The following is a 57671-nucleotide window of genomic DNA, read 5'->3' as shown; positions in this document are numbered from 1 at the left end:
TGGCCAGCGCGTCGTCAACACGCTTGAGGATGACGTGCGCGCGGGCAATCACTTCCTTGGCGTTGTAGGGGGCGCCGAACACGGTGACGAGGCGCGCGGCGGCCGGGCCGTAGGCGATCTCGCCGGCGGCGACCGACAGCCATTTCTGTACCGCGGCGGCACCGGCGGGCGATTCGGGTAGCCAGTCCGTCTTGCCGAACCTCTTGGCCAGGTACACCAGGATGGCGTTGGAGTCGGTGATCACGGTGTCGTTGTCCACCAGCACGGGCACCTGGCCGAACGGGTTGAGCTTGAGGAATTCGGGGGCCTTGTGCGCGCCGTTGGCCAGATCGACCTCGATTGCTTCGGCATGGGCGCCGATCAGCGACAGGAACAGGCGGACGCGGTGCGAGTGTCCGGAGAGGGGGTGGCAGTAGACTTGCATGGCGGTGGTCCTCGGCGTGTTGGGTGAATGGCGCCGCCCGGTGGCAGCTGGCACAGGGACCGAAGGGTTCTTGAAGGGGTCTTGGGAGAAGGCCTGCCTGCGCCGTGTCCGGTCCGTGTGCGTGGATGGATCATAGGTGCGTCCCGAAGCACGAAAAACGGCCCCGGCGAGAAGGCACTATTCTCGTTGCGAGAAGAATCCGGGCGCCTGGCGCCCCCGTCAGCTTGCCGGTGCGTTCAGCGTACTGTCCGCGCGCAGCGTTTCGATGGCGAGGTCCAGGAAGGCGCGGACCTTGCGCGTGGCATGGCGGCCTTCCCGGTGGATCACGTTGATGGGCAGGGGCGGCGGCTCCAAGTCGGCCAGCACGATGCGCAGCGAGCCGTCGCGCAGCTGCCTGGCCACCTGGTACGACAGCAACCGCACGACGCCAAAGCCGGACACGGCGGCGGCAATTGCGGAGTCACTGGTGGTGGTGGTCAGGCGCGGCTGCAGCCGGGTGACCACGGGCGTGCCGTCGCGGTTGAAGCGCCACTCCGCCGTGTTGCTGGCGCCATTGGGCAGGATGGTCGCATGGCCGGCGAGGTCGCCCGGGGTTTGCGGCTCGCCGTGCCTGGCCAGGTAAGACGGCGCCGCGCACACCACGCGCCGCACCTGGCCCACGCGCACGGCTTGCAGCGACGAATCCGGCAGCGACCCGATGCGGATGCCCACGTCGATGCCTTCGTCGACCAGGTTCACGATCCGGTCCAGGAACAGGCAGGTCGCGTCGACTTCCGGGTAGCGGTTCAGGTATTCGGTGACGATCGGCATCACGTAGGCGGCGCCAAACAGCACCGAAGCCGTGATGGCAAGCTGGCCGCGCGGCGCCGCGTGCGCGCCCGTCGCCGCCAGTTCGGCTTCGTCGATCTCGCTCAGCAGGCGGCGGCAGTTCTCGAAGTAAGCCGCGCCGGTGTCGGTCATGCGGACCAGCCGCGTGGTACGGGTCAGCAGGCGCACGCCCAGGTGCGTTTCCAGCTCGTTGACGATGCGGCTGACCACCGATAGCGAGATATCCAGCTTGCGCGCGGCGGCGGTGAAGCCGCCTGCCTCCACCACGGTGACGAAGGTCTTCATGGCCTGCAGTCGATCCACGCCCGCTCTCCCGGCCCGTGCGGGCACTTGATGATGTGGCCGAGTATATAAGGACCGGTACGACGCCGTGCGGGGGGGCGGCACATCGACGCGCCGGCCCATAAAAAAAGCCATTCCGAAGAATGGCCTTTTACACCCCGCGACATCCACACCACGTTGCTCCTGCCCCATTGGCTCTATGGCCTGTGTGGGCAATGCTGGAGTCACGCTGCGAAGACCGGCAAGCAAGTCGTTCCAGGCGGCAAAGCCGCTTGTGGCCCAGCTTTCGGATTTAATAACTTATGCGCTGCAACTTGTCACGCGACGGATGATACGTACTAGCGTTGGGGCATCGTATGGGGAAAAGCCCCTATTTTCCCTCGCTGTTCTCGCGCTCATTTGCGCCGCGGTGTGCTTCGTGGGGCATGTATCACGCCGGGCGCGCGCCCAGCCCATGGCTTTACCCGAAGATGCGCGCTTCGCCCGCCGTGTCGTGGCGCGTTGGCGCGCGTTCGCGGAGCTGGCGCTCCAGTTCGGAGATGCGATGGTCGACACGGGTCCGCTTGCGGTTGCGCCGGATGGCAAGTGCCGTGCACAGCACTGCCATAAGGATGCAGCCGAGCTGGGCGAGCTGTATCGGGTCGTATTGCATAGGAATTCCTGGGCATCGTCGCGCGCGGTGGCGCAATCTGGCGCGCGGCCAGTGACAGTCGGCCGCCAGTGAAATAACGGCAGCGGCGGGAGAATTTTAAGGCATAGCCTGCACTGGGTGCGCCAGGCAGTCGCCATCCGCCATTCGTTCGCCGGGCGCAACGCCTGGTGCGCTAGCCCACCTTCGAATCACCTCGCCGCGGGTAGGCTCCATACGTCGCGGACAGGTCTGACCCACTTGCCCGTGCTTTGCGCCTCGCCTATCCCCCGGTGGGCGAGGCGTCTTTCTGCGCCGGCAGGGTCGTGTCGACGGGTTTCGGTCCAGCCCCAAGGCGGAACGATGTGTTCCCGGGCCCCCCTGCGCGGCATGCATGCCGGCGCTGTTCTTTTTTCGGGGCAGCACGCTTGCTGCGGAATGAAGCGGACCGTAGCTAGCTCAAGCAGGCTCAGGCAGGTTCAAGCAGATGGTAGTCTTTCGATTTTGGAGTCGCGCGCGCAATGCTTGCCAGATCGGATTTTCTCTCCGTGGTTGCCAACACCCCGCTGGTCTCGATCGACCTGCTTGTCACCGATGTGCAAGGCCGGGTGTTGCTTGGCCGGCGCCGTAACCGGCCGGCCCAAGGGTCGTGGTTCGTGCCGGGCGGGCGCATCCGCAAGGACGAGAGCCTGGATGCCGCGTTCCGGCGCATCGTGGCGGACGAACTTGGCCTCACCGGGGTCGAGCGCGGCGATGCCGCGCCGCGCGGTGTGTTCGAACATCACTATCCGGACAACTTCGCCGCAGAGCCCGGCATCTCCACGCACTACGTGGTGCTTGCCTATGCGTGGACCATGCCCGGCGCCGCGCCGCTCGGGCAACCTGACCAGCACAGCGAGTATTGCTGGATGACGCCGGCCGAGCTGCTGGCGCATGGCGAGGTGCACGAGAACACAAGGGCATATTTCCGCTGACCGGGGCCGGCTGCAAGACGGCCCCGGTGCTTCGCGCCGGGATGGCGTCGGCCAGGGTCAGGCGGCCAGCGGAATCAAGCGCGCATCGCTCTCGGTTTCCGCTTCGTGCTGTGCTTCGGTTTGCACATCGGTTTGGAGCCCGGGCGTCGAGATTGCCGCTTGCGCCAGCCGGTCGTTGCCCTGGGCCAGGGCTTGCGCGACGATGGCGCATTCGGTGCGCAGGTACTCCGCGAACGGTGCGCTGACTTCAGCATGGCGCAGCGCGAACTCCACGGTGGCCTTCAGGTAGCCCAGCTTGCTGCCGCAATCGAAGCGGCGTCCCTCATAGCGGTAGGCAAGCGCCTGTTCGCGCGCCAGCAGCGCCTGGATGGCGTCCGTGAGCTGCAACTCGCCGCCGGCGCCCGGCTTGAGCGCGCTGAGGAATTCGAAGATGCTGGGCATCAGCACGTAACGCCCCACCACCCCAAGATTGGACGGTGCCACTTCCGGCGCGGGCTTCTCCACGATGCCGGACATCTTGAAGAGGCGGTCGTCCCAAGGCTTGCCGTCGATCACGCCATAGGAGCGTGAATCCTGCGGCTGGATCTCCTCCACGCCGATGACGGAGCTGTGATAGTGGTCGAACACCTCGATCATCTGCTTGAGCACAGGCGTGCGCGCGTCGAGCAGGTCGTCGGCCAGTATCACGGCGAAGGGCTCGTCCCCGATCAGCTTGCTGGCGCAGCGCACCGCGTGGCCCAGTCCCAGGGGCTCTGCCTGCCGCACATAGAAGCAATCGACGTGGGCCGGCTTGATGCTGCGCACCAGGTCCAGCAATTGCTGCTTGCCGCGCGCCATCAGTTCGGCCTCGACCTCGTAGGACTTGTCGAAGTGATCCTCGATGGCGCGCTTGCTGCGCCCCGTCACAAAGATCAGCTCGGTAATGCCCGCGGCCATCGCTTCTTCCACGGCGTACTGGATCAGTGGCTTGTCGACCACCGGCAACATCTCTTTCGGGCTGGCCTTGGTGGCCGGCAGAAATCGCGTGCCGAGGCCGGCCACCGGGAATACGGCTTTCCTGATCTTGAGCATGAAACTACCCCCGTCGTCTGGTTTGAAAGGCTTGGCGTCTTGCCGGTCGGTTGCCTTGGCGCGCGCGGCTCCTGCCGCATGGCATGGTCCCGGAGCCAGCCGTGGCGAAGCCAGCGTATCGCTGCGCAGCGCGCGCTATCTGCCAACAGTTCGCTGTATTCCGACAGCGCATGCATCGCGCCGCCCTGGCCTCGCGCGAGGGGCATACATTGTGGCCAATGGGAGGCGCCAACAGGAAGGCGCCAACAGGGAAGCCGGCAGCGCCATAGAAGGTGATCGATGAGGGTGATCGATGAAGGTGATCGAAGGCGAGCTCAGCGGCGCGCTCGCCCGCACGCCAACGCAAGCAGATGGAAACACGATGAACTGGTACCGGATCACAGACCTCGGCGATGCCGCGGTGACGCTGCCGCTGGCGCTGACCACCGGCCTGTGGCTGCTGCAAAGCACCGGGTGGCGGGTGGCGCTGCGCTGGGCCCTGTGCCTGGCAGCGGCCGCGGCGCTGGTGCTGGCCAGCAAGCTGCTGCACACCGGCTGCGGCACGGTGCTGGAGCGCTTCGACATGCGCGTGATCAGCGGCCACGCGATGCTCTCGTCGGCGGTGTGGTCCGTGTTCCTTGGCTCGCTGTTGCGCAGCTTCCGGGCCTCGTGGCGCCAGGCCGGCTTCGTGCTCGGCCTGATGCTGGCGGCCTTGATCTGCTTTAGCCGCGTGCGCCTGGGCGCCCATACACCGGCCGAGGTCATCGCCGGGTGGCTTCTGGGCGGCGCCGTCGCGTTCTGGGTGCTGCGCGCCTGCCAGGGCGCGCCGAAGCGGCTGGGCAAATGCCTGATCGCTGGCGTTGCCCTGCTCGGGCTCTGTACGGTGGCTTACGGACGCCATGCGCCATTCCAGCAGATCATCTGGCACTACTCGCCGTATTACGCCCCGGTGATTTGCTACTAGTGCCGCCGGTGCGCCGCCTGTTCCCGGCGCGCACTGGCCACGGGCTTCGTCCGATAAACACTAAATCCTGGCGGCCAGAGCCAGGGGCGTGTGGGTAAACTTCTATCCGGCGTGCTCACCACCGTGGTGCGCCAGGCTTCGTTCGGCCCGGACCCTGCCAGCTACGCCGGAGGGCTCACTCAACCCCGCCGCGGCAGGTCTTGCAGGCCGCGCGTCTCACATGCCTTGCGTTGCGGCCTTGCTCTGGCTGGCCGCGCCAGGGGCATCGCGAATAAAACGCCTCGGCCAGAGGCTGCACGAGCAAGGCGCGTCCAGCGCCCGCCAGTTTTCCATTCATTCGGGGGCCTGCGGGGTCCCTGCGTTACTGCGTTACTGCGTTACTGTTGCGCCCGCGTTGACCCGACGCAGGCCAAACGATGGGGAAGCCATGTCGACGCTTACCAGCCCGAACCCGGCCCCGGCTGCGGGGAGCCCTTGGATACGTGTTGCCTTGCAGCGCGCCGGCATCCTGTTGCTGCTGTTGTTTGCCATCGCGGGTTGCGGCGGCGACCGCAGCGGCGACGCTACCAGCGCAACCCCCGCGGCAACCCTGCAGCCAGCGGACGTCACCTGGACGCTGTGCGCCTCGGAATACCAGACCTGCGCCTTCACCGGCACCCACCAGGTCAAGTACGGCACCGATACGCAGTACGTCATCAAGACCTTCACCGGCGGCACCAGTTGCGACAACGGCGTGTTCGGCGACCCCGCATCCGGGTTTGCCAAGAGTTGCTGGTACGACTCCGGCACGAGCGGCTCGACGACGCCCCCCGCCACCAGCACCTGGGTTGCCTGCAGCTCGGAAAACGGCTTCTGCAGCTTTACCGGCACACGCCAGGTCCGCTACGGGACCGCTACGCAATACGTCACCCTGACCTTCACCAATGGCGTGGCCTGCAACAACGGCGTGTTCGGCGATCCCGCACCCGGCTTCGGCAAGACGTGTTCGTACGAGGACACCGGTACCACCACGCCCACCACGCCCACCACGCCCACGACACCCACCACCCCGACCACGCCAGTGACGCCGACGGGCAGCGGCACGCTCAGTTGCACCGCGCCTGCCGGCAGTGTCGCCGCGGCGGGCGGCGGCGATGCTATCGAGATGGATACCCCGGGTGGCGACGGCACGCGGATGTTCGCCTCGGGCAGTACCTTCCAGGTGAGCGTGACCACCCGCGCCGGCAGCGCGGATACGGTGAACTGGCAGATCTCCGACACCTGGAACAAGGTGCGCGCCAGCGGCCAGTTTCCGGTCGCCGCCGGTGCGATCGTGTCGACGCTGAACTGCACGTCCACGCTGTCAGGCTACTTCGCCGGGTCGGCAAGCCTGGCCTCCGGCGCAGGCTCGCTGCTCGCACGCGGCACCCGGCCCAGCGGTATTGCGACCTTCGGTGTACTGCCCGACGTTTCTTCGGTGCTCCCAGCGGTCAGCTACGCCAGCCAGGACCTGCACCGCTTCGGCGGGCAAGGCGCGGCCTACCTGCTGCCCGGGCAAGGCTGCTGCGATGGCGACGGCTATCGTCCGCTCTATCCCGCGCTGGGCCTGTCGTGGGCCAACGACAACCGCAACTGGTACGTGGAAGAACCCAACGGCCCCAATACGTTCAATCCCGCGGTGGACCACCTCGCCTCGTACTTCAAGCCCGGCGACCTGATGCGGCTGATCCAGCTCGACGGCATTCCCGCCTGGGCGAGTCCCACCGGCGTGGCCACCCACAGCTACGCGCCGCAATCCTTGCCCGCTTACCAGGACTACATGACCCGGGTGGGGCAAGAGTCGAACACGGTGCGGACCCGGTATTTCCCCGCGCAATCGGCCAACTACTATCAGGTCACCTGGGAACCCGACTATAACGGCGGCCTGCCGTGGCTGGATACCGATGCCAACTTCACCGCGATGTACAAGGCCACCTTCCAGGGCGTCCACAGCACCGACCCGAGCGCGGTGATCATGGGCACCACCAACGCCATGGTGCGCGAGAACACCGTCTGGCTGAACCGGCTGGCGCCGCTGGGTTTTGCCCAGTATCTCGACGGGGTGACGGCGCACGGCTACTACGACGTAGGCACTTCGCCCTCGCATCCGCCAGAGCGCCTGGTCGGCAACAGCGATCCCTCCAACGCCGCCAACGCGCTGCCGGCCGCCATGCGCGAATTGCGCCATGCCGTCGCGACCCTGCTCAAGCGCGGCGCGCGGCTGTTCGTCACCGAGACTGGCATCAGCTACGACCTTGGCACCGCTTATGGCCCGAACTACCCGACGCAGAACGTCCTGTACGCACATGGCGCAGTGGTCGCCCGCACGCACCTGATCCTGCTAGGAGAGGGCGCGGACGTGACTTATATGTTCTACGCCACGGACATCCCCACCGACGCTGCCGGCTACGGCTTGTTCTTCGACCTGGTCAATCCGCAAGGCACCTACGGCCCCGCCAAGATCAGCCCGAAGCCCGCCGCGCTGGCAGTAGCGGCGATGACCCGGCTCATCGACGGCACCAATACGCTGGGGCCGCTCAATGGGCTGCCGTTCGGCGTCTATGGCTATGCATTCCAGCGGCTCAACAATGGCAGCGTGGTGACGGCATTGTGGGCGCACAACAATGCCAACTGGAGCGCGGCTACGGGGTTCAGCGCGACGTATAACGTTGCCTATAGCCTGCAGGTGGATGCGCCCGGGTCCAGCGGGCAGGTGACGGTGGTCGACATGATGGGGAATGCGGCGTCCGTGGCCTACGCGAATGGACAGGTTGCACTGGCTCTGACGGAGACGCCGGTTTATGTGATATCCACCAATGCTTCCGTGGCGCAGGGGAATGTGACGGCGCCGGAGGGGTATGTGGGGAGGTAGGAGGCATGGGAGGCCGCTCTTGCCAGGGCATCCGGCCGTCGGCGCAGGTGATCGTGGCTGGGGGGCTTGGGGGAGCTAGCTGCTGTCGCGGACCCGCGCCAGCGGCCCGCATTCACCGCAATCACTTATCCTCAGGCGCGGCAAACAGCGAAGTCACATTCTTGGTCAGCACCAGCAACGTCGCGGTTTCGGCCAACGCCTGCTCCTTGCGCCTCAACTCCCTCTCCAACTCCCGAATCCGCTTCTGATCCTGCTCATGCCGCCTGCGCACCGCGCCAATCCCGCGGTTGTCCGCCAGCGCCGCCGCGGCGCTTTGCCGCCAGCATTCCAGCTCGGTCGGGTCGATCGCATTCTCGCGGCACCAGGCGGTCTTCTGCAACTCGCCCATGGCGCCGGTGGCAAGCACGGCATCCAGGCGCGCTTCGCCGGCGCCGGGCGGGTTAGCCAGGGGTGGGGCGAGGGCCACCGCGCGCCAGCGCTCCAGCGCCGCCGGCGATATCCCCATCTCGGCGGACACCTGCGCAACACTGGCGTTCTCGGGAGGCAGCATCCGCGCAACGGCGCGTTCCTTGAAGGACTGTGTATATCTAGCCACTGTGATTCACCTTGATTCCTCAGTTGCCGCTCGGTTGCTGTCCTTCCTCCCCCGGGGCAAGGCCATGGCCTGGGGTGTTGGCAGTCGGTAACTCGAGTCCCGCGCGGCACGTGGCTTACGCCCGCGGGGACGGCGTCGGGTCAGCTCACGCGGCGTGCTGCTCGGCCGGCTGTGCGGCAGGCGTGCCGCGGCGGCGCGCCGGGAACAGCGCATCGCGAATGCGCAGGAAGGGGAACTCGATCGCGCGCGTGGCGGCATAGCCGGCGATGATCGCAACGGCAAACTGCAGCGCAAGGGCGAGTCCCCAGGCCACCATGACGGGGATGCCGAACGTGCTTGCCTTGCGAATAAACACGTCGCCCGGGGCCAGCGCCACGGAGTGCCACAGATAGATGCCGTAGGAATACACGCCGATCCACGCCACCGCGCGGTATAGCCTGGCGCCGCGTATCGCCCCGGAGTATTCGAGCACCAGCACGATCAGCGCGGCAAAGCCGATGGCCTGGATGGTGTAGCCGATGCTCTCCTCGAGCACCAGGTTGCGCTGCAGGAATACCAGCCAGACGACCGTGCCTGCCACCACGGCCAGCAGCAGCAGCTTTTGCCCGGCGATGCGGCGGTACAGTTCCGGTTTCATCCAATAGACCGTGGCCAGCATGACGCCGACGAGCAGGCTGTCGATGCGATATTGCGTGTAGGCGGAGGCTGCTTCCAGCTCGCCACTGGCGAGCGCGGCGCAGCGCGCGGCCAGCACCACCACGCACAAGGTGCCCAGGGTCCACAGGATGGTGTTGGCGCGCACGCGCAGGCGGGCGAACAGCAGCACCAGCGCCGGCAGGAACAGGTAAAAGTGTTCTTCCACGGCAAGGCTCCAGGTCTGCGCAATGGAGGAGCCGAGGTAGTTCTGCATGTGCGTGAGATTCTGGTACAGGAAGGTGCTGGTCGGGTGGCGGCCGGCCAGCACATGGAACAGGATCAGGGCGTAGTAGGCGGGCCAGATCTTGAAGATGCGGCGGATGATAAAGCGCCGCGCATCCACGCTGCCGCTCTGCGCGTACTGGCGCAGCAACAGCCCCCCGACCAGGAAGCCACTCAGGGTAAAGAACAGGTTGACCCCTTCGCGTCCAAAGTTCTTGAGCGGATACTCGATCAGGGCGACCCACTGGCTGCCGGTGCTGACCGTGTGGAAGTGCATTCCCATCACGGCAATGATCGCCAGCCCGCGAACGAAATCGAGTTCGATGGACCGGCTGGTCGGATTGACGTCGCGGCTTGCCTGGTAGTCCATGCTGTTCTCCTTATAGGGTGCCGGACGGGGTTGTGATGGCGGCGTGGCCAGCCGGGTCGAATCGCTTGCGGATGAACCGGCACGGATTGCCGCCGTAGATGCCTTCGGCCTCGAGCGAGTGATGCACCACCGAGAGCGGCGTGACCACCGCCGAGCGGCCGATGGTGATGCCTTTCTGGATGACGCACTTGGACGTGATCCACACACCGTCCTCGATCACGATCGGCGCGACATGCAAGTCCATGTTGCTGTCCAGGTCGTGCGAGCCCGCCGTCAGGAAGCTGCCTTGCGAGATGCAGACGTTGGAGCCGATGCGGACGCTGGCCTGGTTGTAGATCCATACATCCACGCCGAACCAGCAGCCATCGCCCACTTCCAGGTTCCAGGGCGACTTGACGCGCAGCGGGTGAACCAGCCGGCAGTGCTGGCCGATACGCGCACCGAACAGGCGCAGCAGGGCGACGCGCAGCCCGGAGAACGGATTCAGCTTATTGTTGATGATGCCGGCTTCGACCAGGAACCACGCCGCCTCGACCAGCAGGCTGCGCCGGCGCACGTAGTTGCCCTTGCCGGCGCGGGTGAGGTCGATGACGCGATGTCCCGGTGTGCTGGCGAGGCTTGCATCGCGGTTGCCTTCGCGGCTGCTTTCACGATTGGCCTCGCGGCTACTGTCACGGCCAGCCCCGCGTGGATCGCCGACCACATCGAGACAATCGGCATAAGCTTCGGTATCCATGTTCCGCCTCTCACTGGGTGGCCCCGCGGCGCTCTCGGCAATACTGGGCATCGCCGCGCGGAAGAATCCATCGTATTGCGCGCTGCATCCTGCATCCTGCATTCGCGGGAACGCGAATTCATTCATTACGTTCCTGTCGGGAAAATTATCGAACGTGAAAACGCGGCTGGCCGGCAATTTGGCGCGATTGGCCTTTCGCAAGGGGCGTTTTGGCGGCTCCGCACTACGCCGGGCGCGCAACGCGGCATGGCCGCGAGGTCAGGCGCCGATCTTGCCCTTGCCAAGCATGTCGGCGTTGCCGCGCGTGCCCGCCGGAAAGAGCGCGTCGCGCAACCGCAGGAAAGGCAGTTCAACGGCACGGGTGGTCAGGTAGCCCACCGCGATCGCAATGGCGAACTGCATGACGAGCGCCAGCACCCAGACCATCGCCGGGGGCAGCCCATGTGCCAAAGCCTCATGAATGATCAGGGCGCCGGGCGTGCGCGCCACCGTATGCCACAGATAGATGCCATAGGAATACACGCCTATCCAGGCGATGGCCCGGTACGCGACGCTGTCGCGCAGGCGGCCTGAATGCTCCAGCACCAGCACGATCAGGGCGATGAAGCCGATGGACTGGATGGTGAAGCCGATGCTCTCCTCGACCACGATATCGGCCTGGCAGAACAACAGCCATACCAGCAGTCCCGCCACGGCGGCGGCCAGCCAGCCGCGCCGTGCCGCCAGCTTGTGGTAGAGGCCGGGCTTCAGCCAGTACAGGACTGCCAGCATCACGCCAAACAGCATGCTGTCGACGCGATACTGCGTGTACACATAGGCGCCCCGGAGGTCGCCGCCGGCGACGGCCGCGCTGCGGGCCAGCAAGACCAGCACGCACGCCGTCGCCAGCAGCCATAGCAATCGTCCCGGCGTCAGCCGCCAGCGCGCGCACAGCAGCAGTGCAATCGGCAGCAGCAGGTAGAAGTGTTCTTCCACCGCCAGGCTCCAGGTCTGCGCGATGGAGCTGCCAAGATAGTTCTGCAGATGCGTCGCGTTCTGCAGCAAGAAGGTGCTGCGCGCATGATGGCCGGCCAGGGCGTGGACCAGGATCAGCAGGTAGTAGGCCGGCCAGATCTTGAAGATCCTGCGAATGAAGAAGCGCCACGTGTCCACGGTGCCGGTCTGCGCGTACTGCCGCAGCAGCAACCCGCCTACCAGGAATCCGCTGAGCGTGAAGAACAGCGTGACGGCTTCCCGCCCAAAATTCTTCAGGGGATATTCAAGCAGCCAGATCAGGCGGCTGCCGGTGTCGACGGTATGGAAGTGAATGCCCATGACGGCGATGATGGCAAGGCCCCTGACGAAATCCAGTTCGACGAAGCGGCTGTGGGAACGCGCGTCTGCGGTGCGATGCATGCAAAGGGCCTCCTGCCGGTGCGTTTGCGCACGGCGTGCTGTCGACCCTGGGTGATATGGATTCGTGGCCATGGCGTTGCCATGGCTGCGCGGGCAGCGGCACCCCGTACGGGTGCGGCTTGTATCGGAAGCGAGCGTCAGGCAGCCGCGCGGCGCAGGGTCTGCTTGAATTCGCTCAAGGTATGCCGGGCCAGCAGGTGGGCCCTGGCGGCTGCGGCCGGCGGCGCGGCTGCCGCCACGGGCCAGGAGAGCTGGTCCAGCGCGCGCTGGATGGCGGGGCCGGACAGGTCTTCCAGCACCGGCCCGAGTTCCTGCCCCTGGCAGAACCAGCCGATCAGGCCGTCGGTGGTGGCGATCACGGGCTTGCCAAAGCGGTAGGCCTGCACCAGTACGCCGCTCATGCCGTAGTGGCCCTTGTAGCCGAGCCAGACGGCGTCGCAGGCGGAGAACAGGTCGGCCTCTTCCTCGTTGGTGATGAAGCGGTCGAAGATCACGGGCGGCGGCGACAGCGTGGGCGCGGCCGCCTGCAGGAACGCGCGCGTCTGCGGGTCTTGCTGGCCGGCCACCACCAGCGTGGGCGCGCGTGGGTGGCCGGCCAGCGCCGTGACCAGCTCGCAAATGCCCTTGCGTTCCGTGACCGCGCCGTACACCAGCAGGTAGGTGCCGGCGCTGTGCCCCGGGCCTTGGCCCAACCCCAGGCCCAGCCGCAGCCTGGCGGCAGCGGGATCGGCCGGGAGCGCGTCGGGGCAGGGATCGGCCAGGTAGGCGAGGGCGGTGCGGCCGTTGCCGCGTGGGTACCACTGCGGCAACGTCGGGTCGATCGACAGCAGCGTCTTCATGCCGCCGGACTCGACGGCGCGCCGGAACAACCACGTCTTGATCGCGTTCACCAGCGGCTGGTGCGGGGACTTCACGCCCACCTTGCTGTGATGGAAGTTTGCGCGCATCGTAATGCCGACCCATGGCACCTTGGCGAATGGCGAGCCAAGCAGCGGGAGCACGTAGAGGAAGTAGTCGGCATAGGGCACCAGCACCAGCGAGATGTCGCGCAGGCCGGCGGCGACCTGGAAGGCATGGCGGAAAGTGCGCCAGAAACGCACATAGCTGAGCTTGCCGAGGCCGCTGCCTACCGCGGGCGGTGGCTGCGTAAAGACGATACTGGCGACGATGCCGGCGGCGGGATCCTGCGCGGCCAGCATGCGCTGGGCGAGCGGATGCGCCTGGTTGCCGGGGTCGGTGACCACCAGGCAGTGGTAGCCGGCTTCCGTGTAGGCCTGCACCGCCCATTCGACGTAGCGCCACCGGTGGCCGGTGAAATCGTGCTCGATGATCAGTGCGGTCGGCTCGGACATCGCGTCTCCAGGCACGGTGGGGCGAGCCCGGTGTGCGGCGGGTTGCGGATGTTGCCACACTAACACCGCCGTCTTTGCGCCGGCCGCCAATTTGCGGGCCGGCTTGGCGGATAAAGGCGGGGCCCGATTGCGCAAGCCCACCCGGGCGTCGCGCGCATGTGACGGATTAACGCTAGGCGATGGCGATTCCTGTTGCCGCGCCTACGGTAAGTTGTGCTTCATGGCTGGCGCGCGGCGCCGGCCGGGCCGGCACGGATGCCCGTGCTGGCCGCGCCGGTGCCTGGCTTCGGCGCTCAACCCATGGTGAGGCAATATGGCCAGGTCCCTGAGGAATGCCTTCTTCCTGCCGTTGACCGGCCTGCATGCCAGTTCGGCCGCGTGGGTGCTGGGGCAGCAGGTGCTGGTGCGGGGGCTGGTGGCCATCAAGTTCCTCATGGTCGGGCGCATCCTCGGCCCGTCTGCGGTCGGGATTGCCGCCGTGGCGCTGCTGGCCGTGGCGATTGCCGAGGCGCTCAGCGATACCGGCTTGCCCCAGGCGGTGGTGCAGGACAAGCAAACGCCCACCCCCGACCAGCTCAGTGCGCTCTGGACCGCGCTGACGTGCCGGGGCGCGGGGGTGGCATTGCTGCTGGTCGCGCTGGCGCCGCTGCTGGAGGCGCAGTTCCACCTCGCGGGCTCCTTGCTGCTGCTGCAGCTGGCCGCCGCCCTGCCGCTGATCCGCGGCCTGGCCTCGCCGGCCTATTTTGTGGTAACGCGCGACCGGGGCTTCCAGCATATTGCCGGGATCGAGGTGGCGGCTGCCGGTACCGACTGCGGCGTCAGCCTGGCGTGCGCCTTCGCGGGCGCGGGCGCCATGTCCATCCTGATCGGGTTGCTCGCTGGCGAATCCGTCAAGACCGCGCTCACCTGGCTGAGCATGCGCCCGCGGCCGCCTCTGCGCCTCAAGTGGGCCGGCATCGGCCATTACGTGGGTTTCAGCCGCTGGATCTGGGCGGGCAGCGTGGTCAACCTGCTGCTCAACCAGTTCGACAAGGTCATCGTTGGCAAGCTGCTCGGCCCGGCCCAGCTGGGCGCCTACCAGATGTCGTCCAAGTTCGCGCAGATGCTGCTCGCCGATGCGGGCATCGCGATCTCGCAGTACCTGTTTCCCACCTTTGCCGCTCGTTTCCGCAAGCAGGATGGCTCCGATGCGGTGCTGCTGCGCCGCTTCGTGGTGGTCGGCGGCCTGGGGCTGGCGGTCGTGGTGGTGGTGCTGCGGCTGGTGGCGCAGCCGCTGTTCCTGCTGGTGCTGGGGCCGGCCTGGCTCGGCGCGGTGCCGTTGTTCCGCATCTTCACCATCAACATGGCAATTGGCGGGCTGATTGCCGTGCTGGTCGCCTACCTGCGCGCCGTGGGCATTCCCAAGGCTGCCACGCATGCCTCGGTGCTCCAGGTCTGCGTATTGCTGGCCACGGTGCCGCCTGCCACCCGTTACTGGGGTGCGCAGGGCATTGCCTGGTCGATGACGGCGGGCCTGGCGGTCGCGGCGGCATGGATGCTCTACCAGATCCTGAAAATGAGGAGGGTGTGATGCGGATTCTCCATCTTGTGCTGGCACCGCGCCTTTCAGGCGCGGAGATGCTGGCGAAAGACCTGGCCATCTACCAGCAGGCCCACGGCGACACGGTCTGCGTGTCGGCCCTGATGCCGCAGCAGGATGACTTCGCGGCGCTGCGCGCGCAGCTCGATGCGGCTGGCGTGCTGTGCCTGTTTCCGGACCAGCCCCAGCGCCTGCCGGGCCGGCTCTGGCACCTGCGCGGCGTGCTGCGCGACTACCAGCCGGATATCATCTTCGCGCATGCCACCATCCCGGCCTTCTACGCGCGGGCCTTGCCGTCGCGGGTGCCGGTGGTCTACGTGATGCACTCCGCCGCCAACGATTTCGAGAGCACCATGTTCCGCTACGTCGAGCGGATGCTGTCCGCGCGCGCCCGCGCGGTGATCGGGGTGTCGCAGGGGAATCTGCGCGATTACATCAACTCGGTGGGCACGCACCCGTTGATGGCGGTGATTCCCAATGGCGTGGACACCCGGCGCTTCTTTGTGCGGCCCGCGGGCCAGCGTGAGGCGGCGTCGCGGCTCGTCATCCAGGTGGGCCGCTATGCGGCGATCAAGAACCAGCTGCATACCGTGCTGGCGTTTCGCGAGGCGCTCAAGAGCGTGCCGAACGCGCGGCTGGAGATGTATGGCGTGATCGAGGATCCCGATTACTACGTCAAGGTCTGCGCCCTGGTGGAAGAACTGGGCCTGGCCGGCAAGGTGCGGGTCAACGGGCCGCAGACCAATATCCCGGAGCTGCTGGCGGGCGCAGCCGTGTTTGCCATGCCGTCCGCGTCGGAGGCGCACAGCATTGCCTTTCTCGAAGCATTGGCCACAGGCATGCCGGTCGTGGCGAGCGGCATCCCCGCTTTTGCATTCGCACGCGACTTCGCCGGCGTGCAACTGCTGGACACCGGCGACGCCGCCGCCTATGGCGCGGCGCTGACCGTGGCGCTGGCGCAGCCACGGGTTGCGCGCTCGCTCGATGGCTTGACGCTCAAGGACACGGCCGACCAGTACCGCGCGCTGGCGCGCAGGCTGATCAGCATGGCGTGACGGCTGCCCTCGGGCGCCTGGCATCACGGGATAAGAGCAGGAGGAGATATGGAACGCAAACGTGTACTGGTGCTGAGCCCGCACGCGGACGACGCGGAACTGGGCGTGGGCGCCTACCTGGCCCGGGTCATCGATGCCGGCGGCGAAGTGATGGTGGCCCTGGCAACGGTAGGAAGGAGCCGGTCGCTCTGCCTTGGCCGCGAGGTGACCGAACAAGAACGGATGGACGAATTCTCCGAATCGATGGCCGTGCTTGGTGTACAGACAACCGAGGTCCTCACCAGGGGACTCGACGGCGTGCTCGACAGCTTCCCGCGCGCGCAGATGGTCGGCATGCTGGACGCGCTGCAGAACCGCTTCGAGCCGGACGAGGTGCTGATTCCGCTGTCGTCTTCGCACCAGGATCACCGCTATTGCTGGGAAGCCGGCGTTGCCGCCACGCGCCTGAACCCCGCCAAGCATGCCTCCCGCCTGGTGGCGGCCTACGAATATCCGGCCACGTGCTGGGGCGGTGGCGGCATCGTCAATCCCTTGGGGGGCTCGCTCTATATCGATGTGAGCGCCACGTGGTCGCGCAAGGTGGAGGCGTTGCGCAGGCACCGCTCGCAAATGCATGAGGGTGCCGGGCACCTGGTCAGCATCGAAGGCGTCACGGCGCTGGCGCAGTGGCGAGGTGCGGAAGCCGGCTTCGCGCTGGCGGAGGTGCTGCACATCATGCGCGCGCGCTGGCCGGGATGACGTTGGCCTGCTGCCCCATATCTGCGCATGCACGGGGCCGGGCGCTACGTGCGGTGTTGCGCACCGCGGCGCCAACAGACTAGTCCGGCACGCTTGCTTCAACGGTGTAAGTCACCGGCTGTGCCGGGCCAGGTACCCGGCGCGCCGGCGCTCGCGCGCTCCATCTTTCAGTCCCCCAGGTCAAGCAAGCCGTCTGTGTTGTGACGGCGAAGCCATGTTGCGCCCCGGGCAGATGCAATTATTTCATTAATCGAAGTCGCGACAGAGAAAATCCGGGATGGCCATCGTGCGATATATCCTCGTTGCTGATCCGATGCATTAATTAATTTGTCATAATTTTTAATGTTTAGAAATTATTTTTATGTTATCTGGTGTGGATGCGGATCCGCCTGAAATCGTGGAATTAATGTCGGATTCCCGCTCTCATGCACCTTTTGCGACCCTTGTGTTCGGTAGGCAACGCACGGATCGGTGCAGGATTTGCTGCGATGCATCATTCTGCTTAAAGTAGGAACTAGTTGCAGAACAGCGCGCTGGGACAAGCGATTTGAGGCGAGGTCGCAACCAGAAAAGGCTGTATTTACAACGTCTTGCACGAAATTTTGGAGCGGGCGGACGCATTCCGCCAACATCTCGCTACTTTCCGACACGGACACATTTCTCGGATTCGGGATCGCTACGATGCATTGCAACACCAATAAATTCGCGCAAGAACGGATCAACAATTCTTTGGGGGAAAATCATGCCGTACGCCCAACTTGAGCCCGCAACGGTTAGTTGGCTTCATACCTCAACTAACCGTTCAAAGTGCGCCGTGCGGCGCGTCGGAATTCTGCTGTTCGATGGTTTTTCATTATTGGGTGCGGGTTTGGTGGCTGAACTATTCCAGACCGCCAATGAATGCTCGGCGTCCGATCCTGCCAAAGAATCCGCTTATGACGTGCGCCTGCTTTCCGTCGACGGAGGCAGCGTCGCCTGCTCCGCGTCCGTACGGGTCTGGACCGACGGACTCGATCCACGCCAGTTCATCGGTTTCGATGTGCTCTTCATCGCCGGTGGCGCGGGCGCTCATGCCGCCGCGGCGGACGAGCGGCTGCTGCGCTGGCTGCGCGTTGTCTCCCCCCGCACGCCCACGGTGCGGCCCATCGCCGAAGGCCGTGCCGTGCTGGCGGCGGCCGGCGTGCTCAAGCCGCACGAGGACGAGCATCGCCATCCCGTGTTCGGGCTGCACGCCTCGGACGAGTCCGGCGAGCAGTACGAACTTGTCAGGGGTGCGCTGACGCTGATCAAGCGCGATCTTGGCCTGGACGTGGCGCGCGCGGTCGGTACCCGGGTGATGCCCGCCTGGACCGCCCGCCTGATGCCCAGGCTCGCGGATACCGGCGCGACCAGCGCGGGCGACAAGATCCGCGCGGCCGCGCGCTGGCTGCATGAGCACTGCGAGCAATCCATCTCGGTATCCGATGCCGCGCAGGTGGCGGCCATGAGCGAGCGCAACTTCCTGCGCCGCTTCAAGCTGGAAATGGGCGTGACACCGTCCGACTACCTGCTGCACGCCCGCCTGGATACCGCGTGCAGTTTCCTGGCCGAGACGGAGCTGCCTGTCGACAAGGTGGCGCGGCGCTGCGGCATGGGCAATGGCGACCGGCTAGCCAAGATTTTCCGCAAGCGCATGTCGATTTCCCCAACGGAATACCGTCAGCGCAGCAAGGTCAGCGCAGTGGGTTAGCAGGCAGACCGGCGGTGTATCCGCGGGCCAGCAGGTCCGCGCATTGCCCCGCGTAGACGATTGGCGCCACGGGCCGCTTGCGCAAGAGCGCGGCGCCCGACCAGGGAGGGCTGGATCATGTCGAATAAAGTGCTGGAGCCTGTTGCCGTGCAACCCGGGGACACCGCCGCGGCGGCGCCGGGCGCGCCCGTGCGCTTGCGCATTGCGCCCGTGGTGCTGGCCGGCGGTGCGGGCACGCGGCTGTGGCCGCTGTCGCGAGAACATTTCCCCAAGCAGCTGATCGACCTGGTGGGCAAGGACTCGCTGCTGCAGTCCACGCTGCTGCGCATGCAGGGCTTCTCCGCCGGCCACGAGATCGAGCCCAGCGCCATCATCGTCTGCGGCGACGAGCATCGCTTTATCACCAGCGAACAATTGCAGGCCAGCGGCATGCAAGGCCGGCTGGTGGTGGAGCCGGTCCGGCGCAATACGGCGCCCGCGCTCACGCTGGCCGCATCGCTGGCGCTGGCCGACGGCCAGGACGCAATCCTGGTGGTCATGCCGGCCGACCACGCGATTGCCGATGCCGGCGCCTTTCACCGGGCGCTGTCGATCGCGGCCGCCCATGCCAGCGAGGGGGCCATCGTCACCCTTGGCGTGCCGCCCACGCGGCCCGACACGGGCTATGGCTACATCAAGCTTGGCGAGATGCTGCCCGATGGCGTGCGCCACATGGAGCGCTTTGTCGAGAAGCCTGCCATCGAGCTTGCCGCGCAGTACGTGGCCAGTGGCAACTACTGGTGGAACAGCGGCATCTTTGTCGTGCGCGCCACGGTCTGGATGAGGGCGATCGAGGCATTGCATCCCGCGATCCACGAGATGTGCGTCGCGTCGGTGGCCGAAGGCAAGCAAGAGGGCCTGTTCTTCCGGCCCGCGTCGCGGCAGTTCTTCCTGAGCCCGTCGGACTCGATCGACTACGCCGTGATGGAGCGCCTGGACAACCCGGCCTCGCCGTGCCGGGGCGTGGTGGTGCCACTGGAGGCGGGCTGGTCGGACCTGGGCTCGTGGGACGCCGTGTGGGATGCCATGGACAAGGACGCCGAAGGCAACGCCGGGCGCGGCCGTGTGGTGTTCGAAGGCGCGCACTCCAGCTATGTCCATTCCGACGGGCGCCTGGTGGCATGCGTCGGGACCAGCAACATCGTGGTGGTGGAGACAGCCGACGCGGTGCTGGTCGTGGATCGTTCGCATGTGCAGGACGTCAAGGATGTGGTCGCGCGCATGAAGATCCTGCACGCGCCGGAGGCCGACACGCACCGCAAGGTACGCAGGCCCTGGGGCTTCTATGACTCCATCGAGCATGGCGATCGCTTTCAGGTCAAGCGCATCGTGGTCCAGCCGGGCGCGCGCCTGTCGCTGCAGCTGCATCACCATCGCGCCGAGCATTGGGTGGTGGTCAGCGGCACCGCGATGGTCACGCGTGGCGAGGAGCAATTCCTGCTCAGTGAGAACCAGTCCACCTTTATTCCGCTCGGCGTGCTGCATCGCCTGGAGAACCCGGGAAAGCTCCCGCTGGAGATCATCGAGATCCAGTCCGGCGGCTACCTGGGTGAAGACGACATCGTGCGCGTCGACGATACCTACGGCCGTTGCCCGGGACCACAAGCGTAAGGACCAAGGGACGAGGAACGAAGGACCGCCGGGCCACGCGGGCGCCGCCGGACGCGACCATGGGGAGGTCGCGTGCGGCGCGCCAGGAATACGTGGCGTGGCGCGCTGGAAAGCGACATGAGGGAAGTCAAGAAGGAAGTCAGGCAACGAGTGGTGAAGAAACGTGAAGGGCTGGGAAGAACGGGGAGAGGAACATGCTCAAGATTGAAGGGTTGCTGGCGCGCCTTCTGGATGTCGCGCTGGTGTTTGCCGGTGCCGCGATTGCCTCGCACATGCGCTTCAACGACATGTCGCAGCGCACGTTCTACGACGTGTTCATCGCGCTCTGCGTCGCGTTCACGCTGGCGTTGTTTCCTGCCTTCGGCATCTACGAGTCCTGGCGCGGACGCTCCAAGATCGGGCTGGCCGGACATATCGCGCTGGCCTGGCTGCTGGTGCAGTTCAGCGGCGTCATGGTGTTGTTCTCGTTGCACCATATCGACATCGTCTCGCGCCTGTGGTTCGTCTACTGGACGGGCTCCACCGGCGCCATGCTGATCGTGTCGCGCCTGATGACCCATGCGGTGCTGGGCCAGGTACGCAGCGCAGGCATGAACCTGCACAAGGTCGCCGTGGTTGGCTGCGGTGCGCACTGCAGCGCGGTCATCCGGCGCGGCGTGGCCGCGCCTGCCTCCGGCTTTCGCGTGGTGGCGGCGTTCAACGTGGCGCCGCAGGGTGGCAGCCTCAATGCGAAGGTGCCGACGTTCGACGATCGCGCCGCCTTCCATCGCTATATCCGCTCGCAGGATATCCATGAACTGTGGCTGGCGCTGCCGCTGTCCGAGGAGCGCGTCATCCTGGAGTTCGTGGAGGAGTTCCGCGACGAACTGGTCAACGTCCGCTTCATGCCGGACCTGCACAGCCTGGCGTTGTTCGACAGCGGCACCATCGAGCTGATCGGCATGCCCGCGATCAACCTGGTGGCGTCGCCGCTATCGGCCTCCGCGCTGCGCCAGAAGGACGTGTTCGACCGCCTTTTCGCCGCAGCCGCGCTGATCGGCCTGTCGCCGCTGCTGATCGCGATCGCCATTGCCGTCAAGCTGTCGTCGCGCGGGCCGGTGCTGTTCAAGCAAAAGCGCAAGAGCACCGACGGGCGCATCTTCACCATCTACAAGTTCCGCTCCATGCGCACGCATGCCGAGGCGGCCGGCGTGGTGACCCAGGCCAAGCGCAACGATCCGCGCATCACGCGCGTGGGCGCGTTCCTGCGGCGTACCAGCCTGGATGAGTTGCCGCAGTTCTTCAACGTGCTGCGCGGCGACATGTCGGTGGTGGGGCCGCGCCCGCATGCCATCGAGCATGACGACCAGTACCAGAAGCTGGTCAGCGGCTACATCCACCGCTACCGCGTCAAGCCCGGCATTACCGGCTGGGCCCAGGTAAATGGCTACCGCGGCGAGACGGATCGCATCGAGAAGATGGAGGGCCGCATCGCCTGCGACCTGTACTACCTGGGCAACTGGTCGTTCGCGCTCGATATGCGGATCATCGCCGCCACGGTGGTCAAGGGCCTGGTGCATCGCAACGCGTACTGAGCCGTACTGAGCCGTACGGAGCGCAAGGACAGGGCCGCGGCAGGCGCTAGCGCGTTGCCGGCGGGAAGCGATCGTTAGATGGAAGTCAACAAGACATGGCTACCTCATTCGAAACCCAATACACCGATGTCTCCGGCCCGGCCGAGCTTCGGCTGTCCGACTACCTGGTGACGCTGGTCGACCACTGGCGCATGATTGCTGCCATCACCCTGCTGGCGCTGGTGCTGGGCACCGTCTATGCCTTGCTGCAGAAACCGGTCTACCGCGCCGACGCCATGATCCAGGTGGAGGAGAGCAAGGGCGGCAACGCCGCCAATGCCAACCAGGGCTCGTCGCTGCAGACGCTGTCGTCGATCTTCGATCCCAACTCCTCCACGGCGGCCGAGATCGAGCTGATCCGGTCCCGGCTGGTGGTGGAGGAGGCGGTGCGCAAGCTGCATCTGGATATCGCGGCCAGGCCGCGCTACTTCCCGGTGATCGGCGCGTGGCTGGCCGCGTACAACAGCGGGCTGGCACCGCCCACGGAACTGCTCGGCCTGTCGCAGTACGCATGGGGCGCGGAATCCATCACGATCTCGCGGCTCGACACGCCGCAGAAGTACTACGGCAAGGTGTTCAAGCTGATCGCCGACAGCGCGCACACCTATACCCTGCGGGATCCCGAAGGCAATACGGTGCTGCAGGGCCGGGTGGGCGAGGAGGCCGAAGGCACCACCGCGCTTGGCCCCGTGCGCATCCGCGTGGATGCGCTGGTCGGGCGCAGCGGGTCGCAGTTCGAACTGGTGCGCGCATCCACCATCGGCACGGTGGAGCGTATCCAGCGCGCGCTCGCGGTGGCCGAGTCCGCCCTGCAGTCCGGCATCATCCGCGCCAGCCTGGAAGGGCCGGACCCCAAGCTCACCGCGGACATCGTCAACACCGTCGCGCGCCAGTTCGTGCAGCAGGACATTGGGCGGCGCTCCGCCGAAGCCGAGCACACGCTGGCGTTCCTGGACCAGCAACTGCCGGCGCTGCGCAAGGAGCTAGACCTGGCGGAGGAGCGCTACAACTCCTTTCGCAATCGGCAGGGCACCGTCAACCTCGGCGAGGAAAGCCGGCTGCTGCTGCAGCAGATCGTGGAGAACAAGACCAGCCTGGCCCGCTTGCAGACGCGGCTGGCCGAGATCCGCACGCACTACACCGACGCCAACCCGGCGGTGGTGGCGCTGATGGCACAGATCGAAACGCTGAGCGCGCAGCAAAGCACGCTGCGCCGCAGTGTCTCCGTGTTGCCGGATACCGAGCAGACCGCACTGCGGCTGGAGCGGGACGTGCGCGTGGATACCGAGCTCTATACCAACCTGCTCAACAACGCGCAGCAACTGCGCATCGTCAAGGCGGGCCAGGTCGGCAACGTGCGCGTGGTGGACTTCGCCGAACCCGCGGACGACCCGATCCGCCCGCAACGCGCCATGCTGGTGCTGATCAGCGGCGGCATCGGCCTGGTGCTGGGGGCCTTGCTGGCGTTCCTGCGCAAGGCCCTGTATGGCGGCGTGGAGCATCCGGAAGAGATCGAGCGGATGCTGGGCGTGCCGGTCTGCGCGGTGGTGCCGCGCAGCCAGACGCAGCTGCGCCTGCAGCGCGAGCTGCGCGCCTCCGGCAGCAGCGGGCTGGGCGTGCTGGCGGCACGCGCGCCGGACGATATCGCCGTGGAAGGCGTGCGCGCCTTGCGCACCACGCTGCAGTACGCGCTGCACACCGCCCGCAACAACGTCGTGATGCTGACCGGCTCGCGCCAGGATGCCGGCAAGTCGTTCCTGTCCGTGAACCTGGCCGCGCTGGTCGCGTCCGGGCGCAAGCGCGTGCTGCTGATCGACGGCGACATGCGGCGCGGCGAGGTTCATGTGCACTTCGGGCTGTCGCAGGTGCCGGGACTGTCGGACACGCTGATGGGCACGGACATCGACTCCGTGGTGATCCGCGAGGTGCTGCCGGGCCTGGATGTGCTGACCCGCGGCAGCTTGCCGCCCGATCCGGCGGAGCTGCTGATGAGCGATCGCTTTCACGCCATGCTGGACCTGTTCAAGCAACGCTACGACATGGTCATCATCGACACGCCGCCTGTGCTCGCGGTCACGGATGCCACGCTGCTCGGGCGGCACGCGGGCACCACCTTGCTGGTGGTACGCCACGGCCGGCATTCCGCGGCCGAGGTCACCGAGACCGCGCGGCGCCTGGCCAACGGCGGCGTGACGCTGCATGGCGTGCTGCTGACCGATGTCCCCAAGCCGCCACTGCTGCTGCGCACGGGCTACACCGAGTACTACGGCTACGAAGGACGGGTGAAGTAGGGCCGAGGGGGGCCGCTGACTCGACATCCATACCAAGCATTACCAACGCAAGGCGGGAGAACGACAATGACGCGCAAGGTTGCTCTGATCACTGGTGTTACCGGGCAGGACGGTTCCTATCTGGCTGAGTTGCTGCTCGAAAAGGGATACGACGTGCACGGCATCAAGCGCCGCACCTCCCTGTTCAATACAGACCGCATCGATCATCTTTACCGCGAGCGGCACGATCCCGACCGGCACTTCTTCCTGCACCACGGTGACCTGACGGATGCCACCAGCATGCTGCGCGTCATCCAGCAGGTGATGCCCGACGAGATCTACAACCTGGCGGCCCAGAGCCATGTGGCCGTCTCGTTCGAGGAACCCGAGTACACGGCCAATGCCGACGGCCTTGGCACGCTGCGCATCCTGGAGGCCATCCGCATCCTCGGGCTGCAGAAAAAAACACGCTTCTACCAGGCTTCCACCTCCGAGCTGTACGGGCTGGTGCAGGAGATCCCGCAGAAGGAGACCACGCCGTTCTATCCGCGCAGCCCCTACGCGGTGGCCAAGCTCTATGCCTACTGGATCACGGTCAACTATCGCGAGGCCTACGGCATGTACGCCTGCAACGGCATCCTCTTCAATCATGAGTCTCCGGTGCGCGGCGAGACCTTCGTCACCCGCAAGATCACGCGGGCGATCTCGCGCATCGCGGTCGGGCTGCAGGACGAGTTCTACCTGGGCAACCTGTCCGCGCTGCGTGACTGGGGCCATGCGCGCGACTATGTGGAGATGCAATGGCTGATGCTGCAGCAGGACCAGCCGGAGGACTTCGTGATTGCCAGCGGCGAGCAGTACAGCGTGCGCGAGTTCGTCCAGTGCGCCGCCGCCGAGCTAGGCGTCACCGTGCGATTCGAGGGCAGCGGCGTGGATGAGGTCGGGATCGTGGAGTCTGTCAGGGGCAAGGAAACCAAGCTCACCCCGGGCAAGGTGATCGTGCGCGTGGATCCGGCGTATTTCCGGCCCACCGAGGTGGAGACCTTGCTGGGCGACCCGTCCAAGGCCCATGCCAAGCTGGGCTGGGCGCCGCGTACGCCGTTCTCCAAGCTGGTCAAGGAGATGGTCCGCTCCGACTTCCAGATTGCCCGGCGCGATGCGCTGGTGACGCTGGCCGGCTTCCAGGCGCTGGAACACCACGAGTAAGCGCCATGGACAAGAACACCGTCTTCTTTATCGCAGGCCACAACGGCATGGTGGGCTCCGCGCTGGTGCGGCGCCTGCGGGCCGATGGCTACCGCAACCTGGTGACGCGGGACCGCGCCGAGCTGGACCTGACGGACCAGGGCGCGGTGCACCGCTTCTTTGCCGACGAGGGCATCGAGGTGGTGCTGCTTGCCGCTGCGCGCGTCGGCGGCATCCTTGCCAATGCCACGCGGCCGGCCAGCTTCCTATACGAGAACCTGGTCATCGAGACCAACGTGATCCACGCCGCGTACCAGGCAGGTGTGGGGCGGCTGGTGTTCTTTGGCTCTTCCTGCATCTATCCACGCGACTGCGCGCAGCCGATCCGCGAGGAGTACCTGCTGACGGGCGCGCTGGAGCCCACCAACGAGGCCTACGCCATCGCCAAGATCGCCGGGCTGAAACTCTGCGAGGCCTACAACCGGCAGTTCGGCACCCGCTATCTCTCGGTCATGCCGACCAACCTGTACGGCCCCAACGACAACTACGACCTCGCCACCAGCCACGTGCTGCCGGCGCTGATCAGCAAGGCCTGCACGGCAACCCGGCAAGGCGCCCCAAGCATGACCATCTGGGGCACCGGCAAGCCGCGCCGCGAGTTCCTGCATGTGGATGACCTCGCGTCGGCCACGCTGTTCCTGCTGGAGCGCGAGGTGCCGCAAGGCGTATTCAACGTAGGCACGGGCCGGGACTTGCCGATCCGCGAGCTGGCGGAGCGGATCTGCCGCATTGCCGGCTTCGAGGGCGAACTTGTGTTCGATACCTCCAAGCCGGACGGCACGCCTTGCAAGCTGCTTGATGTTTCGAAACTGGGGCAGATCGGCTGGCGGCCCGCGATCGGCCTTGATGAAGGGATTTCCGCCATCTACCAGGAGTATTCGCGGCGCATGGAAGAGGGGTTGCCCAGGGTCGAGCAGGCAGGGGCAACAGCGCTCTCCGGTGCCGTTATCGAGTGACCGCAAACAGGAGATAACAATGTCAGGCTCAGTCACGATATTCCACAACGTAGTCTGGTCGCGCCACAAGGGCGCGGTGTTCTCGGCGTTGCACAGCCAGTCTGCGGCAAGCTCGATCCATTACGACATGGTGCAGATCGCGGAGACGGAGCACTTCCGGCTCGGCTTCTCGGACGTCGACTACTCGTTTCACAACTATCCCATGCACCAGCTGTACGCCGGCTGCTATGAGGATGTGCCGCGCTGGAAGATGACTGCGCGCCTGACCTGGGAAGTGCTCAAGGCCAAGGGTGAGCTGGTGGTGCTGCCGGGCTACCACCGCCCGGAATACTGGGCGATGCTGCTGGCCTGCATCGTCACCGGCAAGCGGCGCGCGGTGTTTTGCGACTCCACCGGGCGGGACCGGCCGCGGCGCATGCTGACCTCCATTCCCAAGCGCGTGTTCTTCTCGCTGTGCCACGGCTACTTCGGTTTTGGCGAGCGCAGCCGCGAATACCTGATGTCGCTCGGCGCCAAGCCGGAGCGGATCTTCACGCCCTGCCAGGCGGCCGCCATGCCGGCCACCTACAAGCCGGAGCAAGCCCTGCAGCAGCGCCTGAAGCACCGCGCCGACGGTGCGCCTGTGTTCCTGTATGTGGGCCGCCTGTCGGAAGAAAAGGGGCTGGACACCCTGCTGGAAGCCTTCGCCGGCGTGCACAAGACGATGCCGTCGGCAACGCTGCGGCTGGTCGGCACCGGGCCGATGTCAGGCACCCTGCGCCAGATGGCGGCGGAGCTCGGCCTTGAGGCCGCGGTATGCCAGGTCGGCAGCCTGCAGGACGAAGGCTTGTCCAAGGAGTACTACCGGGCGGCCTGCATGGTCTTGCCCAGCCATAGCGAGCCGTGGGGCCTGGTGGTCAACGAGGCGCTCGCCCATGGCTGCCCGGCGGTGGTCAGCGAGAACTGCGGCTGCGTGCCGGAACTGGTGCTCGAAGGCGAGACCGGGTTTGCGGTGCCGGCGCGCAGCGCCGCCGCGCTGCAGGCCGGCATGACCCGCGCGGTGGCGGCGTTCGCGGATACCCAGGCCACCGCGGAGCGGTGCCTGTCCGTGATCCGGCGCTTCGATCCGGCGAACGCCGCGTCGAATATCGCGCGCGGCTGCGCCGCGATGCTGAGCGAGCCGGAAGTGCATCAGCGAACGGGCGTGCAGACCTAAGCCAGGACCCAGCCAGGACCAGCCCGCTTTTCTTCCTGCCGCGTGTCTTGACCTTGCGATGGCCTTTGCGGCCATTGCAGGGAGGGTTGCGCGTGTTCGCTGCATGCGCAGCGCTCCCTGGTCGGCCGGCTGGCCGGGAGGAAGGCGTCACGTTGCCGGAGTGACACACGCAGAACCGAATGGAGAGTCCCGTGAGAATCCTGATCTGCGGACAGAACTATGCGCCGGAGTTGACCGGAATCGGCAAATACACCGCCGAGATGGCCGAAGCGCTGGCCGCCAGCGGGCATGAGGTCCGCGTGGTCTGCGCGCCCCCTTACTACCCCGGCTGGCGCGTGGGCGAGGGATATTCCGCCTGGCGCTACACCCGCGAGCTGCGCGGCGGCGTGCAGGTGCATCGCGCGCCGTTGTGGGTGCCCGCGCGCCCGACCGGCGCTACGCGCCTGCTGCATCTCGCCAGCTTCGCGCTTGGCGCGCTGCCGTCCTTGCTCAGGCAGGTGCTATGGCGCCCGGACGCCGTGATGGCGATTGCCCCCAACTTGATGAGCGTGCCCGCCACATGGATGGTGGCGCGCCTGGCCGGCGCCAGGACCTGGCTCCACGTGCAGGACTATGAAGTCGATGCTGCCTTCGAGCTGGGCATGCTTAAAGGCGCAAGGCTGCGGCGCGCGGCGCTTGCCACGGAGCGTCTCCTGATGCGCCGCTTCGACGTGGTGTCCACCATCTCGGAGAAGATGGCCGAGCATGCGGTGCGCAAGGGCGTGGCCAGCACGCGCGTGTTCCGCCTGCCCAACTGGGTGGACACCACCGCCATCTACCCGCTGGAGCGGCCCAGCACCTATCGCGAGGAGCTCGGCATTGCGCCGGACCAGAAGGTGGTGCTCTATGCGGGCAACATGGGCGAGAAGCAAGGCCTGGAAATCCTGGTGTGCGCGGTTGCCGCACTGGCCGGCAATGCCGGCATCACCTTTGTCTTCTGCGGCAACGGCCCGGCCCGGGCCATGCTGGAAACCCACTGCGCCGGGCTGGACAACTGCCGCTTCCTGCCGCTGCAGCCCGTCGACCGGCTTAACGAGCTGTTGAACCTGGCGGACATCCATGTGCTGCCCCAGCGTGGCGATGCGGCCGACCTGGTCATGCCCTCCAAGCTGACCGGCATGTTTGCCAGCGGGCGCGCCATCGTCGCCATGGCGCTGCCGGGGACCGAGTTGTTCGCGGCGGTATCGCCGCGCGGGGTTGCGGTGCCCCCGGACGACGTCGAGGCCCTGGCGGGCGCCATCAAGCGGCTCGCGGCATCGCCCGCGCTGCGTGCGGAGCTAGGGGCCGCGGCGCGCGGCTACGCCGAGGCCACGCTGTCCGCCGCCGCCGTGCTGTCCCGCTTCGACGCCAGGCTGCGCGCGTTGTGTGGAGAAGGCTCGGCCCGGCCCGCGGCGGGGGAGCCCCGCGTCGGGGACGAACTCCCGGCCAACGTATTGCAGCCGGAGAAGGTGGAGTAGGTGCTGTAGGTGCGGTAGGTGCGGTAGGCGGCGTAGGCCGGGCGTCGCGCACGCAACAACAAGAAAGCAGGCGCAGAACCAAGTGCAAAAAAAAGACAGGGGAGGTGAAGCATGTCAGCGACACAACCAGGCGCGGCGCCAGCACAAGGCCGAGCGGCAGCGCGGCCTTACGGCACGGCGACGGCAAGCCACGCCGTGGGGACTTTGCCCGCGCTCACCAGCATCCGCTTCCTGGCGGCGCTGACCGTCGTGCTCTGCCACTTCACCGAGATCGGCGTGCTCAACGGCCCGGTGTGGTTCCTGCAACTGGCCGACGGCGGCCGGCCGGCTGTCTCGCTGTTCTTCGTGCTGTCCGGCTTTGTGCTGACCTTCACCTACCGGGACAAGATCGGCCTGCCAGGCGGCGCTGCCGCGTTCTACGCCGCGCGCTTCGCCAGGATCTACCCGGTGCTGGTGCTGTCGCTGCTGTTGTCGCTGCCGGTGACGGTGTGGCTCTTGCATACGGGCGACAGCGAGCTGTTGCGCGAGTGGTATGGGCTCAAGGGGTCGTACGTCGCGATGCTGGCGGTGAGCCTCGTTGCCCAGTTGCTGGCGCTGACCGCGTGGCTGCCGTTCTCGGCGCTCAACCAGCCATGGAACGGACCGGCCTGGAGCATCTCCTGCGAGGCCTTCTTCTACGCCTTGTTTCCGTTGCTGCTACGCCGGCTGGAAAAGCGTGGCAGCGGCGCGCTGGCGCTGCTGTGCCTGGCGCTGTGGCTGTTGCAAGGTGCCTGGATCGCGCTGCTGCTGGCGGTGCTGCCGCCGTCGCGGCATGGCTTTCTGGTGGCGCAGTTTCCGCTGACCCACCTTTTCGAGTTCGTGCTCGGTGTCTGCGCGGGCATTGCCTACGCGCGGCTGCGTGGCGCCGGCGGCAGCCGGCACGCGCTCGGCATGGCCCTGGTGGCGGTGGCGGTTTGCGCGATCGGCGCGCTGGCGGTGCTGCGCCCGCTCAGTCCCGCCTTCTACCTGCAGGCGCCGTTCTTTGGCGCGCTGATCCTTGGCCTTGCCTTGCTGGAGCGGCCGGTGGCAGGCGTGCTGCACCGGCGCTGGCTGGTGTCGCTTGGTGAAGCCAGCTTCGCGCTCTACCTGATTCACGTACCGCTGGCGCGCATGGCTTACCTGGCCGGCTGGCGCCAGCAGGCCGGCTGGCTGGCGGTGGCGCTGTCTATCTTGCTGAGCCTGGCCATCTACCGCTATGTCGAGGAACCGATGCGCCGGCAGTTGCGGCGCCGGCTGGCGCGCCCGCGCGTAGTGCTGCCCGCAGTGCTTTCCGTGGTGCCGCCTGTGCCGCCGCCCGCATCGGCGGCCCAGGCACCGGCCGTGCCGGTGCAAGCCTCCAACGGATGAAGGAGGGCCCGCCATGCGCAACCGCTTCGCGACCATCTGGATATGGCTGATGCTATGCCCGCTGGCAGTGGATTTCAAAAGCGTCGATGAAAACGGCAGCCGCCTGACGCAGATCCTGCTGACCTTGCCGGTGATCGCGGCGGGCATTGCCCTGGCCTTGATCGCGCCGCGCTTTGTCACGCGCACCCGGTTGAGCTCGGCGGTCATGGCCGCGTTGCTGCTGACCGTGCCGGGCAGCATCGTCCCGCAATTGATCCAGGGCAACGATGTTGGCAATTACCTGCGCGTGCTGTTGCCGTTCATGCTGTTCCTGATCGGCTACCTGGCCGCGCGCCATCCGTGGCCGCAAGAGCGCCTGACGCAGATCGAGTCGGCGATGTTCGCCGCCATGGTGACGTCGCTGCTGTTCAGCTTTGCCTATGGCATGGCGGTGGGGGGCGGGCTGGAGACGGTGCGCTTTCGCATTGTCTCGGTGGTCTTTCTGGCGACGCAGGGCGTGCTGCTGCACGAGTTCGTCATTGCCAGGCGCGTGACCAGGTTCACCGTGCTGCTGTTCATCGGCACCGTGACCATCGAGATGCTCAGCGTCACGCGCAGCTTGCTGGTCGGCACGGCGTTGCTGTTCTGCTTTGCCACGTGGCTGAGCGCGGCGTCGCTGCGCCATCTGCTCAAGGCGGTGCTGCGCGCGGTCGTCATCACGACGGTGCTGGTAGGCGGCACCGCGTTGATTGGCTCGGCGCTGTTTCCGAGCGTCGCCGCGCACTGGACCCAGCGGATTGCGGCGGGCAAGGCAACCGCTTCCGGCATCGACCCGACGACCGCCACCCGGCTCGCCGAGCTCAAGGACCAGTATGACCAGGTCATCTCGAACACGACGTCGCTCGTGGTCGGCAAAGGCTACGGGCATTTCTATCGTTATTCGCCCGCTTACCTGAAGGCGCTCTCCGGGCAGATGAGCGAGAAAGAGTTCTATGCCATCAACGAGTGGACGGCGGGGCATAACTTCTGGGTCTACCAGTTGTTCGCTGGCGGCTTGCTGTTTGGCATCGCGTTTCCCGCCATCGTGCTGTTCTCGCTCTATCGCGGCAGCATGGCCTATCGCCACTGGCGGCGCGTGGCGCCGAACGCGCCCAACCTGGCCGTGATGGGCCGCGCCTTGCTGGTGCTGGCGGCGCTGCCGGCCACGTCGATCGGCGGCAATCCGCTGGGCCCGCGCTTTTCCGGCGTGGTGTACGGCGTGGCGCTGGGCCTGCTGGTGGCCACGCATGCGCAGCTGGCCCGCTCGACGGCCGCGAAGCTCGCCGCGCAGGGCGCGGCGGCCGAACGCGCGCGGCAGGCACGACAGGCAAAACAGGGAAGGCCCAGGCGAGCCCCGCTGGCGGGGGCGCCCGCGCTCAGGCCCGGGACCTATCCACCGATGCTGACAACGATAGCCCACGCGCCGGCTGCCAACGCGGCCGGCGACGACCAGCCCGAGCGTGCGCCCAAGCGTCTGCGATTTGCCCCGCAAGGAGTCGACCGATGAACATCCTTCACCTGCTTTCATCGATCGATCCCAGGCTAGGCGGACCTGTGGAATGCGTGCGCCAGGGCAGCGCCCAGCTTGTCGCGCAGGGCCATCGCGTGGAGGTGCTGTCGCTCGATCCGCCGGATGCGCCCTACCTGGCCGACTTCCCCTTGCCTTTGCACGTGCTGGGGCCCGCGCGCGGCTACTACCACTACTCGCCGCGGCTGGTGCCCTGGCTGCGCGAGCATGCGCAGGAGTTCGACGCGGTCATCATCAACGGCCTGTGGCAATACCATGGCTTTGGCGCATGGCGCGCGTTGCGCAAGCTGCAGGTGCCGTACTACGTCTACCCGCACGGCATGCTCGATCCCTGGTTCAAGCGCGCCTACCCGCGCAAGCACCTGAAGAAGTGGCTCTACTGGCCGTGGGCCGAGTACCGCGTATTGCGCGATGCGCGAGCCGTGTTGTTTACCGCCGAGGAAGAGCGGCGCCTGGCCAGCCAGTCCTTCTGGCTGTACCGCGCCAGGGAATCGGTCGTTAGCCTTGGCACGCAGTCGCCGCCCCCGGAGCACGACGCCGACGGCGTGGCGTTGCGCGAGCGCTTCCTGGCGGCATACCCCGAGCTGCGCGGCAAGCGCATCGTCTTGTTTCTTGGCCGCGTGCACGAGAAGAAAGGCTGCGACCTGCTGATCGATGCCTTTGCCCGCGTGGCGGCGCTGGACCCGCAGGCGCACCTCGTGATCGCGGGCCCCGATAGCGCGGGATGGGTGCCGCGGCTGCAGTCGCAGGCCGCAGCGCGTGGCATCGGCGCACGCGTGAGCTGGCCCGGCATGCTGCGCGCAGAGATGAAGTGGGGCGCGTTCTACGCCAGCGATGTGTTCGCACTGCCCTCGCACCAGGAGAATTTCGGCATCGCGGTGGCCGAGGCGCTGGGTTGCGCCGTGCCCGCGCTGATCTCCGACAAGGTCAACATCTGGCGCGAGATCGAGCGCGACGGCGCGGGCCTTGCCGCGCCCGACACCGTCGAGGGATGCGAGGCGCTGCTGCGGCGCTGGCTCTCCATGGACGACGCCCAGCGCGTGCAGATGCGCGCCTGCGCCAAGGCAACGTTCAACCGGCGCTTCACCGTGGAAAGCATGGCTCGCGACCTGCTGCGCGTGCTGCAGTCCGGCGAGCCGGCGCAGGCCGTGATGGAACCCGAGTGGCTGGGCCGCGATGCCTGATGCGGGATGCGGGATGCGGGATGCGTCCGGCAACGCACGCGCTTGGCCGCGGTTAGCGCAATGTTGGCGCACGCGAGCGAGGGCGTCGTACGAAGATGGAAGCGGGAAGGGTAGCGGCAATCCGTCTTGAAACCGGCCAACAGGGGGAGCAGTAGATGTTTATCGACACCAGAAAGCTCGAAGAGGACGCCGTGGTGCACACTACCGTCTGCATCATCGGCGCCGGGGTGGCCGGCATCACGCTGGCGCTGGAGATGCAGCGGCTTGGCATCGATGCCTGCTTGCTGGAGAGTGGCGGCTACAAGGCCGACGACGACACGCGCGACCTCTATCGCGGCGAGAACATCGGGCTGCCCTATACCTTCGCCGATGGCAGCCGTAGCCGCTTTCTCGGCGGCAGCAGCAATTGCTGGGGCGGCTGGTGCCGCCCGCTGGACCCGTGGGACCTGGAAAAGCGCAGCTGGGTGGCGCACAGCGGCTGGCCGTTCGGGCTCGATGAGCTCACCCCATATTACGAGCGCACCCATGCGCTGCTCAAGCTCGGGCCCAACAACTTCGATCCCGCTTACTGGGAGGCAGCCATCCGCCGTCCCGACGTGCGGCGCCTGCCGCTGATCGGCGAGCATATCCGCGACACGATCTCGCAGTTCAGCCCGCCGGCCCGCTTTGGCAAGCTGTACCGCGAGCCGCTGGAACAGTCGCATCGCGTCAAGGTGTATCTCTACGCCAACGTGGTCGACATCGGCACCAATGCCGATGCCACGTCGGTGACGCAGGTCTCGGTCGCCACGCTCAGCGGGCGGCGCATCAAGGTGGCGGCGCGCTTGTTCGTGCTGGCCACGGGCGGCATCGAAAACGCGCGCCTGCTGCTGGCATCGAACAAGGTGCAGCCTGCCGGCCTGGGCAATGGCGCGGACCTGGTGGGCCGCTATTTCATGGACCATCCGCGGCTGATGTCCGGCAGTGTCCGCTTCAACAAGGGATGGGCGCGCAACAAGCTCTACGACATCAAGTACCACTACCAGAACGCGGCGGTGAGTGCCAACGGCACCTATGTCTCCTCGCAATTCGCGCTCAAGCCCGCCGTGCTGGAGCGCGAAGGCCTGCTCAATGCGCGGGTGTGGTTCTTCTCGATGTTCTATGGCGAAGGCAGCAAAGGCGCGGAGGCGCTGTTCCGCACCAAGCAGGCACTGCTGAAGAAGGACCAGCCAGGCCACAGCCTCACCCGGGACCTGCTGACCATGGCCGCGCATCCGGTCGACACCGTGGGCTTCGGGCTGACCCGGCTGATGCAGCCGCGCTCGCTGATCACCGACGTCAAGATGCAGGCTATCGTGGAGGCCGATCCCGATCCGGACAGCCGGGTGACGCTGTCCGAACACCGCGACCGGCTCGGCGTGCCGCGAGTGCGGGTGCACTGGCGCGTGGGCAGCCTGGTGCAGCGTACCTTTGACCGCACCTTTGCGCTGCTGGCGCAGGAGCTGCAAAGCAGCGGCGTGGCGCAAGTCACGCTGGATCCACCCGTGGAGGGCCAGCCCTGGCCGGCCGCGCTCGAAGGTACCTGGCACCACATGGGCACCACACGCATGCATGATTCGCCAGCAATGGGAGTAGTGGACCGTAATAGCCGCGTCCACGGCATCTCGAATCTCTACGTGGCCGGCAGTTCGGTGTTCCCGACCGTCGGCGCGAATTTTCCCACCATCACCATTGCTGCGCTGGCATTGCGCCTGGGCGGGCACATCGCACGGGAGCTTGGCATGCCGTGCGCGACCTACACGAGCGACGGCATGCCGCAGCGCAGGGCGCCTGCACGCGAGCCTGAGCAAGCGATGACGCTGGCGGGCGCGGGCATGGCGGCTGCGGCGCAGGGCCTGGAGCCCTTGCGGGAGGAGTGACTTCGGGGGCCAGGCTTGGGCGCGGGCGTGCCTGCGCGACTGTGGCCTAACGTACATAGAGACCAGGTATTGGCGCGAATCTTGCGGCTATCCGGGGGGGCGGAACCCCAGATGGATCGTTGCAGGCGCAGCGCCCTCGAACGACTTGAATGCGGTTCACGACAAGGAGACGCTGCCATGGCAACCAGGATCTTTCCCGCTCTTGCATTCGTTGCCGTTCTTGGCGGATGCGCTTGGGCGCCGGGCCCGGCACTGGACTCGAGTCGCCTGCATGACGACATCGGCGCCAAGACTGGTACGGAAGCTTACCCGGTGCAACTGATCAACTCGGCGGTGATCTCCCGCCAGATTGACGCGGTTGCTACGACCAACAGCCAGGTGACACCCGCCACGGGCGCGAACCTTGCCCAGAGCATCGCGAAGTATGAATACCGCATCGGCCCGCAGGACCTGCTGGGCGTCACGGTGCTGTACAACCCGCAACTGAGCTCCAGCGCGGCGAACATGCAACCTATTCCTATCGCGCCCGGCGCCGACGGCGCGCAACAGCAGGCGCCGCTGGAGCAGAACGGGTTTCGCGTCGGCGCCAATGGCGAGGTCTACTATCCGCCCGTGGGCATGCTGCGGGTTGGTGGAAAGACCGTGGAGCAGGTGCGCAGCATGATCTCCACGGCGTTGTCCAAGGAGATCCGGGACCCGCGGGTCGACGTGCGCGTGGTGTCGTACCGCAACAGCCGGATCGACGTCACGGGGCTGGTGAAGAACCCGGGATCGTTGCAGGTCACCGATGTGCCGCTCTCGATGATCAACGCCATTGCGCGCACGGGCGGCACGTTGCCCGATGCCGACGTGCAGAAGGTCAGGCTGACGCGCGGCGACAAGGTCTACGAGCTGGACCTCGATACGCTGACCGAGCGGCGCAATGGTGTGGGTGATTTCCTCTTGCAGGGCGGCGACATCATCAACGTACCCGACCGGCTCTCCAGTCGGATCTTCGTGATGGGCGAAGTGGTCAAGCCGACCTCGCTGCTGATGAACAAGGGCCGGCTCACGCTGGCCGACGCGCTCGCCGGCGTCAACAGCATCGACATCCGCGCTGCCGACCCGCGCCAGGTCTTCGTGATCCGCGGCGCGCGCGAGAACCCGACCCAGCCAGCCGTGTACCGGCTTGACATGACACAGGTGGATGCTTTGCTGCTGTCGACGCAGTTCCGCATGGAGCCGCTCGACGTGGTGTATGTGGGCACGTCGGATGCCGTGCGCTTTAACCGGGTGCTCGAGCAGATTACGCCGACCATCCAGACCCTGTTCTTCACCAAGCAACTGGGCAAATAAACCAGGGCTGGGGGGCAGGCAGTTGGGTAGTTGGGGTCTTGCAGGGGGAACACATGATGCACAGCCAGCGATTCGCTCCGGACGTCAATCACCTCCTGCGCGGCTTGCCGCGCGACGACTGGGAGGCCATCTCCAACCACCTCGAACTGGTGCGCCTGCGCCCCGGGCAACTGTTGACCGATTGCGGGCAGCATACCAACCATGTGTATTTCCCGACCACGGCGGTCGTCTCCATGCTGTCCTTCCTGGAGGACGCCACTACCGTCGAGATCGCCACGGTCGGCAACGAGGGCATGGTCGGCATCCCGGTGGTGACGGGGGGCAATGCCATGCCCTACCGGCTGGAGGTGCACACGCCCGGGTTCGGCTACCGGCTGGCGGCGAACAAGCTGCGGCAAGAACTGCTGCGCTCGCCGGCAATCCTGCGGCTGACCCTGCTGTACGTGCAGGCATTGCTCACGCAGATCGCGCAGACCGCGGTGTGCAACCGCTATCACTCGCTTAACCAGCAGGTTTGCCGCTGGCTGCTGCTCGCCGTCGACCGCCTTTGCTCGAACGAGATCGCCATCACCCAGCAGGTCATTGCCACCAAGCTGGGCGTGCGCCGGGAGGGCGTGACCGAGGCCGCCAGGAAACTGGCGGATCTCGGGCTGATCCACTACAGCCGCGGCCACATCACGGTGATCGACCGGGTCCGGCTGGAGCTGCACGTCTGCGAGTGCTACGGCCTCGTCAGGCGCGAATACGGGCGCTTGCTGTCCACCGGGGATGACGGGCCGGCCTTGACGGAACGGGTGGGACACGCCCGCGCGCTGGCTGTGTGCGCGCATCACGCGCACTGAGCGCATCAAGGGCATGAAGGGCATGGAGTGCATGCGGGGGAGCTGAGCGTGATTACCTTTACCGAAGTGGGCTTGTCCGCGGCATCGCGGCAGCCGGGTTCCCGCGCGCGCTGGGGCGCGGCCCGGGCACTGCTTGACCATGCCGGCTGGATCCTTGCCGCCATGCTGCTTGGCGCGCTGTGCGGCGCGCTGTATGCGTGGTCGCTGCCTGCCATGTACGAGGCGGACGTACTGGTGCGCCCGGAGTCTGCCAGGCGCCTTGCGCTGAATGCGCAGGGCACGGCCAGCGCGGGGCAGCCCGCCGACGAACTGCGGCCGGATGCGATGACCAGCCGCGCGGTGCTGACGCCGGTGGTGCGGGAAACCCGGCTCGATATCACCGCGGCTGCGCGTACTGTGCCCGTGGCCGGCGCGCTATGGGCGCGGTTTGCCGGTGGCGCGCAGTTCGGGCAGCCTTCCAGGCCGCTGTCGACGCCGCTAGCCGCGCCGCTGGAGAGCCTGTCCGCCTACGCCTGGGGGGGTGAGCGGATCGACCTGATCGCCCTCAACGTGCCCGACGCGCTGCTCAACCAGCCATTGACGCTGGTGGCGCTGGGCGACCAGCGCTTTCGCCTGCTGAGCGAGGACGGCGCGTTGCTGCTGACGGGCAAGGTCGGCGACATCGCGCGGGGCAATGGTGTTTCGCTCAAGCTGGCGCAGCTCACCGCGCGCGCGGGAACCGAGTTCGTGGTGATGCGCCGCGACGCCATCACGGCTGTCGAGCTGCTGGCGCGCGGACTCAAGCTGGAGCCGCAGCGCGGCACGGCCACGGCAACCGGGCCGAATGGTGGAGCGGCGGGCGGCGCGGCTGGCGCGGCCGCTGGTGCAGCCGCCGACGCGGTGCGCATCGTCTGGCGCGACGCCGACCCGGAGCATGCCGCGGCCGTGGTCAATGCCGTGGCCCGCTCGATTGTCGATACGCAGGTTGGCCATCGGCGCGAGCAGGACAACCAGCAGCTGGATTTCGTCTCCAGCGAGCTGCCGCGCGTGAAGGCCGAGCTGGAGGCGGCCGAAGCGGCCTTGGCCCGGTACCGCGCGCGCGCCGGGTCATTGCAGCCTTCCCAGGAGTCGCAGTCCTACCTCAGCGGCAGCATCGAGTACCAGCGGCAGATCTCCGGGCTGCGGCTCGAGCGCGCGCGCCTGCTGCGCAATTACATGCCGCAGAGCCAGGAAGTGCGGGCGATCGACGAGCAGATCGAGCAGCTGCGCGGCGACAGGCGCAGCATGGATAGCCGGCGCCAAGGGCTGTCCGAGGCGGAGCGGGAGTCGGGGGCGCTCAGCCGCGACGTGAAGGTGGCCGAGGACATGTACATGTCCTTGCGCCGGCAGGCACAGTTGCTGTCTCTGGCGCAGTCCGACCAGAGCAGCGACGTGCGGCTCGTGGATCTTGCGGTGGCACCTGCGTTGCCGGCCGGCCCGAATCGGGCGCTGGTGACGGGCCTGGCGGCGCTGCTGGGCCTGTTGGCCGGCTCCGGGCTGGCGGCGCGCAAGAGCCGCGCGTTCCGGGGCATGGAAAGCGCTGCCGCGATCGAGGGGAGCCTGGCGTTGCCGATGGTGGGCGAGGTCGTGTTCAGCCCCGAGCAGCTCGAGCTGGAGCGCAAGAGCCTGGCGCAGCCGCGCCCCTTGCGCGCACCGGTCTTGTCCGCGTGCGAGCCGGGCCAGACGGTGCGGCTCGCACGCGGCACGGACGACGCGGCGCGGGCGAGCCTGCGGCACTGCGTGTCCACCGCTTCGGTGCACCCCGGCGCGGCGCATGAAGACACGGTGCTGCACGACCGGTACCTGCTCGCGCGGCAGTATCCGCATGCCCCGGCCGTTGAGGGGCTGCGCACCTTGCGCGCGTCGCTGCACTTCGCCATGGACGGCGCTGCCAACCACATCGTGGCCATCACCAGTGCCTCCGTGGGCGCGGGCAAGACCTTTGGCGCGGTCAACCTGGCCGTGCTGGCGGCGGAGGCCGGCATGCGCGTGCTGGTGGTCGACGCCGACCTGCGCCGTGCCCGCGTGGCCGGGCAGTTCGGCCTGGAGGGCACGCTGGGGCTGGCCGACCTGCTGGGCGGGGCCCTCACGCTGCATGATGCGATCCAGCCCACCGCTGTCGGCGGGCTGTGGCTGCTCTCGGCCGGCACGCGGCCGGCGAATCCATCCGAGCTGCTGATGCTGCCCGCCCTGCGGGAGGTGCTGCTCACCTGCGCCGCGGGCTTTGACCTGGTCCTCGTGGATACGCCCCCCATCCTCGCGGTGGCCGACGCCGCGCTGGTCAGCCGCGTTGCCGGCGCCACGCTGCTGTTCGTGCGCGCCGACATCACGCCGCAGGAGAAGGTGGCAGAGGCGCTCAGGTACCTGGACCGGGCCCACGCCAACGTGATCGGCGGCGTGCTCAATGGCTTGCAGGTGCGCCGTAGCAACCGGGAGCGCTGCGCCGAGACCAGCGACTACCTGCGCGCGAGCGCGCCGGAGGATGGCACGGTGCCGGCCTGGCGCATCGGCTGACCCGCCGTCTTCGACGTTTGCCTGCGTAGCGGCCATGGGCGCCGCCGCGTGCCCGCGTGTTCGTGCGGGCACGCGGCATGCCCGCCATCTTCTCCACCCTTTATCGACCAGAACGGCCTCATGAGAAGCACGAACGGCAGGCACCTGCCCGCGCTGTCCCACCTGGTGGCGCTAGAAGCTACCGTCAGGCTAGCCAGCGTGACCGGCGCGGCCGACGAGCTATGCCTGACGCAGAGCGCGGTCAGCAAGCAGTTGACCGAGCTCGAAGAATACCTCGGCGTGCCCATGCTGACCCGCCGCAAGGGCGCGGTCTCGCCCACCCAGGCAGGCGAGCAATATCTGCGCGCGGTCCGCAAGGTGATTGCCGAACTGGAGGAAGCCACGCTGGAGGTGCTGACAAGCAGGGGCAGCGGTGGCCGGCTCGATCTGCGCGTGCCGGTTTCGCTAGGCAATATCTGGTTGCTGCCGAGGCTGGCGGGGTTTGCCAAGGCCCATCCGCAGATCCAGGTCAACGTCACCGCCAAGGCAGGCACGGTGGATCTGCGTGCGTCCGGTCTGGACGGCGCGATCCAGGTTTGCACGGGCCTGCCCGAAGGGCATGTCGGCGTCAAGGTGATGCCACTGGCCTTGTTTCCGGTGTGCGTGCCCGAACTGCTGGCGCAGGCGGAGTCCGCCCAGGCTGCGCTGGAGCACCTGCCGCTGCTGCACCAGGCGGAGGCGCTGGAGGCGTGGGCGGGCTACTTCGACGTGATCGGCATGGCGGAGCGCAGGGCCCTGCGCGGGCCGCGCTATGCTTCACTGGCCATGGGGCTGCAAGCGGCGCTCAGCGGCATGGGGATCGCCCTGCTGCCCGATTACGTGGTGAGGGAGGACCTGAAGGCGGGGCGGTTGGTGCGGTTGCTGGACGCCACTTATGTCTCTCCCAAATCCTATTACTTTGTTTGCCTTGAGGACAAGTGGCATAGCCCGTTGGTCGGGGTCTTCGTGTCCTGGCTGCTGGCGGAGGTGGCGGCGGATACGCCACCCCGGATGCCCCCGCAGGTGCCAGCCGGGAATGAATAGGCCGGCCGCCACGCCTTACCAGGTGCAGATGCCCCAGTCGGTGTACAGCGGCATTTCCAGGCCGAGCGCCGTATCTGTCACCGCATGGATCTGCACGAAGGGCCGCTCGGACTCCACTTTGCCGAAGATCGCCGCGAACGGGATCTCACCCGCGTCCCGTCCCGTGCCGATGCGCAGCAGGCCCGTGGGAATGGAGGTGCCGGAGGGGTCGACGAGATACCACCTGCCCGACAGGAAGACTTCCACGAAGGCATGGAAATCCGGCGGCCCGAGCGCGGGATCCGCGCCGTAGTCCAGGCTGCTGGAGATGCGTGCGGGAATGCTCAGCGCCCGGCAGATGGCAATCATCAGGTGCGCGAAATCCCGGCACACGCCGATGCGCTCGACGATCGTATCCACGGCCGACGTGCGCTCATTGGTGGACGTCGAGAGGAAACGCACATGGTTGCGCGCCCATTCCCGGATTGCCACGATGCGCGAGTAGCCCCATGGCACCTTGCCGAACTCCCGCAGGGCAAACTCCATCAGGCGGTCGGATTCGCAGTAGCGGCTAGGCGCCAGGTAGGGCAGCACCTCGAAGGGCAGTTGCGCGATCGGCACTTCGTGCAAGGTCGAAGGATCGTCGAGGCGATGGTCGATATCGACCACGGCTTCATAGTGGATCGCCAGATGCCCCTTGGGGGCGCGCAGCCGGATCAGCCGGTTGCATAGCATGGCATCGGTGTACTGGTCCATGCGCAGCACGGGCGGCACCGTCAGACGCTCGGAAACAATGCTCTGGCGGGCGGTACGGGCGGCTTCGATGTTGAACAGGAAGTCAGCCTCGGCATCCAGGACTTCATACGACAGGTCCACCGAGTATCGAAGACGGTTCATTTGATGCCCCCTTGCCCGCGCGGCATGACAGGCGCTTGCTGATGAATAGTTCGTGACAGGGCTCGACGGATCGCCACGGCAGCCGTCAAGCGGGGATACGTGCCCGTCCATGGTCGCCGCCCCCCATGGGAAAGTCCAGTGAATCCGTTGAAAGCGCTTTGCAGGTGTCCCTTGTTCCCCCCAGCGCCTGGGCGCCCGCGCTCCTCTATCCTCTATCGCGGGCCGCTGTTCTTTGGCTGTGGCACCAGCTTGCCTGCGGCCCGCTTGCGGGGCCGGCCGAGCAGGCCGACGGAGATGGCGTAGCTGAAGAGATCCAGGTCGCCGCGCAGCCCGAGCTTGCGCATGGCGGACACCTTCTGGGTGCTGATGGTCTTGACGCTGCGCCCGAGACTCACGCCGATCTCGCTGACGGACATGCCCGACAGGTAGAGCCGGATCACATCGGTCTCGCGCGGGCTGAGGGCGCTGAACCGGGAGCGCACGTCCACGTCCGGCCCGGTGCTGTCCAGCAGTTGCCGGATCGTCGGCGACAGGTAGCGCACGCCGTCGAGCACCTGCGACAGGCCAACCGCGATATGCGAGGCATCGTCGAGCTTGCTGACCACCGACAAGCGCTCGAACCGGACCAGCCTGCCGATCTGCACGGGGTTGTCCAGCATGGTGACCACCAGAATCGACAGGGCGGGATAGCGCCGCCGCACGAACTCGATCATGTGCAGGCCGTCGCCATGGGCGCCGCCTGGCATCGCGTAGTCCGTCAGCAGGATGTCACACGGTTTCCGGCTGAGCGCCGCGAGGATTTCGGTGGAGTTCCTCGCGATGCCGGCGATCTCTATGCCATCGAACTGCGCCAGCAAGCCTCTCAAGCCCAGCAGCATGACGGGATGGTCGTCGGCGATGACGATGTGGGATTTGGCGTACGAGCGGTTAGCCGGCATGGGCACGGATCCACGACGACAATCGGCGGCAGCGCACGCATCGCGGGGACCGCTCCGTTGGCCCCGGCAACTGGCGTGGGCAAAGAGGGGTGACGTCGCTCATGGCAGAGTTCCTTGCGCTCCTGATTTGTGACTGCTGACTGTATCGCTGGGAACGCGATGCCGGTTTGAGAAATTTCCTCATTTCGCCGCAAGCGCGAGGGCGAGCCGGGAACTGCGCGGAAATGGTGTCCAAAGCAGAAAATTCTGGGGTTTGATTCAGCGCTGTCGTTGCCTGGGGAGACATTTCCTGCGGCACCGCTGCGCCGAGGCCCCGTGCTGGCGGAGTTGCCAGGCAGTCTGCGGGGCTTCATTAGCGCCTTTCTCCCCAGGTTTTTCCCCCGATTGCCTAGGAAACTTCCCAACGGAAAGCGCAGGGACGTCGCCATCCCTTGTATGGTCTCTCGTAAAAAGTGACTTTTTAGCACTTTTCCTGGTATTCCCAAGTGCCGAAACGACGTGCCCGCGCACGATGCAGGGGTGAGTTTCCTCTGCTTTGCGAAATTTCCGACGGCTCATTCGGAAGTTTCACGCCAGTTTTGGGGCAACTTCACCACATAATCCGCGCTTCACCTTTTAGTTGCCGGCTGTCGCCCGACGCAGGTGAGTTCGTTTTTTTGGCAGTCTTGGGGAGAGCGCGAGTGGCAATTATCCTGATCGTCGACGATCATCCCGCACTGCGCCTGGTGATCAAGACCCAGTTGTCGCAAGTGCTCGGGGTCAGCCATATTCTGGAAGCCGACAACGGCCAGACTGCCATTGAAGTCGCACGGCAGTTCGAGCCCGATCTTGCCGTGCTGGACCTGGATATTCCCCGTATCAGCGGGCTGGACGTGATCCCGCGCCTGAAGCGGATTTATCCGCCGATCCGGATCCTGGTGATTTCGGGTCAGGACCAGGCCGTCTTCGCGCCGCGGGTGCGGCGGGCGGGCGCCCAGGGCTTTGTCAGCAAGATGCAGGACATGAAGGAAATCGTGCGCTGCTTCGAATGGGTGATGGCCGGCTACACGGTGTTTCCCGAAATGCGTTATGAGCGCGAGCTGCCGCAGCTCAACCAGCGGCCGGATGAAGAGCGGCTCGCCTTGCTCTCGGACAAAGAGATTGTCATCCTGCAGATGCTGGTCAGGGGCTTGTCCAACAAGGCGATCGGAGACCTCTTATTTATCAGCAACAAAACGGTGAGCAGCCATAAGACCCGCATCATGGGCAAGCTGCGGGCTACCTCGCTGGTGGACTTGGTCGACTTAGCACGGCGCTGCCGCCTGACGCCTTCGCAATGACGCCAGCCAGTGGCCGCTCATTGGCAGCGGGGTAACAATATGCAGTTGTTCACAGAGGCAAATACATGATCCGTGCGCTATTACTCAGTACTACCGAGAGTGGCGTGCAAGCGTTGCAAATCAGCGGGCTGGCGGCCGTGCTTGCGGGCCTGGGCTTTTCCGTCGAGCACGTGGGCCTGGCCAGCCCGGATCCGGGGCGCGTCCAAAGCGAGCCGCCCAGGCTGGCACTGGTCTGGCTGGCCGATGACCATGCCGGCGAGCTCGCCCGCAGCGACTTCGGCCTGTCCTCGGACAGTCTGTTGTTTTCGGTGGTTCAGGCCGGCGCGGACGCGAGCGTGGTTGATGCGGCCCGTGGCGCCGCCTTCGATGCCACGCTCAGCGCGCCGGTCAACGTCAGCTCGCTGGCGCACGCGCTGGCCGAGCACGGGTTTGTCGCGGTGTCGCCCGGCGAATGCGCGGCCGTCGGCACGCTGCTCGATACGCTCGCGGGCGGTGATGCGGATATCGTCAGGGACCTGGTGGACAGCCTGGTCGAGACCAATCGCATTGACCTCGAGATGATGCGCACGGCGCTGGCGGATGGCGCCTGGCAGCGGTTTGGCAGCGGGGCTCACCGCATCAAGGGCTCGGCCAGGATCCTGGAGTGCGGGGCCCTGGTCACGCTTTGCGGCCGGCTCGAATCCGCCGCCCAGTTCGGCGACCTCGCCACCGCGCAAGCCTTGCTGCCGATTCTTGCCCCAACGCTGGCGCACCTCGACGCGTCGCTGGCGGCGCTGCGCCCGCCCCCCCGCGCGGCCTGAGCGCTATCTCTACTCTAAGCGCGATCACAACCGCTGCCCCGGCAGCTAGCCCGGTTGAGCGTTGCCCTTGGCTGTGCGCGCGCCGCTGCGCAGATGCCCGCGCAACGCGCGTTCCAGCGTGGCCAGTCCCACCGGCTTGACGATCACTTCGCTCATTCCCGAAGCCAGCGCAAGCTGGTGATCCTCGCTCTGCGCGCTCGCGGTGCAGCCGATGATGGGGATGCGGCCCAGCGCATCCCTGCGCGCGCGTATCGCCCTGGCCAGGCTGAAGCCATCCATCACCGGCATCATGCAGTCGCAGATGATCAGGTCCGCAGGGCACCGCTGCAGGTCCTGCAAGGCAATGGCGCCGTTCTCCGACGTCGCCACGCTAAGGCCAAGCCGCTCCAGCTGGCGCGCCATCAACAACCGGTTGGGCGCGTGGTCGTCCACGATGAGCACACGAGTGCCTGGTGCAAACAGCGCGATGCCCGCGTTGCCGGCAGGCGGTGCGTCTGCCGGGGGCGGCGAAGCCGAAACCTCCAGGTTGAGGTGCACCAGCACCTGCGTGCCGCGTCCCGGCTCGCTCTCCAGGGTAATCTCGCCCCCCATCTTGCGTACCAGGTTTTGTGCGATGGACAGGCCGAGGCCGGTGCCGCCGGTGTTCGCGCGCTCGGTTGACTCCACCTGGGAAAAGGGCCGGAACAGCTTGCCGATCGCCTGCGCGGGAATGCCGATGCCAGTGTCCGTGATGCTGAGGCACAGCGCTTGCGAGGCTCCCGGCGCGCCAGAGCCGTCGAGCCGGATATCCACGCTGCCGCGCTCGGTGAAGCGGATGGCATTGGAGAGAAAGTTGCTGATGACCTGCTTCATGCGAAGGATATCCACGCGATGCGCCGGCGCCACGGCATCGCTCACGCAGACGTTCAAGGCCACGCCCTTCTGGGCGGCGACGGGACCGAACATCTGCGTGACTTCATGCAGGCCCTGGCGCAGGCTGGCGGCACGGAGTTGCAGCGTGAATTGGCCGGCCTCCATCTTGGAGAGGTCCAGGATATCGTCCAGCAGCGACAGCAGCGATGTGGCCGCGCCATGCGCCGTGCCGAGTTGCTCGCGATCCTCGTGCTGGGCGTGCGGGCGCGTCAGCACCAGTTCCAGCATGCCGAGGATGGCGTTCATCGGCGTGCGTATCTCATGGCTGATCGATGCCAGGAATGTCGACTTGGCGCGGTTGGCCGCCTCGGCGCGGTTCTTGGCGGCAGCCAGTTCGGCCAGCATCTGCTGGCGTTCCGTCACATCGATCCAGCCGCCGACGATGCCGGCCGTGCTGCCATTGGCGCGGCGCAGCGGCACCACCCAGCTGATCACGCTGCGCGGCGTGTTGCCGATGGTCAGTTGGCGATCGGCGCTGGACGGCAGGCCGGTGCGCAGCACGCGTTGATATACGGCCATCAGTTCTTCGTGGCTGATATCGAGGTTGACGACGGAGCTCACGAAGGCCGGCCCGGTCCCGGCCAGCGCCCGCCGCGTCGTGCCCAGCGCCGTTTCGTAGGCGGTGTTGCAGGTGATCATGCGGAGCTGGTTGTCGCGAAGGTAGAGAGGCTGGGGAATGCCGTCGAGCACCGCCGTCTGGAACGCGACCTGGTCCTGCAAGGCACGCTCGGCCGCGGTGCGCTGGGTCACCTGCCGGCGCAGCGAGGTCACCCACGCCAGAAACAGCAGGCTGACCAGCAGCAGCGCGGTCGCGCCAGCCATCAGCCATGGCAAGAACTGGCGCCAGGCGAAGCCCGGCGCCCTGGGTTCTGTCCAGTGCGCGCGCATGGCGCCAAGCTCGTCGCGCGAGATGCTGAGGATGGCCTTGTTGATGATGCCCAGCAATTCCGGGTGCTGGCTGCTGACACCCACGCCGACTTCCAGCGGCACGCCGCCCGCGGCCGCGGCGATCTTGAGCCGGCCGGCATAGGTTTGCTTGATCATGTGGTCGGCCATGAAGGCGCTGGAGATGGTGGCATCCGCGCGTCCCGTGGCGACCATGCGGAACGCCTCATCGTATGAGTTGGTCTCGCGCTGGCTCACCGCGTAGCAGGCCCGCACGAGATCGTTGATCCCGTTGAGCGGCGGCCCCGCGATGACTTTGTTGGCAAGGTCGGACAGGCTCTTGATGCTGTCGTTGCCGGCGCGCGTGACAACGACCCAGTTGCCGGAAAAATAGGGCGCGCTAACCGAGAGCGGGGCGTTGACGGTGGCGGCATGGTTTAGCGGCAGGACGGGCACCACGTCCAGCGTGCCGTTCTTGAGCGCGGCGGTCACGTCTGCGGCGCGGGCCGGCCAGTAAGGGACGAAACGCAGCCCGGTGCGCTGCGCGATCACTCGCAGCACTTGCTCGGTGAGCCCGTTCAGGCGTTGCCCGGCGTCGACGAACAGGAAGGGCACCTGGTCACGCGCCGCCAGGTAGCGCACCTCCGGATGCAGGGCTGTCCAGGCGCGCTCTGCCGTGGAGAGATTGAGCTTGTCGGTGATATCGAATTCGAGCGAGCTGGGCGTCCAGAAGGCGTCGATCTCGCGCTTGCGCGCCGCGGGCATCTGCGCCAGCGCCTGGTCGATGATCCGGCCCAGCGCGGGGTCGCTCACGGCGAACGTGATGCCCTCGTGCGCCAGCGGCGCGAAGTTGCGCGCCGTTAGTTCGTCGTAGCGGTATTGCTCGACGAGGTAGCCGGCCGCGGTGGCGTTGGTGACCATGACGAAGTCCGCATCCCGGGAGAGCTGGTCGAGCGCGCCGAGCAGGTTCTCGAACGGCAGCAGCCGCGCGCCAGGGTAGGCTCGCTGCAGCGAGGCCGGCGAGACTTCGCCCGCCAGGTAGCCGATGGCCCGGTTGGTCTGGCTGCGCGCACCGTCTCGCCGCGACACGACCTCGATCAGGCGCTGGTCGTGGTACGGCGCGGTTCGCGCGCCGGTGCCCGGGTTGTCCAGCGAGGTGGTGATCAGGTCGATGGCGCCGCTGGCCAGATGGCTGCGTGCCAGTTCGTGCGAGGGGTAGCGCTGGATCTGCGCCGGCACGCCAAGCCTGGCCACTACCACGGCAAGGTAGTCGGCGGAAATCCCGCGGTAGTCCCCACTCAGGTCGACCAGGTCGAACGGCGGCAGGTAGTTGCCAACCACGCCCACCCGCAAGGCCTTGTGCGCGCGGCGCCATGCATGCAACGCCGTATCGTCGCCCTGGGGCGCCGCGGCATGGTCGATGGCATCGCTTGGGCCGCCGGGGTCCAAGCGCACCTGTGCGTTCAGGCGCAACGTGCGCAGGGGCTCGGCAGGCAAGGTAGCCAGCGCTGGCGCGCCCTGGCAAAGCGCCAGCAGCAGCACAAACAGTTGTCGGCGCCACCAGTTGGCCGGCACGTACCGGCTCGCGGTGGGCGAGCCGTCCGCCGGATGCGGGGAACTGCAGATGCACATAAGGGATTCTCGAGGAGGGAGGCGTGCCGGATCTGCGCACGCATGGGGTTGCAGCCTCCAGGCGACGCCGAGCGCCAGCTAGGAAGTGCATGCCTTGGCCCAAATGTACGGGCCGCGCTTGCGCGCAGATTTGAGAAATGTCTGAAAAGACCTGCAGAACTTTCCGAGGCTGGCGCGCTGAAAATCCGATGCGGGCAGGTCACATCCCGTGACACTGTCACATGAAAGTGATGTTTAAGGCGTGACAAGCCAGCTTAGGAGGCTTCTTATATCGAGATAGGGCCCGGCTATGCACCATCCATAGTGAAAAGCAATCGTTGTCTTTGTAACGATGAATTGTACAAATCACATGGGCGCGGACAAAATCGGGTCTTCGCTGCAACACGCGGCCATCCACCCCCAAGTCACCCAGGAGCTAACCCATGCTGCAATCCCGTGAAGGTCAACGCGTTCCCAATGTCACGTTCCGTGTTCGCGAGAACAACGAATGGAAGACCGTGACCACGGCTGACTTGTTCGAAGGCAAGACCATCGCGCTGTTCTCGCTGCCGGGCGCATTCACCCCGACCTGTTCGTCCACCCACCTGCCGCGCTACAACGAGCTGGCGCCGGTGTTCGCCAAGCATGGCGTGGACGCGATCCTGTGCGTCTCGGTCAACGACACGTTCGTGATGAACGAGTGGGCGAAAGACCAGGAGTCGGAAAACATCGTGATGATTCCCGATGGCAACGGCGAATTCACCGAAGGCATGGGCATGCTGGTCGACAAGGCTGACCTGGGCTTTGGCAAGCGCAGCTGGCGCTATTCGATGCTGGTCAAGGACGGCGTGGTCGACAAGATGTTCATCGAGCCGGAAGAGCCGGGCGACCCGTTCAAGGTGTCGGACGCTGACACCATGCTCAACTACATCGCCCCCAACGCCAAGAGGCCCGACCAGGTCGTGGTGTTCTCCAAGGTGGGTTGCTCGTTCTGCGCCAAGGCCAAGCAGATGCTGTCGGACCACGGCTTCGAGTACATCGACGTGCCGCTGGAACACAAGATCCGCGGCAAGGTGCTGGGCGCCTTGTCGGGCGACATGACCGCGCCGCAGATTTTCATCAACGGCAAGCTGATCGGCGGCGCCGACGCGCTTGAGACCTACCTGGTTCGCTAAGCCTTAGCCAGCCACGCAACACGCAACACGCAACACGCAACACGCAACACGCAATACGCAATACGCAATACGCAAAACACTTGAACGCCGCAGGGCACGGCCGCCGGCAAGGCCGGCAGCCGTGCCCCAGTCGGCGGACCCGATGGCAACGCCACCCGGTGCCATCCGGTCCGTTGATTGACACAGCCTTTACCAGGAACGCCGACATGACCACCCCGCAGAACGTGCAAAACGCGCAGAACTTGCAGAACGTGAAGACCGTGCAAACCATCCAGACCGATGTCGCCGTGATCGGCGCCGGCACGGCGGGCCTGGCCGCATACCGCGCGGCCCGCGCCGCCGGCAAGCGCGCCGTCATCATCGAAGGCGGCCCCTATGGCACCACCTGCGCCCGGGTGGGCTGCATGCCCTCCAAGCTGCTGATCGCCGCGGCCGAGGCGGCGCATGAGCTGCGCCACACGGCCCCCTTCGGCGTGCATGTGGATGGCGAGATCCGCATCGACGGGCGCGAAGTCATGGCGCGCGTCAAGCGCGAGCGCGACCGCTTTGTCGGCTTCGTGGTGCGCGGCGTGGACGGCATTCCCGCCGAGGACAAGGTGAGCGGCTATGCCCGCTTCATCGACAACACCGTGCTGCAGGTTGGCGAGCACACCACCGTGCGTGCCAGCCGTGTGGTGATCGCCACCGGCTCCAGCCCGGCGATCCCGCCGCCGTTCAAGGTGTTCGGCGATCGCCTGGTGGTCAACGACGACGTCTTCGCCTGGGACGACCTGCCGCGCCGCGTCGCCGTGTTCGGCCCTGGCGTGATCGGGCTGGAACTTGGCCAGGCGCTGTCCCGCCTGGGCGTGCAGGTGCGCGTGTTCGGCTTGCGCGGCGGCGTGGGCCCGCTGACCGATCCGGCCATCAAGGCCAATGCGGTGGCTAGCTACCGCGAGGAGTTCTACCTCGACCCGGACGCCAGGCTGGGCGAGATGCACCGCGATGGCGACGAGGCGGTGATCAGCTTTACCGATCTCTCGGGCAACACCGTGACGGAGCGCTTTGACTACGTGCTCGCCGCCACCGGCCGCCAGCCCAATGTGCACGGCCTCGGGCTTGAGCACACCGGCCTGGCACTGGATTGGCGCGGCGTGCCGGTATTCGACCCGGCCACCCTGCAATGCGGCACGGCGCCGATTTTCATCGCCGGCGACGCCAACGATGTCCTGCCGCTGCTGCACGAAGCTGCCGACGAAGGCAAGGCAGCCGGCGAGAACGCCGCGGCCTATCCCGAGGTGCGCCCGTTGTCGCGCCGCGCCCCGATCGGCGTGGTCTTCACCGACCCGCAGATCGCCATGGTGGGCCAGCGCCATGCCGACCTCGAGCCGGACAGTTTTGTCACCGGCGAGGTGAGTTTCGAGGACCAGGGCCGCAGCCGCGTCATGCTCAAGAACCGTGGACTGATGCACGTCTATGCCGACAAGGATAGCGGGCGCTTTCTCGGTGCGGAATGGACCGGCCCGCGCGCCGAGAATATCGCGCACTTGCTGGCCTGGGCTTACCAGCAAGCACTCACCATCGAGCAGATGCTGGCCATGCCGTACTACCACCCGGTGGTGGAAGAGGGCCTGCGCACCGCGCTGCGCGATGCGGCCGCGAAGCTGGCCGGCTGAGCCCGGTCATCACGATCATCACGGTCACGCTGAACGTGGCGCTGGTGATCGGCATCCTTGACTACTTTGGCATCCAGACCACCGGCTTCGTTGCGCCGGCGCCCCATTGACGACGCTGTGATTCCGTTGTAGGCAGCGCGGATGACGGACTTGCCTGCCTGGCCGGCTTGCAGTTGCCCGTTTTGTGGGCAGTCCGATGGGGTCCGCGTGCTAGAGCCATTTGCGGAGCTTGTTGACAGTGTTATCCACATAAAGTGTGGATAACACTGTCGGGCGGCAGCAGGGGAAATGTGAGGCCCGGCGGGTTTGTCAAGCCCCGGGGCCAGGTTTTTGCTGGCGGCGGTGGGCGCGACGGCGTCCGGTGCGCAGGTCCTGCCGGCTTGTGCTGCCAGCGCGGAATCGGCGAAACTCGTCGCCGGGAGTGATGGGCATGGCACTGGCTGCCGCCATGCCCATGCCGCGATACCCCATCCCGCGATACCCTATGCCCTATTCCAACCCACCATCACCCGAGGACAACACCATGCCATTCCTGATCGAAACCTGGGACAGGCCACAGCACCAGCAAGTGCGGCAAGCGGCCCGAGCGGGGCACCTGGCGTTCCTGGACGCCCAGAAGGCCCTGCTGCTGGCTTGCGGGGCCAAGCTCAACGATGACGGCAGCGATGCTGGCGGCGGCTTCTACATCGTCGACCTCGACACCCGCGACGCGGCGCAGCAATTCATCGATGCCGACCCGTTCACACAGGCCGGCCTGTTTGCCGAGGTGCGCATCACGCGCTGGCGCAAGGCCTATCTGGGTGGTGAGTGCTACCTGTAGCCAGCGGGCGCGATGCGTCGATGTCTTGATGCCCCGATGCCCCGATGCCTTGACGGACGGGGTGCGCGCTCAGCCGCCCCGTGCCACGTCGGGCGCATCCGGCTCACGCCGTTCCAGGTTGGCGTAGGCATCCGCCGCGATCACGCCGAACATGATGTGGGCGAACAGGCTTTCCCACCCGCGCGCCTCGTCGAACCAGTTGAAGTACCGGCCCATCACGTAGAAGTTCACCAGATAGACCAGCACCCCGAACACCGCGCCCGCCAGCGTGGCCATGCCGATGCTGGAATCAAAGCGGAACGAGGCAATGAGCATGGCCAGGATCGTCGCCAGCACGATCGACAGGCCAAAGTGCACGATGCCCGCGGCCAGCACGATGGTCCAGCTGAACGCGTCGGCGGAGGCCAGCGCCTGCCGGCCGAGCATGAGGGCAGCCACCATCTTTACCGTGCCCCACGCCCCCTGGTACAGCACAAAGCGTGCCGTCAGCAGCTCCAGTACGACGTACAGCGTGCCCGCGATCAGCCCTGCAATCGCAGCGGCGCGCCAGTCCGGCGCGCGGCGGGCGAAATGGTGCGGCTGCATATGCAAATGGAGTTCCATGAACGGCTCCTTCTCACCAGCGGCCTGAAGGCCAGGCCCTTGTGATAGTTTTAGCCTATCCGCTGGAAATGCCAAGGCCGCGAGTGCGCGCGAAGCGCCTCGGGCGGCAGCCTGGGTGACGAGAAAGAAACGCGAGGAATTGGGCCGCAAGGGCCCCGGTTTCAGCCCGCGGCTTGCGGCGCGAGCGTTACCACCAGTTCGCCGCCGCCATAGGTAGCCTGGATCGTATGCGCGCCGGCCGGCACGTCGAACGGGCGCGTCAGCGTGCCGGTGGTTACCACGGTGCCTTTGCGCAAGGTGACGCCGCGCTCGGCGGCATGCGCGAGCAGCGATTGCAGGGCTTCCAGCGGGTAGACCGCATCGTCGCCGGCAAGCGGTTGCGCGCAAGCCACGCCATCAAGCGCCACGCTGGCGCTTGCGCGCACGTCTTCCATGCTGTCGGTGTCGATCTTCGCGCCCAGCACCAGCGCGTGCAAGGCCACGTTATCGCCGGCAAAAGCCGGCATGCCCACCGCAATGCGGTCTTCATAGCGCGACAGCACCACCTCGACGGCAACCTGCGCGCTTTCGATCAGATCGGCCAGCGCTGCCGGCGCGAGTTCGGCCTGCAGCGGCGCGACGTCGCGCGCCAGCCGCACGGCAATCTCGAATTCGATGGTCACCACCGCACCCGCGGGGACCGGCACGGTGTCGCCCGAGGCATAACAGCGCGATGCCCCCACCTGGCCCACTAGCGGGCGCGCCAGCTTTGCGCGCCGCATGGCGTTGGCACTGCCGACACCCAGCTTCCAGCCCACCACCGGGTCCCCCAGGGCTGCGATAAAGCGGTCCTGCACGTCATAACCGCCGCCGAGCGTCGCCGGCTTGGCGTCGGCGGGCAGGTCAGCAAATTGCACGCCGCGCCGGCAGGCATCGGTCAGCAGCATCGCCGCGGGGCCGGGGTTGAAGGGTTCGCTCACGAATTCTCCTGGGTGATCGGTGATGGATGATGGGTTGTTGAATAGCGAGGGCTGGCCGGGCCGCGGCACGAAAGCGCTCAGAAGCGATGCCGCTCCGAGCTGCGCCCCACGATCGACGCACCCGCGATCAGTTCCTTGAGCAGCGCTTGCGAGGCGTGGCCGCTGGTGCGGTAGGGATCGAGCTCACCGTGGGCGGAATACTTCAGGATGGTGGCCATATTGACCTTGCCGGTATTGACCAGGCCCATTGCCCAGCCGGCAAACTCGCGCTCGAGGATTTCCTCGTAGTGCAGCAGCACCACGTCCTCGTGGCGCGTGTCCCGGCCGATTTGCTGGTACAGGCGCGAGACTTCCGTGCGGCCGCCTTCGAGCGCCTGCATGAAGATGCCATTGCCGTAGCACAGCACGCCGGTGATGCCGTGCTTTGGGTTATTCGCCACGCTGGTAGCGACGATGGCGTCTACCAGCGCGGGATCGGCCGGCTGGCATGCGCGGCTGGCGTAGAGCAGGCGTACGAGCATGTTGTCTCCACTGGGTTTGCGTGCGAGGCATTGAATCGCGCTGGCTCAGTCGCGCGTCCGGTTCAGCAGGGTCAGGAACTCGCGGCGCAGGCTGTCGTCCTTGAGGAACGAGCCGCGCATCACGCTGTTGGTCATCTTTGCATCGGTGTCGCGCACGCCGCGCCAGTGCATGCAGAAATGCTCGGCTTCCATGACGATGGCCAGCCCGTCCGGGCTCATCTTTTCCTGCAGCAGGTCGGCCACCTGGGTCACGGCTTCCTCCTGGATCTGCGGACGGCACATGATCCATTCGGCCAGGCGCGCGTACTTGGACAAGCCGATCAGGTTGGAATGCTGGTTGGGCATCACACCCACCCACAGCTTGCCAATGATTGGGCACAGATGATGCGAGCAGGCGCTGCGCACGCGCAGCGGGCCCACGATCATCAGCTCGTTGATGCGCTCCGCGTTGGGAAATTCGGTCACATTGGGCTGCTTGACGTAGCGGCCCGCGAAGATCTCCTTCAGGTACATCTTGGCCACGCGGCGCGCGGTCTCGCGGGTGTTGTGATCGTGATCGATATCGATCACCAGGCTACGCAGCACCTCTTCCATGCGCGACTGCACTTCATCGAGCAACTCGTCCAGTTCGCCGGGCTCGACATACGCGGAGATATTGTCGTTGGCGTGGAAGCGCTCGCGCGCCGCCTGCAAACGCGACCGTATGCGGGTCGACACACTACCCAAGGCCTCGTCGAGGCCGGGGTCGGGTGCTTGGTGGTCGGATTCCATATCGTGCGGTTCGTGGCTGTCGTTGAAGGATCGTTGAAGGGCTGGCGAGCAGGCGGGCATGGCGTGCCGATCCACCGCTGGCCCGGAAGGCCTCTGGTCGCCTGTGGTCTGCGCTTTGCGCTTACTTTACAACAATATCCTGCGCCGGCACCGGCTAGCCATGGGTGCATGGCGCGCAACAGCGCGGGGGATGGGAAGAGGGGGGCGGCCAGATTACGACGTGGCTGGGCCGCATCGCGGGCGCAGGCCCTTGGCAGGGATGGCTACAGCGCGGCCTGCATCAAGGTGGCGGACGGCGGGCAGGCTTCGCGGGACAGCGCGGTATTGAGCAATTCCGGGGGCATGCAGGCGCGCTCCACGCGCTCAAAGCCCAGCCGGGCAAAATAGTCGACGGCGGTGGTGGTTTGCAGTACTACGGACTGCACGCCGCGCGTGCGGGCCTCGGCCAGCATCGCAGCCACCAGCAATTCGCCCAGGCCCGCCGAGCGCGCGCGCCCGGCCACGGCGACCGAGCGCAGCACGGCCACTTGCCCATAGTTCTCCACGCCGGCGCAACCGAGCAGGCCAGCGTTGTCGCGTACCACCAGGAAATTGCCGATTTGCTCGGCTACGCCGTCAACCGGCAAGCCGCAAGCCTGGAGCAGATCCTGTACTTCTTTACTGTCTTTTTCGTTTGCATAGTGCGGGCGCATGTTGCCCTCCTGCCCTTCGGGCTGTTATTAGTATCTTAAGTTCAGACTGGCTTTACGGTGCCTAGGGATAGTTCTTAAGTAGATTCGCGTACTGGACAGCCGGCATCGTCGATTCCGTCCTGAAAAGCCACACCCGGGGCCTGCGGATGCGGGTTTTCACCAGCGCGCTATCACCTTGGACGTGCGATAGCGACCGTCGCGCGCCCGCCGTGCTTGCGGCCGCGCGATTGCCCCCTGTACGGTCGGATGCGGAAATCCGCTACCATGCCTTGCAGGCAACTGGTCCTGCATTCCAAAGGCAAAGCAAAAGCGACACTCCATGGCTGCGGCACCTGCTTCCCCTTCCGCTTCGCTGCTGCGGGCACGCAGCGCGGGCATCCTGAAGACCGATGAGCTTGGCCAGCGCGCCGGCCGTTCTCCAGACTATGGGGCGGAATGCGTGGCCTTGCGGCGCCTGGCAAGGGCGCTGGTGTCGTCTGACCTGGCTCTATTGCAATCCCTGGCCAATTCGGCGCTGAAGCTCTGCGGCGCCGGCAGCGCCGGCATCAGCCTGCCTGAGGCCGCCGGCGATGGTGCGCAGACGTTGCACTGGACCGCCACGGCCGGCCTGTGCAATGACCTGGTCGGGCATGCCGTGCCTTATGACGATAGCCCGTCGGGCATTGCGCTGGAACTTGGCAGCCCGCAACTGCTGGCCTACCCGCAACGGCATTTCAACTGCCTGCCGCCGCTGTCACCCGAGGTGGTCGAGGAACTCGTCGTCCCGATCCCCGGCGATGGCGAGCCCTGGGGCACCATCTGGGTCATGACGCATGAGCACGAGCGCGTGTTTGACGAAGAAGATGCCCGTCTGCTGGAGAGCCTGGCCAGCTTTGCCGGCGCGGTGCTCAGCATGTCGCGCAGCAAGGATGCCGCGATCGCCGAAGCCGCGCAGGCCCGGGCCGCGCGGGAAGCGCTGCAATTGTCGGATACGCGCAAGGACGAATTCCTCGCCATGCTTGGGCATGAACTGCGCAACCCGATTGCTGCCATCGACAGCGCGATCAAGGTCAGCAAGCGGCTCGCGCAGGTGCAGCAGGCTGGCTCCGACATGCTGGATATCGCCGAGCGGCAGATGCGCCAGCTCAAGCGCCTCACCGACGACCTGCTCGATGCCTCGCGCATCAAGCAAGGCAAGGTGCCGATCGTGCGCACCCACGGCAATATGCAGGACATCGTGGCCGATGCCCTTTCCTCGGTGGCATCGGATATCGAATGGCACGGCAACGTGCTGACCACGGACCTGCCCGAGACGCCCGTCATGGTGAACGCGGATACGGCACGGCTGACGCAGGTGGTCACCAACCTGTTGTCCAACGCGATCAAGTACACGCCGCGCGGCGGCGCCATGAACCTGTCGGTCCGGGTAGAGCCATCGCCCCATGGCGAGGCGCCGGCAGAACACGACGCCGGCAACGCTGGCGGCGCGTCGGCGCCGGAGATCGATCCCGATCGCATGGATACCCTGGTGATCACCGTCAAGGACGATGGCATCGGCATCGATCCGGCGTTCCTGCCCAATGTGCTGGATATGTTCAGCCAGTACGCAAGCGAATCGCAAGGCGGCGGCCTTGGCGTGGGCCTGGCCATCGTCAAGCGCATGGTGGAACTGCACAATGGCACGGTGACGGTGCACAGCGATGGCAAGGGCCTGGGCACGACGGTGCAGGCGCGCCTGCCCGTGGTCTGCGCCCATGCGGGAGCGCCCAACGCCGGGCAGGCAGGCACGCTTGCGGCGATGCGCATCTTGCTGGTGGACGACAACACCGAAGCCCTGCGGGCGCTAGGCATGTTGCTGGAGATGGACGGGCACGAAGTCAAGCTTGCCGCCAGTGGCGAAGACGCGCTGGAGATCGCGCAAGGGTTCACGCCCGACGTGGCGCTGATCGATATCGGCCTGCCCGGCATCGACGGCTTCCAGCTGGCGCAACACCTGCGCGAGCTGCCCGCCTTCGCGTGCACCCGCCTGGTGGCATTGAGCGGCTATGCCTCGGAAACCGACAAGGCTCGGGGCGCGGCGGCAGGCTTTGATTCCCACCTGACCAAGCCACTGGCGCTGGAAGCCCTGGCGGAGATCCTGTCGCGGCAGTAGCCATGCCGCGGGATGCAAGGCCCCGTGCATCCCGCGGCTCTCCCTGTAGGACATCACCCCACCCTAATCAGAATCCCCCCTACGGCAGTGTCGTGCCAGCCACTCCATACTGGAGATACGCCAACGCTATTTGCCGTCGAATGCTTGCCTTCCTGCTGCTCACCCTCGCCGGCCTCGGGGTCATGGTGATCGTCATCTGCCTGACCAAGTAAGCCAAGCGCGTCATCAGCGCCAACTATCCCCGCAAACCCCTTGCTCCGCCCGAACTGTCACGCTAAGCTTCGCCCTG

General features: G+C 66.5%; 45 protein-coding genes and 1 pseudogene (1 of these 46 only partly in view). 29 read left to right on the top strand and 17 right to left on the bottom strand.

The genetic code is table 11. The annotated features are described in order from the left end of the window. The 3 genes from AC1RQC_RS17675 to AC1RQC_RS17665 form a co-directional block, all read right to left on the bottom strand. A protein-coding gene (locus AC1RQC_RS17675; protein WP_492884152.1) for a glutathione S-transferase family protein crosses the window boundary here: on the bottom strand, positions 1 to 424 show its 5' portion. 191 nt of this gene lie to the left of the window's left edge; the window shows 424 of its 615 coding nt (coding positions 1-424); the start codon lies at positions 422 to 424; its stop codon lies off the left edge, out of view. A 219-nt stretch (positions 425 to 643) separates the two neighbouring features. After that, a complete protein-coding gene (locus AC1RQC_RS17670) occupies positions 644 to 1555 on the bottom strand; it encodes a LysR family transcriptional regulator (protein ID WP_492811813.1) in 912 nt (303 codons plus the stop codon). A gap of 439 nt (positions 1556 to 1994) precedes the next feature. Further along, on the bottom strand, positions 1995 to 2186 hold the full coding sequence (locus AC1RQC_RS17665; RefSeq protein WP_492371828.1) for a hypothetical protein: 192 nt from the start codon (positions 2184 to 2186) through the stop codon (positions 1995 to 1997). A gap of 497 nt (positions 2187 to 2683) precedes the next feature. Between AC1RQC_RS17665 and AC1RQC_RS17660 the strand changes: the two genes are divergently transcribed. Further along, a complete protein-coding gene (locus AC1RQC_RS17660; RefSeq protein WP_492811811.1) occupies positions 2684 to 3136 on the top strand; it encodes a GDP-mannose mannosyl hydrolase in 453 nt (150 codons plus the stop codon). Between the two features lie 57 nt (positions 3137 to 3193). Here the strand turns inward: AC1RQC_RS17660 and galU are convergent, their stop codons facing one another. Then, positions 3194 to 4207 (bottom strand): UTP--glucose-1-phosphate uridylyltransferase GalU, encoded by a 1014-nt coding sequence (gene galU / locus AC1RQC_RS17655; protein WP_492884150.1) that lies wholly within the window; start codon positions 4205 to 4207, stop codon positions 3194 to 3196. Positions 4208 to 4499: 292 nt separating this feature from the next. On the opposite strand from galU, the gene AC1RQC_RS17650 reads away from it, so the two are divergent. Next, complete coding sequence (locus AC1RQC_RS17650; protein ID WP_492811807.1) at positions 4500 to 5150, top strand: phosphatase PAP2 family protein; 651 nt, start codon at positions 4500 to 4502, stop codon at positions 5148 to 5150. Positions 5151 to 5577: 427 nt separating this feature from the next. Further along, positions 5578 to 8040 (top strand): hypothetical protein, encoded by a 2463-nt coding sequence (locus AC1RQC_RS17645; protein ID WP_492811805.1) that lies wholly within the window; start codon positions 5578 to 5580, stop codon positions 8038 to 8040. 121 nt (positions 8041 to 8161) lie between these two features. Here AC1RQC_RS17645 and AC1RQC_RS17640 read toward each other — a convergent pair whose 3' ends face one another. The 5 genes from AC1RQC_RS17640 to AC1RQC_RS17620 all read right to left on the bottom strand — a co-directional run bounded on the left by AC1RQC_RS17640 (position 8162) and on the right by AC1RQC_RS17620 (position 13406). Continuing rightward, on the bottom strand, positions 8162 to 8635 hold the full coding sequence (locus tag AC1RQC_RS17640; protein WP_492371823.1) for a transposase: 474 nt from the start codon (positions 8633 to 8635) through the stop codon (positions 8162 to 8164). Positions 8636 to 8780: 145 nt separating this feature from the next. After that, positions 8781 to 9923: an acyltransferase family protein gene (locus tag AC1RQC_RS17635; RefSeq protein WP_492811804.1), complete on the bottom strand. Its 1143-nt coding sequence runs from the start codon at positions 9921 to 9923 to the stop codon at positions 8781 to 8783. A gap of 10 nt (positions 9924 to 9933) precedes the next feature. Beyond that, positions 9934 to 10659: a DapH/DapD/GlmU-related protein gene (locus tag AC1RQC_RS17630; RefSeq protein ID WP_492371821.1), complete on the bottom strand. Its 726-nt coding sequence runs from the start codon at positions 10657 to 10659 to the stop codon at positions 9934 to 9936. Between the two features lie 258 nt (positions 10660 to 10917). Further along, positions 10918 to 12054: an acyltransferase family protein gene (locus tag AC1RQC_RS17625; RefSeq protein ID WP_492371820.1), complete on the bottom strand. Its 1137-nt coding sequence runs from the start codon at positions 12052 to 12054 to the stop codon at positions 10918 to 10920. A 137-nt stretch (positions 12055 to 12191) separates the two neighbouring features. Beyond that, a complete protein-coding gene (locus AC1RQC_RS17620) occupies positions 12192 to 13406 on the bottom strand; it encodes a glycosyltransferase (protein WP_492371819.1) in 1215 nt (404 codons plus the stop codon). Positions 13407 to 13719: 313 nt separating this feature from the next. On the opposite strand from AC1RQC_RS17620, the gene AC1RQC_RS17615 reads away from it, so the two are divergent. The 19 genes from AC1RQC_RS17615 to AC1RQC_RS17525 all read left to right on the top strand — a co-directional run bounded on the left by AC1RQC_RS17615 (position 13720) and on the right by AC1RQC_RS17525 (position 40717). Beyond that, the gene (locus AC1RQC_RS17615) at positions 13720 to 14976 is read left to right on the top strand and encodes an oligosaccharide flippase family protein (protein ID WP_492884147.1); all 1257 of its coding nucleotides are present in this window, start codon (positions 13720 to 13722) and stop codon (positions 14974 to 14976) included. Continuing rightward, positions 14976 to 16040, top strand: coding sequence for a glycosyltransferase family 4 protein (locus tag AC1RQC_RS17610; protein WP_492387219.1), 1065 nt, complete (start codon positions 14976 to 14978; stop codon positions 16038 to 16040). Before AC1RQC_RS17615 ends, AC1RQC_RS17610 begins: the two co-directional genes overlap by 1 nt. A 48-nt stretch (positions 16041 to 16088) precedes the next feature. Further along, a complete protein-coding gene (locus tag AC1RQC_RS17605) occupies positions 16089 to 16778 on the top strand; it encodes a PIG-L deacetylase family protein (protein ID WP_492371816.1) in 690 nt (229 codons plus the stop codon). 742 nt (positions 16779 to 17520) lie between these two features. Then, the gene (locus tag AC1RQC_RS17600) at positions 17521 to 18507 is read left to right on the top strand and encodes a GlxA family transcriptional regulator (protein ID WP_416050815.1); all 987 of its coding nucleotides are present in this window, start codon (positions 17521 to 17523) and stop codon (positions 18505 to 18507) included. A gap of 117 nt (positions 18508 to 18624) precedes the next feature. Next, on the top strand, positions 18625 to 20157 hold the full coding sequence (locus AC1RQC_RS17595; RefSeq protein WP_492371815.1) for a mannose-1-phosphate guanylyltransferase/mannose-6-phosphate isomerase: 1533 nt from the start codon (positions 18625 to 18627) through the stop codon (positions 20155 to 20157). A 194-nt stretch (positions 20158 to 20351) separates the two neighbouring features. Continuing rightward, the gene (locus AC1RQC_RS17590; protein ID WP_492811801.1) at positions 20352 to 21731 is read left to right on the top strand and encodes an undecaprenyl-phosphate glucose phosphotransferase; all 1380 of its coding nucleotides are present in this window, start codon (positions 20352 to 20354) and stop codon (positions 21729 to 21731) included. A gap of 95 nt (positions 21732 to 21826) precedes the next feature. Beyond that, on the top strand, positions 21827 to 24061 hold the full coding sequence (locus AC1RQC_RS17585) for a polysaccharide biosynthesis tyrosine autokinase (RefSeq protein ID WP_492371814.1): 2235 nt from the start codon (positions 21827 to 21829) through the stop codon (positions 24059 to 24061). A 66-nt stretch (positions 24062 to 24127) separates the two neighbouring features. Continuing rightward, complete coding sequence (gene gmd, locus AC1RQC_RS17580) at positions 24128 to 25246, top strand: GDP-mannose 4,6-dehydratase (RefSeq protein WP_492371813.1); 1119 nt, start codon at positions 24128 to 24130, stop codon at positions 25244 to 25246. A gap of 5 nt (positions 25247 to 25251) precedes the next feature. Continuing rightward, positions 25252 to 26241 carry a GDP-L-fucose synthase family protein gene (locus AC1RQC_RS17575; RefSeq protein ID WP_492371812.1) on the top strand — a complete coding sequence of 330 codons (990 nt, stop codon included), beginning with the start codon at positions 25252 to 25254 and terminating at the stop codon, positions 26239 to 26241. Between the two features lie 19 nt (positions 26242 to 26260). Continuing rightward, positions 26261 to 27436 (top strand): glycosyltransferase family 4 protein, encoded by a 1176-nt coding sequence (locus AC1RQC_RS17570; RefSeq protein WP_492371811.1) that lies wholly within the window; start codon positions 26261 to 26263, stop codon positions 27434 to 27436. Positions 27437 to 27627: 191 nt separating this feature from the next. Next, on the top strand, positions 27628 to 28932 hold the full coding sequence (locus AC1RQC_RS17565; protein WP_492811799.1) for a glycosyltransferase WbuB: 1305 nt from the start codon (positions 27628 to 27630) through the stop codon (positions 28930 to 28932). A 111-nt stretch (positions 28933 to 29043) separates the two neighbouring features. Next, positions 29044 to 30318 carry an acyltransferase family protein gene (locus AC1RQC_RS17560; protein WP_492884145.1) on the top strand — a complete coding sequence of 425 codons (1275 nt, stop codon included), beginning with the start codon at positions 29044 to 29046 and terminating at the stop codon, positions 30316 to 30318. 13 nt (positions 30319 to 30331) lie between these two features. Then, complete coding sequence (locus tag AC1RQC_RS17555) at positions 30332 to 31843, top strand: hypothetical protein (RefSeq protein WP_492371808.1); 1512 nt, start codon at positions 30332 to 30334, stop codon at positions 31841 to 31843. Beyond that, a complete protein-coding gene (locus tag AC1RQC_RS17550) occupies positions 31840 to 33048 on the top strand; it encodes a glycosyltransferase (protein ID WP_174424572.1) in 1209 nt (402 codons plus the stop codon). The genes AC1RQC_RS17555 and AC1RQC_RS17550 overlap by 4 nt, the downstream gene beginning before the upstream one ends. A 155-nt stretch (positions 33049 to 33203) precedes the next feature. Beyond that, on the top strand, positions 33204 to 34946 hold the full coding sequence (locus AC1RQC_RS17545) for an FAD-dependent oxidoreductase (protein WP_492811796.1): 1743 nt from the start codon (positions 33204 to 33206) through the stop codon (positions 34944 to 34946). Between the two features lie 177 nt (positions 34947 to 35123). Beyond that, positions 35124 to 36281: a polysaccharide biosynthesis/export family protein gene (locus AC1RQC_RS17540; RefSeq protein WP_492371806.1), complete on the top strand. Its 1158-nt coding sequence runs from the start codon at positions 35124 to 35126 to the stop codon at positions 36279 to 36281. A 56-nt stretch (positions 36282 to 36337) separates the two neighbouring features. Further along, a complete protein-coding gene (locus AC1RQC_RS17535) occupies positions 36338 to 37123 on the top strand; it encodes a Crp/Fnr family transcriptional regulator (protein WP_492371848.1) in 786 nt (261 codons plus the stop codon). A 48-nt stretch (positions 37124 to 37171) separates the two neighbouring features. Continuing rightward, a complete protein-coding gene (locus tag AC1RQC_RS17530) occupies positions 37172 to 39655 on the top strand; it encodes a polysaccharide biosynthesis tyrosine autokinase (RefSeq protein WP_492371805.1) in 2484 nt (827 codons plus the stop codon). 120 nt (positions 39656 to 39775) lie between these two features. Then, on the top strand, positions 39776 to 40717 hold the full coding sequence (locus AC1RQC_RS17525; RefSeq protein ID WP_492371804.1) for a LysR substrate-binding domain-containing protein: 942 nt from the start codon (positions 39776 to 39778) through the stop codon (positions 40715 to 40717). A gap of 15 nt (positions 40718 to 40732) precedes the next feature. Here the strand turns inward: AC1RQC_RS17525 and AC1RQC_RS17520 are convergent, their stop codons facing one another. Then, positions 40733 to 41593, bottom strand: a complete 861-nt coding sequence (locus tag AC1RQC_RS17520) for a transglutaminase-like domain-containing protein (RefSeq protein ID WP_492371803.1) — start codon at positions 41591 to 41593, stop codon at positions 40733 to 40735. Positions 41594 to 41805: 212 nt separating this feature from the next. Further along, positions 41806 to 42531 (bottom strand): response regulator, encoded by a 726-nt coding sequence (locus AC1RQC_RS17515; RefSeq protein WP_492371802.1) that lies wholly within the window; start codon positions 42529 to 42531, stop codon positions 41806 to 41808. A 680-nt stretch (positions 42532 to 43211) separates the two neighbouring features. Here AC1RQC_RS17515 and AC1RQC_RS17510 point away from each other — a divergent pair. Next, positions 43212 to 43850, top strand: a complete 639-nt coding sequence (locus tag AC1RQC_RS17510; RefSeq protein ID WP_492371801.1) for a response regulator — start codon at positions 43212 to 43214, stop codon at positions 43848 to 43850. Between the two features lie 104 nt (positions 43851 to 43954). Continuing rightward, positions 43955 to 44650 (top strand): Hpt domain-containing protein, encoded by a 696-nt coding sequence (locus AC1RQC_RS17505; protein WP_492371800.1) that lies wholly within the window; start codon positions 43955 to 43957, stop codon positions 44648 to 44650. 45 nt (positions 44651 to 44695) lie between these two features. On the opposite strand, the gene AC1RQC_RS17500 is transcribed toward AC1RQC_RS17505, so the two are convergent. After that, positions 44696 to 48079 (bottom strand): ATP-binding protein, encoded by a 3384-nt coding sequence (locus tag AC1RQC_RS17500; RefSeq protein WP_492884142.1) that lies wholly within the window; start codon positions 48077 to 48079, stop codon positions 44696 to 44698. 422 nt (positions 48080 to 48501) lie between these two features. Between AC1RQC_RS17500 and AC1RQC_RS17495 the strand changes: the two genes are divergently transcribed. The 4 genes and pseudogenes from AC1RQC_RS17495 to AC1RQC_RS17480 all read left to right on the top strand — a co-directional run bounded on the left by AC1RQC_RS17495 (position 48502) and on the right by AC1RQC_RS17480 (position 51705). Then, positions 48502 to 49233, top strand: a complete 732-nt coding sequence (locus tag AC1RQC_RS17495) for a glutathione peroxidase (protein WP_043356588.1) — start codon at positions 48502 to 48504, stop codon at positions 49231 to 49233. A 260-nt stretch (positions 49234 to 49493) separates the two neighbouring features. Further along, on the top strand, positions 49494 to 50885 hold the full coding sequence (locus AC1RQC_RS17490; RefSeq protein ID WP_492884239.1) for a dihydrolipoyl dehydrogenase: 1392 nt from the start codon (positions 49494 to 49496) through the stop codon (positions 50883 to 50885). Positions 50886 to 50896: 11 nt separating this feature from the next. Then, positions 50897 to 50980, top strand: a pseudogene (locus tag AC1RQC_RS17485) (mechanosensitive ion channel family protein); the annotation flags it as partial. 428 nt (positions 50981 to 51408) lie between these two features. Then, entirely contained in the window at positions 51409 to 51705 is a 297-nt protein-coding gene (locus AC1RQC_RS17480) for a YciI family protein (protein ID WP_492884140.1), read from the top strand. A 69-nt stretch (positions 51706 to 51774) separates the two neighbouring features. Here AC1RQC_RS17480 and AC1RQC_RS17475 read toward each other — a convergent pair whose 3' ends face one another. From AC1RQC_RS17475 to arsN2, 5 genes are all read right to left on the bottom strand, one after another. Beyond that, positions 51775 to 52308: a hypothetical protein gene (locus AC1RQC_RS17475; RefSeq protein ID WP_492371798.1), complete on the bottom strand. Its 534-nt coding sequence runs from the start codon at positions 52306 to 52308 to the stop codon at positions 51775 to 51777. A 161-nt stretch (positions 52309 to 52469) separates the two neighbouring features. Then, entirely contained in the window at positions 52470 to 53267 is a 798-nt protein-coding gene (locus tag AC1RQC_RS17470) for a fumarylacetoacetate hydrolase family protein (RefSeq protein ID WP_492884138.1), read from the bottom strand. 77 nt (positions 53268 to 53344) lie between these two features. Continuing rightward, positions 53345 to 53788 (bottom strand): BLUF domain-containing protein, encoded by a 444-nt coding sequence (locus AC1RQC_RS17465; RefSeq protein ID WP_492371796.1) that lies wholly within the window; start codon positions 53786 to 53788, stop codon positions 53345 to 53347. A 45-nt stretch (positions 53789 to 53833) separates the two neighbouring features. Next, on the bottom strand, positions 53834 to 54559 hold the full coding sequence (folE, locus tag AC1RQC_RS17460) for a GTP cyclohydrolase I (protein WP_492371795.1): 726 nt from the start codon (positions 54557 to 54559) through the stop codon (positions 53834 to 53836). A 263-nt stretch (positions 54560 to 54822) separates the two neighbouring features. Next, on the bottom strand, positions 54823 to 55251 hold the full coding sequence (gene arsN2 / locus AC1RQC_RS17455; protein ID WP_492371794.1) for an arsenic resistance N-acetyltransferase ArsN2: 429 nt from the start codon (positions 55249 to 55251) through the stop codon (positions 54823 to 54825). A 319-nt stretch (positions 55252 to 55570) separates the two neighbouring features. On the opposite strand from arsN2, the gene AC1RQC_RS17450 reads away from it, so the two are divergent. Further along, the gene (locus tag AC1RQC_RS17450; RefSeq protein ID WP_492371793.1) at positions 55571 to 57382 is read left to right on the top strand and encodes a hybrid sensor histidine kinase/response regulator; all 1812 of its coding nucleotides are present in this window, start codon (positions 55571 to 55573) and stop codon (positions 57380 to 57382) included. Positions 57383 to 57671: the final 289 nt, after the last annotated feature.

The organism is Cupriavidus sp. GW822-FHT03E04 (assembly GCF_058801495.1).
Note: the sequence above shows the minus strand (reverse complement) of the source record. Positions and strands in the feature narration are given on the sequence as shown.

Excerpts from the sequence above, each read along its gene's own strand:
- AC1RQC_RS17665 (WP_492371828.1), bottom strand. The coding sequence starts at position 2,186 with ATGCAATACGACCCGATACAGCTCGCCCAGCTCGGCTGCATCCTTATG.
- AC1RQC_RS17660 (WP_492811811.1), top strand. The coding sequence starts at position 2,684 with ATGCTTGCCAGATCGGATTTTCTCTCCGTGGTTGCCAACACCCCGCTG.
- galU (WP_492884150.1), bottom strand. The coding sequence starts at position 4,207 with ATGCTCAAGATCAGGAAAGCCGTATTCCCGGTGGCCGGCCTCGGCACG.
- AC1RQC_RS17650 (WP_492811807.1), top strand. The coding sequence starts at position 4,500 with ATGAAGGTGATCGAAGGCGAGCTCAGCGGCGCGCTCGCCCGCACGCCA.
- AC1RQC_RS17645 (WP_492811805.1), top strand. The coding sequence starts at position 5,578 with ATGTCGACGCTTACCAGCCCGAACCCGGCCCCGGCTGCGGGGAGCCCT.
- AC1RQC_RS17635 (WP_492811804.1), bottom strand. The coding sequence starts at position 9,923 with ATGGACTACCAGGCAAGCCGCGACGTCAATCCGACCAGCCGGTCCATC.
- AC1RQC_RS17630 (WP_492371821.1), bottom strand. The coding sequence starts at position 10,659 with ATGGATACCGAAGCTTATGCCGATTGTCTCGATGTGGTCGGCGATCCA.
- AC1RQC_RS17625 (WP_492371820.1), bottom strand. The coding sequence starts at position 12,054 with ATGCATCGCACCGCAGACGCGCGTTCCCACAGCCGCTTCGTCGAACTG.
- AC1RQC_RS17620 (WP_492371819.1), bottom strand. The coding sequence starts at position 13,406 with ATGTCCGAGCCGACCGCACTGATCATCGAGCACGATTTCACCGGCCAC.
- AC1RQC_RS17615 (WP_492884147.1), top strand. The coding sequence starts at position 13,720 with ATGGCCAGGTCCCTGAGGAATGCCTTCTTCCTGCCGTTGACCGGCCTG.
- AC1RQC_RS17610 (WP_492387219.1), top strand. The coding sequence starts at position 14,976 with ATGCGGATTCTCCATCTTGTGCTGGCACCGCGCCTTTCAGGCGCGGAG.
- AC1RQC_RS17605 (WP_492371816.1), top strand. The coding sequence starts at position 16,089 with ATGGAACGCAAACGTGTACTGGTGCTGAGCCCGCACGCGGACGACGCG.
- AC1RQC_RS17600 (WP_416050815.1), top strand. The coding sequence starts at position 17,521 with ATGCCGTACGCCCAACTTGAGCCCGCAACGGTTAGTTGGCTTCATACC.
- AC1RQC_RS17595 (WP_492371815.1), top strand. The coding sequence starts at position 18,625 with ATGTCGAATAAAGTGCTGGAGCCTGTTGCCGTGCAACCCGGGGACACC.
- AC1RQC_RS17590 (WP_492811801.1), top strand. The coding sequence starts at position 20,352 with ATGCTCAAGATTGAAGGGTTGCTGGCGCGCCTTCTGGATGTCGCGCTG.
- AC1RQC_RS17585 (WP_492371814.1), top strand. The coding sequence starts at position 21,827 with ATGGCTACCTCATTCGAAACCCAATACACCGATGTCTCCGGCCCGGCC.
- gmd (WP_492371813.1), top strand. The coding sequence starts at position 24,128 with ATGACGCGCAAGGTTGCTCTGATCACTGGTGTTACCGGGCAGGACGGT.
- AC1RQC_RS17575 (WP_492371812.1), top strand. The coding sequence starts at position 25,252 with ATGGACAAGAACACCGTCTTCTTTATCGCAGGCCACAACGGCATGGTG.
- AC1RQC_RS17570 (WP_492371811.1), top strand. The coding sequence starts at position 26,261 with ATGTCAGGCTCAGTCACGATATTCCACAACGTAGTCTGGTCGCGCCAC.
- AC1RQC_RS17560 (WP_492884145.1), top strand. The coding sequence starts at position 29,044 with ATGTCAGCGACACAACCAGGCGCGGCGCCAGCACAAGGCCGAGCGGCA.
- AC1RQC_RS17555 (WP_492371808.1), top strand. The coding sequence starts at position 30,332 with ATGCGCAACCGCTTCGCGACCATCTGGATATGGCTGATGCTATGCCCG.
- AC1RQC_RS17550 (WP_174424572.1), top strand. The coding sequence starts at position 31,840 with ATGAACATCCTTCACCTGCTTTCATCGATCGATCCCAGGCTAGGCGGA.
- AC1RQC_RS17545 (WP_492811796.1), top strand. The coding sequence starts at position 33,204 with ATGTTTATCGACACCAGAAAGCTCGAAGAGGACGCCGTGGTGCACACT.
- AC1RQC_RS17540 (WP_492371806.1), top strand. The coding sequence starts at position 35,124 with ATGGCAACCAGGATCTTTCCCGCTCTTGCATTCGTTGCCGTTCTTGGC.
- AC1RQC_RS17535 (WP_492371848.1), top strand. The coding sequence starts at position 36,338 with ATGCACAGCCAGCGATTCGCTCCGGACGTCAATCACCTCCTGCGCGGC.
- AC1RQC_RS17525 (WP_492371804.1), top strand. The coding sequence starts at position 39,776 with ATGAGAAGCACGAACGGCAGGCACCTGCCCGCGCTGTCCCACCTGGTG.
- AC1RQC_RS17520 (WP_492371803.1), bottom strand. The coding sequence starts at position 41,593 with ATGAACCGTCTTCGATACTCGGTGGACCTGTCGTATGAAGTCCTGGAT.
- AC1RQC_RS17515 (WP_492371802.1), bottom strand. The coding sequence starts at position 42,531 with ATGCCGGCTAACCGCTCGTACGCCAAATCCCACATCGTCATCGCCGAC.
- AC1RQC_RS17500 (WP_492884142.1), bottom strand. The coding sequence starts at position 48,079 with ATGTGCATCTGCAGTTCCCCGCATCCGGCGGACGGCTCGCCCACCGCG.
- AC1RQC_RS17495 (WP_043356588.1), top strand. The coding sequence starts at position 48,502 with ATGCTGCAATCCCGTGAAGGTCAACGCGTTCCCAATGTCACGTTCCGT.
- AC1RQC_RS17480 (WP_492884140.1), top strand. The coding sequence starts at position 51,409 with ATGCCATTCCTGATCGAAACCTGGGACAGGCCACAGCACCAGCAAGTG.
- AC1RQC_RS17475 (WP_492371798.1), bottom strand. The coding sequence starts at position 52,308 with ATGGAACTCCATTTGCATATGCAGCCGCACCATTTCGCCCGCCGCGCG.
- AC1RQC_RS17465 (WP_492371796.1), bottom strand. The coding sequence starts at position 53,788 with ATGCTCGTACGCCTGCTCTACGCCAGCCGCGCATGCCAGCCGGCCGAT.
- folE (WP_492371795.1), bottom strand. The coding sequence starts at position 54,559 with ATGGAATCCGACCACCAAGCACCCGACCCCGGCCTCGACGAGGCCTTG.
- arsN2 (WP_492371794.1), bottom strand. The coding sequence starts at position 55,251 with ATGCGCCCGCACTATGCAAACGAAAAAGACAGTAAAGAAGTACAGGAT.
- AC1RQC_RS17450 (WP_492371793.1), top strand. The coding sequence starts at position 55,571 with ATGGCTGCGGCACCTGCTTCCCCTTCCGCTTCGCTGCTGCGGGCACGC.